Genomic DNA, 43243 nt, shown 5'->3' with positions numbered 1-43243 from the left:
CGCGAACGCCTCGCGTGTTCGCGCCCGTGATCGCCTTCGTGTCACTCGTGCGCGATCGCGGCCAGTACGTTCATCCGCGAGGCGCGCAGCGCGGGCAGCAGGGCCGCCACCACACCGACGACCGCGGAGCCCACCACGACCGCGACGATCGTGCCCCACGGGACGGCGAGGGCCTTCATGCCCTGCAACTCCAGCACCTGCTGTATGCACACGCCCCACACCAGCCCGAGCGCCAGCCCCAGCACCGCGCCGAACACCGCGATCACGACCGACTCCAGCCGGATCATCCGGCGCAACTGCCGCCGGCCCAGACCGATGGCCCGCAGCAGCCCGATCTCCCGGGTCCGCTCCACCACCGACAGCGCCAGGGTGTTGACCACACCGAGCACCGCGATCACGATCGCGAGCCCGAGCAGCGCGTACACCAGGTAGAGCAGCACGGCGATCTGGTCGTGCACCAGCTTCTTGTAGTCGGCCTGGTCACGCGCCTGTACCTGCGGATACGCGTCGAGTGTCTTCTCCAGACGGGGCCGCAGCTGGTCGCCGCTGGTACCGGAGGCCGCGTTCACGTACAGCGCCGAGTCCTGCCCGCCGGGCACGTACTTCTCGACGGTGGCGATCCCGAGGAACAGCCCGCCCTGCATGCCGAACCCGTCGCCGCCGTCCTGGTCGGTGAGCGCGCCGACCTTCAGCGAGGTGGTCCGCTTCCCCGGGAACTCCACCGGCAGCACGCTGCCCAGCCGTACCCCGTGGTCCTTGGCGAAGTCGACGTCCATGCCGATGGCGCCGTCGGCCAGCGCGGCCGCCGTGTCGCCCTGGACGTAGGTGACGTGCGCGACGTCGTCGACCCGGTCGTCGTAGCCGGAGGCGGTCGTCTCGACGCGCTTGCCGTCGGGCAGCCGCACGGCGAGCGGCGCGAACCGCTGCCGGACGACGAGGCCGACGTCCTCGGTGTCGCGGACCGCGTCCGTGACCTCTTGCGAGAACGGCGTGAAGTTGGCGTTCTGGACGACGAAGTCGGCGCCCAGCGTCTTGTCGATCTGCTCGTCGAAGGACTTGGACATCGACGCGCTCGCCACCGACATCCCGCCGACCAGGGCGAGACCCACCATCAACGCGGCCGCCGTGGCGCCGGTACGGCGCGGGTTGCGCAGGGCGTTGCGCTGGCTCATCCGGCCGACCGAGCCGAACAGCGCGGGGAAGGCGCCGCCGAGCACGCGGATCACCGGGCGGACCAGCAGCGGCCCCGCGATGACGGTGGCGATGAGGGTGAGCACGACACCCAGGCCCAGCAGGGACGCCGCGGACGCCGTCTTCGAGGAGCTCACACAGCCGGCGAGCGCCGCCACGCCCAGCGCGCCGACGACGGCGCCCACCACCGCGCGCACCTTCAGCGGCCGCCCCACCCCGGCGATGTCCGCGTCCGCGAGGGCCGCCATCGGCGACACGGTCGCGGCGCGCCGGGCCGGGAGGTAGGCCGCCACGAAGGTGACGCCGACGCCGACGACGTACGCCGACACCGGGGTCGCCCAGCCGACGACCATCTCCGTGGTCTTCAGGTTCATGCCGAACGCGCTCATGAGCTTGATCAGCCCGGCCGCCAGACCGATGCCGGCGGCGAGGCCGACCGTGGAGCCCACGACACCGAGCAGCACCGCCTCGGTGAGCACCGAGCGGCGCACCTGACGGCGGTCGGCGCCCAGGGCGCGCAGCAGGCCCAGCTCACGCGTGCGCTGGGCGATCAGCATCGAGAACGTGTTCACGATCAGGAACACACCGACCAGGACGGCGATCCCGGCGAAGCCGAGCATCACGTACTTGATCACGTCGAGGAACCCGCCCAGCGCCTCCGCCGACGACTTCGCCTGCTCGTCCGCGGTCTTCACGTCGTAGGGCCCGGCACCGATCGCGGAGCTGACGCGTCGTTCGAGGACCGGGTCGCTCACCCCCCGCGCCGCGTCGACGGAGATGCTCGTGGCCTTGTCCGGCGACCCCAGGAGCTGCGTGGCGGCGGCCGCGGGGTCGAGGAAGACCAGGGCCGCGCCCGGGTTGGTGGTGGTGAAGGTGGCGATGCCGACGATCCGCACCTTGAACGAGCCCGGCTGGGCCATCACGGTGAGGGTGTCGCCGATCTTCACGTGCTTCTTGTCGGCGGTGTCGGCGTCGAGCATGGCCTCACCCGCGCCCTGCGGGGCGTGGCCGGAGGTCAGCTTCACCGGGCTGCGGTCGGTGACGTACCAGTCGGTGGCGATGGTCGGCGCGCCCGTGGTCGGCCCGACGGACTTGTTCTCGCCGTCCACGACCGTGATGTTCTCCACGCTCACGTCCGCGTGGGTCGACGCGACCCCGTCGACGCGGGCCACCTGCTGGGCGAGCGAGGCGGGCACGGTCTGCACGGCGCCGGTCGGCACGGACGCCTTCAGGTCGTCGCTGGGCTCGACCGTCACATCCGCCGACGTGGACGCGAAGAGCCGGTCGAAGGTGCGCGTGACCGTGTCGGAGAAGATCAGGCTGCCCGCGACGAACGCCACCGACAGGACGACGGCGAGCGCGGACAGCAGCAGCCGCCCCTTGTGCGCGAGGAAACTTCTGAGGGTGGCTTTCAGCACCGGATCACTTCTCCTTGGCGTCGGCGCCGTGGGCGTCGCCGGCCGGGATGCGGACGCCGCCGCTCTCGCCGTCGGGCTGGGCGCGGATCACGTCGAAGCGCTTCATGCGTTCCAGCACCGCGTCCGCCGTCGGCCGCTCCGTCTCGTCCACGATCCGCCCGTCCGCGAGGAAGAGCACCAGGTCGGAGTGGGCGGCGGCACCCGGGTCATGGGTGACCATGACGACGGTCTGCCCCAGCTGGTCGACGGCCTCCCGCAGGAACGCGAGGACCTCGAGCCCGGCGCGCGAGTCCAGGTTGCCGGTCGGCTCGTCGGCGAAGATCAGCTCGGGGCGGGAGGCGAGCGCCCGGGCGCAGGCCACGCGCTGCTGCTGGCCGCCGGACAGCTGCGACGGCCGGTGCTTCAGCCGGTCCCGCAGGCCGAGCGTGTCGATCACCTGGTCCAGCCACTTCTGGTCGGGCTTCTGCCCCGCGATGTCCATGGGCAGGGTGATGTTCTCGACGGCGTTGAGCGTCGGGATCAGGTTGAACGACTGGAACATGAACCCGATCCGGTCCCGGCGCAATCGGGTCAGCTCCCGGTCCTTCAGCCCCGTGATCTCGGTGTCGCCGATCCACACCTGACCGGCCGACACCGTGTCCAGGCCCGCCAGGCAGTGCATCAGGGTCGACTTCCCGGACCCGGACGGCCCCATGACGGCGGTGAAGCGGCCGCGCGAGATGTCCACGTCCACCGAGTCCAGGGCGAGCACCGTGGTCTCGCCGGAGCCGTACGCCTTGGTCAGACCGCGGGCGCGGGCCGCGATCCCGCCGGCCGAAGCCAGGCCGGGGGCGTGCTCCGCAGCAGGTGTGGACAAGGCTGCCTCCTCGCTCGTAAGGACGTGCCGATCGCACGGTGATGTTTCTGCCCGGCCGAGCGTAGTGTGACCCGGCGCACACCCGGTATCCCTTTTCACCTCCCGGCCGCCCTTGCCGTTGCTAGCGACACGGCGCTAGCGTCGAGGTATGGCGAAGACCCAGCTGAACGTACGCGTCGACGAGGGCACGGCCCGCGCCGCCCGCGAGCGCGCCACGGCCCGCGGCATGAGCGTCAACCGCTATATAGAAGAGCTGGTCAGACAGGACGCGGGCGAAGTCGGCCACACGTTCGTCGAGGCCGCCAGCGACTTCATGAAGCAGTACGAGGCCGTGTTCGCGGAAGAGTTCGGCGCCGATCGCGAGGGCGGCACGCGCGAAGGTCGCCGCTGATCCCTTGAGCGATCTCCGTATCGATCTCGCCTGGCTGCTCATGCTCGCCGAACAGAAGACCCCGGGGGACCCCCAGGTCACCGACTGGGGGGCGCTGGTGGCGGCCGTGGCGCGCCACCAGGCCGAGATATTCGACGTCCCCGTCTACGACGACGCGCCGGCCCGTGCCGCCGCGCTGCTCCAGCTCCTCATCCACGTCCCCGCGCTGGAGCGCTCCAACGCCCTGTTCGCCTGCGCCGTCGCGTACGCCTATCTCGTCGCCAGCGGTCTGAAGGTCGCCACCTCGCCCGAACAGGTCCGCGATCTGGCCCGGCTGGTCAAGACCGGGGAGGCGTCGGTGTCCGACATCGCGCGGGAACTGCGCCAGTGGAGCCTATGAGGGGCGGCGGGCCCTGCCGAGAACGCAGTAGGAGGCGGGGGACCGAGGGCCCTTCTCCGGCACGGTCAGCCGCCGGTACGGGCCGAGCTCGAACCCTGCCTCGCGCAGGGCGTCGAGCGGGTCCCGGGTGAGGTGACAGCCGCCGGCCAGGGTCGGCCACACCGTGCGGTCCAGCGCGCGCTGGGTGAACCGCATCACCGGACCGCCGCCGGGACCGTGCTCGAAGAACCGGAGTTCGCCGCCGGGTCGCAGCACCCGCCGCAGCTCCGCGAGCGTGCGGGAGGCGTCCCGCACGCTGCACAGCACCAGCGAGACCACCGCCCCGTCGAAGGCCTCGCTCTTCACCGGCAGCGCCTCCGCCACGGCCGGCACGACATCCACCGGCACCTCCGCGCGCCGGGCGGCCTCCAGCGCCAGCGTGCGCAGGTGGCGCTCCGGCTCGATCGCGACGATCTCCGAGACGGCGGCCGGGTAGTGCGCGAAGTTCAGTCCGTTGCCCGCGCCGATCTCGATGATCCGGCCGGACAGCCCCGTGAGCAGCTGATCGCGAAGGGGGGCCAGACCGCCGCGGGTCTCGGCGGCCGTGCCGAGCCGGGCGTAGAACCGGGCGAACAACGGATGGTGGACAAGGTCACCGGGCGCCTTGCCCGAGCCGGTGGACCGTAGGGGCATGGCGACCTCCCGAGCAGCAGCGGGCCTACCGGGATTGTCCCCCGTGCAGGCCCGCCGCACCCGTGCTGTCGCTGTCGCGTCGTTCACCGGACGGAGCGGCTCACCGGACGAGCCTCACTGGATGAAGTCGCGCACCTGCGCGTACACGCCGGAGTCGTTGTTGATGTCGGTGTGCGAGATGCACCCGACGCCGACGTTGGTGGCCCCGCTCAGCAGCGCCGAGGAGTCCGGGTCGATGGCCGAGTCGCAGTTCGACCAGTAGGTCGCGTAGTTCACGCTGCCCGGTGTCTCGTCACCGGAGTTGAGCGAGGTGAGGAACGAACTGCCGGTGACCATCTCGGCGCAGGAGGTGTAGAGCCAGCTGCACCACGAGGCGACCGACGTCCCGTGGTTGGTGCCCGCGACGGAGACGAAGTCGTCCACGTACGCGGTGCCGCCGAGGTTCTTGAGGTAGTAGCGGGAGCTGAGCGCGCCCATGGAGTGGATGACGACGTCGACCTTGGACGCGCCGGTTCTCGCCAGCACGTTCTTGATCTCGGTGGCCAGTTGGGAGGCGGTCGTGGCGTTCGACTGGGACCAGCTGTAGGTCCAGGCGTCCAGCTCGGCGGCCGTGTAGCCGTCGGCCTTGAAGTCCGCGACCCAGTCGTCCCAACTGCTGGAAGAACTGCTGAGGCCGTGCACGAAGACGATCGGGTTGTGGGTCGCGGCGTGGGCTGTGGGGGCGGAGAACGAGAGTGACAGAAGGAGCGAAGAGACCACGGCCGAGAGTGCCGCGGCGATGCGACGCTTGTGGCGCTGCATGATGCCTCCTGAAACGTGTGGGGTTGCCAGGAGTGTCCGGCGGGTCTACGCGCGCCGCATCGGTGAAATCGCCAGTCTTTACGGTTCAAGTAACCCGCCAGTAACGTCACTTGTGTGGTGACACGAGTGAACCCCCCGTCTGTGGACCGCACTTCGCCACCGGCGCCGCCGGGCGCGGGCCCGCGCCCGGCCGCGGCACTGTCCGAAGGCGTCCGCGTGCGCGTGCTGCGCCTCGTATACGGCGACCCGCGCGCCGCCGCCGAACTCGTCGCACGGCTGACCGAACGGCAGGCGGCCGGCCTCGATCCGCTGCCGGCCGAACCCGCCGACCTCGCCCCCGAGACGCTGCGCGCCCACCGCCGCGAGGTCCGCGCGCTGCCCGACGGCACCCGGCTGGTGCTCCTGCTGGCGGCCGCCGACCAGTACCCGGTGGCCACCCATGCCTTCCTGCGCGCCCTCGCCGCCGCCCGCCTCGACACCCGGCCCCTCGAAGCGGCGGAAGCGGCCGGGATCGCCTACGCCACGGCCGGCGGCGTCGGCTTCCGCGACGCCTGGACCCGGATCGCCGCGTACGAGACGGCCGCCCCGGCCGACCGGCGCGACGCCCACCGGCTGCTCGCCCGCGTCCTGCACGGCGCGGCGGAGACTCCCCGCCGGTCCTGGCACCGGGGCGCGGGCGCGCTCGGGCCCAGCGCACGGCTCGCCGCGGAACTCACGGCGGCCGCCGCCCGGGCGCGCGCCGCCGGCGACCCGGCGCTCTCGGGCGCCCTCGCCGAACGGGCCGCCGCGCTCTGCACGGACCCGGGCGAACGGTCCCGGCTCCTCGCCCACGCGGCGACCGACGCCTGGCACCGCGGTGACGGCGACCGGTCCCGCGCCCTCGCCGCCCGCACCGACGCCGACGCCCTCACCGGCATCCTCGCCCTGCGTACCGGGCACGCGGGGGAGGCGTTCGACGCGCTGCTGGCCGGGGCGGCACGGGCGGCCGGGGCGCGGCCCGCGCCCGGCTGCCCGCCACCGGGACGGGACGGCTCCGCAGCGTCCCGCGTCGGCTCCACTGTCCCCTCCCGCGCCGCCTCGCACGCGTCCGGCGAGGCGGCGGACTCAGCCCTCGCCGCCCCCGTCACCCACTTCCTGGCCCGAGCCGCCGAAGCCGCCGTCTACACCGGCGATCTGCGTCGATGCCGTGAAGCGGCCCTTGTCGCGGGGCAGTCGGGCATCGACCCGCCGGGTGTGCTCGGCGGGATCGCCGCGGCCGTCGACGGACGGTACGAGGACGCGCGCAATCTGCTGGAGGCCACCGCCGGACGGTGCGGTCCGGGCGGTGACCCCACCCTCCTCCTGCACGCGGGGATCGCCGCCCTGATGCTCGGCGACCACACCCGCGCCGCCACCGCCACGGTCCGGGCGGCCGCCGCGGCCCGCGCCCGGGGCGTCACCGCCGCCGTCTCCCAGGCCATGGAGTTCCGCGCCTACGCCGACTTCTGGACCGGCCGCCCGCGCGCCGCCGAGGCCGCCGCGCTGGACGCCCTGCGGCAGGCGTACGCCACCGGACAGGACAACGGCGCCTGCCATCTCCAGGCCGCCCTCGCGATGTTCGCCGCGCTCACCGGCGACGAGGACCTGTGCCGGGAGCGGGCCGCGGCCGCCCGCTCCTACGCCCTCGCCCACGCCCTGGGCCTGCCCGCCGCCCTGGCGCAGTGGGCGCTCGCCTTCCTCGACCTGGGCTCCGGCCGCTTCGACGCTGCCGCGGCCCGGCTGCGCGCCCTCGCCGCCTCGGGCCCGGGCCACGGCCACCGGGCCATTCGCCACCTGGCCACCCCGCACTATGTCGAGGCCGCCGTCCGCACCGGCGAGACCCGCGTGGCGCGCGCCGCGCACGCCGACTACGACCGCTGGGCCCGCGCCGTCGGCAGCCCCGACGACCTGGCCCTCAGTGCCCGCTGCCGAGCCCTGCTCACGCCGGGCGCCGACGCCGTCGAGCACTACCGCACGGCCCTCCGGTTGCACGCCGAAGGAACCCGGGCCTTCGAACGGGCCCGCACCGAACTGCTGTTCGGCAGCGCGCTGCGCAGGCTGCGCCGCCGCACCGAGGCCCGCGACCGGCTGCACAGCGCCATGGAGGCGTTCGAGTCCTTCGACGCCCCGCACTGCGCCGAGAGCGCCCGCGCCGAACTGCGCGCGCTGGGCGCCCCCGCGTCCCCCACCCGCGGCGACCGCCGCCCGACGGTCCACCTGACCGCCCAGCAGCTCCTCGTCGCCCGGATGGCGGCCGACGGCGCCACGAACCGGGAGATCGCCGCCCGCCTCGCCCTCAGCCCCCGCACCATCGACCACCATCTGAGAGGCGTCTTCACCCGCCTCGGCATCCGCTCCCGCATCGAACTCGTCCGGCTGCTCGCGGACGCGGACGGCGGCTAGAGCCCGGAACCGGTCCGCTTCCGGAAGGCCTCCGCCTCCCACGTCCCGTCCAGTCGCGGCGCCAGCCAACCGGGCGCCACGGCACGGAAATCGACGGGTGCGAGAGCGCCGGCGCCCGACGGCAGGGCCCCCAGCAGCGGGGCCCCGGCCACCTCCGGCAGATCCGCGACATTGCAACGCGAGGCCAGATCGGGGGAGTCGGGCCAGCTGCCGATCACGACTCCCAGCAACTCCACGCTCCGGCAACGAAGTTCACGAGCCGTCAGTTCCGTGGTGTTCAGTGTGCCGAGGCCGGCCGAGGCCACGACCAGCACCGGCGCCCGCAGCGACTGCGCCACGTCGGCCAGCGTCCCGCCCGCCTCGTCGAACCGTACGAGCAGCCCGCCCGCCCCCTCGACGAGCACCAGGTCGTGCCCGGCGGCCAGTTTCTGCGCCGCCTCCGCCACGTCCTGCGGCCGGACCGCCGCCAGGCCCGCCCTGCGCGCCGCCGTCGCCGGAGCCAGCGGCTCGGGATAGCGGGCCACTTCGGCCGTCGTCACCGCGCCCGCGAGCCGCGCCACCTCGTCGGCGTCCCCGCACTCGTCCGCGCGTACGCCGGTCTGCGCGGCCTTGAGGACGGCCACCGTCCGCCCCGCCGCGAGCGCCGACGCGGCGACCGCGGCCGTCGTGACGGTCTTGCCGACCTCCGTGCCCGTCCCCGTGATCACCAGGATCGGCATGCTCATCCCTCCCGCGCCGCGGCGCACACCGCGCGCGCGATCCGTGCCACGTCCGCGTCACCGGTGACGTACGGCGGCATTGTGTAGACCAGGTCGCGGAACGGCCGCAGCCAGACGCCCTCGCGCACGGCGGCCCGGGTGGCGGCCGCCATGTCCACCGGGTGGTCGAGCTGGACGACGCCGATGGCGCCCAGGACCCGGGCGTCCCGGACCCCCGGGATCTGCGCGGCCTCGGCGAGCCCGTCCCGCAGCCCCGTCTCGATCCGCTTGACCTCGGCAAGCCAGTCCTGCCCGAGGAGCAGCTCGATCGAGGCACAGGCGACGGCCGCGGCGAGCGGGTTGCCCATGAACGTCGGCCCATGGGCCAGCACCGGCACCTCGCCCCGCGAGATCCCGTCGGCCACCCGGGATGTGCACAGCGTCGCCGCCATCGTCAGATAGCCGCCGGTCAACGCCTTGCCGACGCACATCACATCCGGTGTCACCGCGGCGTGCTCCGCCGCGAACAGCGCGCCCGTGCGCCCGAACCCGGTCGCGATCTCGTCGAACACCAGCAGCACGTCGTGCGCGTCGCACGCCTCGCGCAGCACCCGCAGATAGCCGGGGGAGTGGAACCGCATCCCGCCCGCGCCCTGCACCACCGGCTCGACGATGACCGCGGCCAGTTCGTCGGCGTGCCGCTCGATCGTCTCGCGCAACAGGTCGGCGTACGCCTCCTCGAACTCCACCGGAGGCGGGTCCACGAAGACCTGCCGGGGCAGCACCCCGGTCCACAGGTCGTGCATCCCGCCCTCGGGATCGCACACGGACATCGGCTGCCAGGTGTCGCCGTGGTAACCGCCGCGCCAGGTCAGCAGGCGTCGCTTGGCCGGGCGGCCCAGCGAGCGCCAGTACTGGAGGCACATCTTCACCGCGACCTCGACCGACACCGAGCCGGAGTCGGCGAGGAACACATGCTCCAGACCGTCGGGCGACATGTCGACAAGGAGCTTCGCCAGCCGTACGGCGGGCTCGTGGGTGAGCCCGCCGAACATCACATGACTCATCCGGCCCAGTTGCTCGCGCACGGCCTCGTTGAGCACCGGGTGGTTGTAGCCGTGGATCGCCGACCACCAGGACGCCATACCGTCGACCAGGTCACCCGAGCCGTCCGCCGGCCGCAGCCGTACCCCGCTCGCCGACTCCACGACGAGCGGGTCGACCCGGCCGGGCATCGGACCGTACGGATGCCACACGTGCCGCCGGTCGAGCTCCAGCAGCTCGGGCACCCCGAGCGGGGGCAGCTCAGGCATTGGGCGCGAGATCGGTACCGGCGCCACGCCGGCGTACGGCGACCAGGTCCGTACGGGCCTCGCCGACCGCCGCGACCGGGGCCGCGGCCGGAGTCGGGGCCGACGCAGGGGCCGACGCCGGGGCGGAGCCGCACACACCGCCGCCCGCGTGCGAGCCGCAGCCGCCCGCGCCCTCGTGCGCACCGCCCCCGGCGTTCTCGTGCGAGCCGCAGCCACCGCCCTCGTGGGACCCGCAGCCCCCGGCCGCCGTCGCCCGGTGCTCGGGCAGGGTGACCTGTTCCGCGCCCTCCACCTCGAACCCGGCGTCCGCGATCATCTCCAGGTCGGCCTTGCCGGCCTGGCCCTCGGTCGTGAGGTAGTCGCCCAGGAAGATCGAGTTGGCCAGGTGCAGGGCGAGCGGCTGCATGGTGCGCAGATGGACCTCACGGCCGCCCGCGATGCGCACCTCGACGTCCGGGCAGACGAACCGCACCATCGCCAGGATCCGCAGACAGCGCTGCGGGGTGAGGTTCCACTCCTTGGCGAGCGGGGTGCCCTCGACCGGGATGAGGAAGTTCACCGGAACGGAGTCCGGGTCCAGCTCGCGCAGCGAGAAGACGACGTCCACCAGGTCCTCGTCGGACTCGCCCATGCCGGCGATCAGACCCGAGCACGCGGACAGACCCGCCGCGTGCGCCTTCTGCACCGTGTCCACCCGGTCGGCGTACGTGTGCGTGGTCGTGATCTCCCCGTACGTGCCCTCGGACGTGTTCAGGTTGTGGTTGTAGGCGTCGGCGCCCGCCTCGCGCAGCCGTTCGGCCTGGCCGTCGGAGAGCAGGCCCAGACAGGCGCAGACCTCGACGCCCTCGTTCTGGTCCTTGATCGCCTTGATGGTGCCGGCGACCCGGTCGACATCACGGTCCGTCGGACCACGCCCGGACGCCACCAGGCAGACCCGCTTGGCCCCGCCCGCCAGCCCGGCCGCCGCCGCCTGCGAGGCCTCGTCCGGCTTGAGCCAGGTGTACTTCAGGATCCCGGCCGTGGAGCCGAGCCGCTGGGAGCAGTAGGAGCAGTCCTCGGGGCACAGCCCCGACTTGAGGTTGACGAGGTAGTTGAGCTTCACCCGTCGCCCGAACCACTGCCGTCGCACCCGGCCGGCCGCGGCCACCACGTCCAGCACGTCGTCGTCGGAAGTGGCCAGCACGGCCAACGCTTCCTCGCGGGTCGGCAGCTCGCGCCGAAGCCCCTTGTCCACCAGCGTGTTCAGCAGGTCCATGAGAGCCGATCCTGTCCTACGCACCCGCTCCGGGCCAAGGTAGGGATCACACAACACACCGGGTTCGACGTGTGGGTATTGCCACACCGTGGGTGGGCGGCCGGGCCGCTAGTGTCTGTCCGCTACCTACAAAAGCCCGGAGGACCCATGGCGTTCGGCTGGATCGACGAGCAGGCGGAGCTGCGGCGCCGGGCCGGACTCGTGAGGACACTGCGGCCCCGTCCGGCCGACTCGCCGCTCCTCGACCTGGCGAGCAACGACTACCTGGGCCTCGCCCGCCACCCCGAGGTCACGGAGGGCGCCGCGGCGGCCGCCAGGACCTGGGGCGGCGGCGCCACCGGCTCCCGGCTCGTCACGGGCACCACCGAGCTGCACGGCGAGCTGGAGCGCGAGCTGGCCGAGTACTGCGGCTTCGAGGCGGCCCTCGTCTTCTCCTCCGGGTACGCGGCCAACCTCGCCGCGGTCACCGCGCTGGCCCCGCACGGCTCGCTGATCGTCTCCGACGCGGGCAACCACGCCTCGCTCATCGACGGCTGCCGGCTGGCCCGCGGCACCACCCAGGTCGTCGGGCACGCCGACCCGGACGCGGTGCGCAAGGCGCTCGGCACACACGACGGCCCGGCCGTGGCCGTCTCCGACACGGTCTTCTCGGTCGACGGCGACGCCGCCCCGCTGGCCGCCCTGGCGGCCGCCTGCCGGGAGTACGGCGCCGGACTGGTCGTCGACGACGCCCACGGGCTCGGTGTGCTGGGGGACGGCGGCCAGGGCGCTCCGTACGCGTCCGGTCTGGCGGGCGCCGACGACGTCGTCGTCACGGTCACGCTGTCCAAGTCGCTGGGCAGCCAGGGCGGCGCCGTGCTGGGTCCCGCGCGGGTGATCGAGCATCTGGTGAACGCGGCCCGGACCTTCATCTTCGACACGGGCCTGGCCCCGGCGGCGGCGGGGGCGGCGCTGGCCGCCCTCAGGCTGCTGCGCCGGGAGCCGCAGCGCGCGGCACGCGCGCGTGCGGTGGCGGGCGAGCTGCACGCGCGCCTGACGGCCGCGGGCCTGGCGGCGGTGCGTCCGGACGCCGCGGTCGTCTCCGTGCGTGCGCCGTCCCCGGAGGGGGCCGTGCGCTGGGCGGCGGACTGCCGGTCGGCAGGCCTGGCCGTGGGCTGCTTCCGTCCTCCCTCCGTGCCCGACGGCATCTCACGCCTCAGGCTGACCGCGCGTGCGGACCTCTCCGGGGCCGAGCTGGAACGCGCTGTACGGGTGATCGGCGAAACACGACCATGAGTCGGCGTGACACGGCCGTGGACCGCCTCTGACTGCTCCGGTGCGGTCAGCGGAGTCGCGAGACCCCTGAGGCCCTCGACAACACCGTCGTGAAGCCCGACCAGCTCTCGGGGGAGAAGAGCAGGGCGGGTCCGGCCGGGTCCTTGGAGTCGCGTACGGCGAGCAGACCGGCCCAGGGGCCGGAGGCCGGCCGGGCCGTCTCCACACAGTTGTTCGCTCCCGTGCTGTAGCTGCTGCGCAGCCACCGCACATCGGGGAGATGGGCGGGATCGGTACTGGAAGGTACGTTCCGCGGTGGTGCGGACATGGTGCCTCCTTACGCGCCGTCGGCTATCGCGGCGATGTAATCCGATGAGTCCCCGGGCGAAAGGGCGTGCGCCCGAAGGGCGTTGAAGGCCTCGGTGTAGGCCTGGAGGTCTTCTTTCCGTTCGAGATAGAGGCTACTCGTCAAGTGGTCGAGAACAACCACGTCCAGATCAGAAGTGCGCGAAAATGAGAAGATAACGAAAGGGCCGGTTACCCCGATATGCGCTCCGGCGGCGAACGGCAGCACCTGGAGCCGGACTTGGGGCAATCGGGCGGCTTCCACGAGCCGGCCGAGCTGTCGTGCCATCACCTCGGGCCCGCCCACCTCCCGTCGCAGCACCGCCTCGTCCAGTACCGCGCACAGTTCCAGCGGCGGCTGCGCGCGCAGCACGTCCTGGCGGGCCAGCCGCACCTCCACCAGGGTGTCGAGCTGATCCTCGGCGCCGCCCTCCACGGATGCCCTGGTCACCGCGCGCGCGTACTCGGGCGTCTGCAGCAGTCCGGGTACCACCGTCGTCTCCAGGGTGCGCATCGCACTCGCCTGCGACTCCAGGCTGATGAAGTCCCGGTAGGTGGGCGGCAGCACCCCGCGGTAGGCGTGCCACCAGTGGTCCCGACCGCCACTGCCGTCGTCGCCCGCCAACGCCAGCATCAGCTCCCGCAGTTGCGGCTCCTCGACACCATAGGCGTCGAGGAGTAACCGCACATCGGCCGGTTTCGATCCACTGATACCGGTCTCGATGCGGCTCACCTTGGACTGGTGCCAGCCCACGAGCCGGGCCGCCTCACCACTCGTGAGGCCCGCCTGGGCGCGCAGAGTGCGCAGTTCGGCGCCCAGTTTCCGGCGGCGCACCGCGGGACCGTGCTGCATGGGCTCCTCCTTACTCCTATCGGGCCGACCAAATACGCTCTGCCGTCGCAGAGTTCACCGCATTGGGCGACAGATATATGCATATCTCGGTGGATCCCACCCGTGACCGGCGCGGTAATGGCAGTCTGGCGAAGAAGCACCAGTCCGGGACCGTACTCGAACCATCCGCACGGTGTCGGGCTCCCGGTCCCGTGGGAAAGGGTCGACGACGCCATGGCAGATCACCTGGAAGCATCCGTCACTCTGCCGAGCGATCCCGCCTCGGTCTACGCGGCTCGCGTATTCGTGGCCGGCGCCCTCGGGGAATGGGGTCTGCCGGCGGACACGGAGATGGCCGACGCCATCCGGCTGATCGTCTCGGAACTCGCCACCAACGCCGTACAGCACACCTTCGGGCAGTCACCCACCTTCACCGTGGACCTGGTCCTCGACCGTGACGAACACCTGCGCGTCGGGGTCACCGACAGCCACCCGCGCTTCCCCAAACGACTGCCGGCCGCCGTCCAGCAGGACAACGGCCGAGGCATGGTGATCATTAGATGGCTGACCGCCGAGTGCGGCGGCAGGCTGAGAGTGCGGCCCACCCGGGAGGGCGGCAAGACGGTCACCGTCGAGCTCCCGTGGGCCGTCCCGGCGGCGGAGCCGGTGGCCGGTGCCCTGACGGCCCCGGCGGAGGGTGAGCTCCCGGGGCGGTGAAGGCGCGTCAGGACGCCCCCACCACCCCGGGAAAACCAGCCCGTGACCCGGGCGGGCCCTTGCGGACCCGCGGCCCGGGCGGGCCCTTGCGGACCCGCGGCCCGGGCGGGCCCTTGCGGACCCGCGGCCCGGGCGGGCCCTTGCGGACCCGCGGCCCGGGCAGGTCCTGGCGGACCCGCGGCCCGGGCAGGCCCTAGCGGACCCGCGGCCCGGGCAGGCCCTAGCGGACCCGCCCGTACCAGACGCTCTTGGTCCAGATCTTCTGGAGCTTCACCACTTCGCCGGTCTTCGGCGAGTGCCAGATCTTGCCCTTACCCGCGTAGATCCCGACGTGGTAGACGTTCGAGCCCGAGTGGAAGAACACGAGGTCGCCTGCCTTGCGGCTCGACGCCGAGATGTGCTTCGTCTTGTTGTACTGCTGGGACGCCGTCCGGGGCAGGCTCTTGCCCGCCTTCTTGAACGAGTACAGCGTGAGCCCGGAGCAGTCGAACCTCTTCGGCCCGGTCGCCCCGTACTTGTACGGGGCACCCTTCTTGGAGGCCGCGATCTGGAGCGCCTTCGTCGCCGGTGTGGCGGCCGCGGCGTCGGGGGCGAGCCCCGGGACCACGACCGAGCCGCCCACGGCGGCGATGGCGAAAGCCGAGGCCGTACCGGCCCTGGCCATGAGCGACGGGACACGATTGAGCGCAGTCATGCGCAACCCTTCGTCAGCCGCCTGTGAAGGATGACCTGTCGGATTCGGGCTGGCGAAGTTGCCCGGCCGCTGCTGCGGCTTCACCCCAAGGGCTGCTCGGCCCGGCGCCTCTCCTACGGAGACGAACCGTTCCGGCGACCCGTCATGCTTGGGTCCTCCACTCCTGCCGATGCACTCCTGTCGACCGGTCATCCGGGCGGCGGCAGGACTCGGCGTCCGCCCGGACCGCCCCGCCGCTTGTGGCGGGGGCTTGTCGTCAGTCAGGGATCTTGGCTCACCGATGTCCGAAAATCCCAACGGAACCGGGGATTTGTGGGGTTACTCACCACTCACCCGTTCGGGTGGACACCCTGATGGGCGATCAGGTGTCAAGGCACCCCAGGGGCTCCCACCAGCGGTGGAGCCCGCTATTCCGCCCGAAGAGCGCCCTTTTGCGCAACCGCGGAGGGGTCGGGGGAGGAGTAGACGCTCCGCTGAACGGGGGTACCTCTTCTGGGTCGTTTCAACTCCGGTCCGGTCGTCACGTCCTGGGCGCGAGCGTCCGGACCGGAGGTGGGGTGCTCGGGTCAACTGTCGGAGAGCGGAGGCAGCGTGACGCGCGCGGTGCGGCGCTCCCCGTCCAGGACGCGCAGCGCCCGCGCGAGCGTCGGCGCGTGCAGCTCGCTCTCGCCGCGCTGGTGCATGAGCGTCAGCGCGTCGCGCAGCGCGGTCGCCTTGGTCACCAGCGCCTGGGCGGCGCGCAGCCCGCGGTAGGTGTCGCCGTGGTGGGCGGGGTTGATCCGGCCGAGCATGTCGACCACGTCGAGGTAACCGTCGATCAGCTCGGCCTCCGCGCGGGTCAGCGCGGGCAGTGGCGGCAGCTCGGGCACCATCGGCGGCTCACCTCCCGCCGGGCGCGCCGGCCGAGGCCTTGCGGCTGGGGATGATCCCGTCCACCAGGCCGTACTCCACGGCCTCCTGGGCGGTGAGGAACCTGTCCCGCTCGATGTCCGCGGTCACCTGCTCCGGCGTCCGCCCGGTGTGCCGTACGAGCATCTCCTCCAGGCTCGCGCGGATGCGGGCCAGCTCGTCGGCCTGGATCGCGAGATCGCTCGCCTGTCCCTGGACGGGCTCGGGCAGGGACGGCTGGCGGATCGTCATCCGCGCGCCCGGCAGCGCGTACCGCTTGCCCGGCGTGCCCGCCGCCAGCAGCACCGCCGCGGACGAGCCCGCCTGACCCAGGCAGGTGGTCTCCACGTCGCAGGTGACGTACCGGATCGTGTCGTAGAGGGCCGTCATCGCGCTGAAGGAGCCGCCGGGGGAGTTGATGTACAGCGCGATGTCCCGGTCCGGGTCCTTGTGCTCGAGGTACATGAACTGGGCCATCACGTCGTTCGCCGAGATGTCGTCGATCGGCGTTCCCAGGAAGACGATCCGCTCCTCCAGCAGCTTCGAGTACGGATCCATGGTCCGGTGCCCGTAGCTCGTGCGCTCGGTGAACTCGGGCAGGACATGACGGGCGGACGGTCGGTTCATCGAAGCCCCCTCCTTCTCCGTCCGACGCCTTCTACGTCCGACGGGATCTGTAAAAAATGTACAGGATGTACGTGACGTTAGAATGGGGGTATGGCCTACGAGATTCCGGTGACGCAAGCCAGGGCTGAACTCGCCGACCTGATCAACCGCGTGGTGTACGGCGGTGAACGTGTCGTCGTGACACGCCACGGCAAGCCTCTCGTCGCCCTCGTCTCCGCCGCTGACCTGGAGCGACTCGACGAACTCGACAAGGCCGCGGAGGAGCCGGTGATCAGCTCGGTCACCGCCGTGCGCGAGGTCGCGTCCGCTCCCCGCGAACAGCACCGGTTCGGGGTCACGGCGGAGTACCGGGGCTCGAATCCGTCGTAGGGGCACGGGCAGGGAGTACCTGTCGTAGGCACTTGGGTGCACGAGCACACGGCACGCGAAAGGCCGTGCCCCCTGATCCGGGGTGCACGGCCCTGTGGGCGGGGCAGGCGACGGGACGGCGACGGGGCGCTCAGGCGACGAGTGCGGACCGCCGCACCTCGGTGGCCGGCTCGGCCCGGGTCGGTCCCGGCTTCAACTGGGCGCCCAGCAGCACCGCCCCGAGGCCCAGAGCGGCCCACCAGACCAGCGTGAGCGCGGGGCCGGTCGCCGCCGCTCCGTCGAAGAACGACACCGAGCGCAACAGGGTCGTACCGGCACCCGGCGGCAGCCACTGGCCGATCACCCCGACCGGCTCCGGCAGCATGCGCGGTGCCGAGGCCGCCCCGGAGAACGGGTTCCCGAGGAACATCACCACGAACGACACGGCTCCGATGCCGGGCGTGCCGAGCAGCGCGGCGCAGCCCGCGACCGCCGCGCTCACGGCGAGCGTGGAGAGCCCCAGCACCGCGGCCTCCGCCCACCAGTCACCGGTGAGCACCCCGAGCCAGCTGTGCGCCAGCGCCGCCGCGACCGACCCGACCAGCGCGGCGGCGCCGACCAGCCCGAGCACGGCACGAACCCCGCGCAGGCCCAGCAACGACACCAGCGCGCCCGCCGCGATCCCGGCGAGGGCCAGCGGCAGCACGCTCGCACCGAGGGCCGAGCCGCGCGGGTCGGCGGCCGGAGCCGCCACCACGTCCACCGTCTCCACCCGGGTGCCCGAGGCCGTCGCCTGCTGCGCGACCGCCTGCTGGAGCAGCTGGGCGACGAGCGGGCTCGCGGCCGAGGCGGTCAGCAGTTCGGATCCCTCGGCGGTGACGACCACCGCGCCGTATACGGTCCGGTCCTCGACGGCGTCCCGGGCGGCCGTTCCGTCGGCGTAGTGGTGGATCTCGAAGGCGCCCTCGTGCCGGTTCAGTTGCTTCTCCAGCCGCGCGGTCGCGGCGGGCGGACCGGCCACGCCGAGCGGCAGGTCGCGGGGCGCGGTGCGGGAGGCCGGCCAGGCGAAGGCCCAGAGGGCGAGGGCGGCGAGGGTCGGCACGAGCAGGACGACGGCGATCAGGCGTCGGGTGGCGGACATGGGGACTCCCCCTGGAGGCGGGCGGGACGGCGTGTCGGACGGGGCGGGGCTGTGGATGGGCGGAGGGCGGTCGGCCGGGCGGAGGGCGGTCGGCGGTGGTACTGGTGAGGCTGCGGACCGGTCGGGCTGCGGACGGGCGGTGGGGGCCCGAGGGCTAAAAAGAAGGATCGTTCGTTTTATCTCTCGTCCACACCGTCCCGCCGGGACGGCTTCTTGTCAAGAAGGAATGTTCGTTCTACGTTGGGCGCCATGGCCCGTGTATCCCAGGCACATCTCGACGCCCGCCGCCGGCAGATCCTCGACGGCGCGTCGATCTGCTTCGCCCGCAACGGCTTCCACGCCACGTCCATGCAGGACGTGCTGAAGGAGGTCGACCTGTCCGCCGGGGCGGTGTACCGCTACTTCAGCGGCAAGGAGGAGCTCATCGCCGCGATCGTCGGCGAGGTGCTGGGCCTGGTCCGCGAGGCCTTCGAGGAGGAGAGCCGGCACATTCCGCCGCCCACCCCCGACGACCTCGTGTCCTCGGTCCTCCGCCGGGTCCTCGCCTCCCAGGAGTACCTGACCGTCGACGGGCAGTCGGCCTTCCCCCGGCTGGTGATCCAGGTGTGGACGGAGACGCTGCGCAACGCCGAGCTGGCGGCGGTCCTGAGCGAGGGATACCAAGGGGTGCGCGAGGCGTGGGGGCGGATCGTCATCGCCTACCAGCAGGCCGGGATGATGCGCTCCGATGTGGCGCCCGACCATGTGGCGCGCACGATGATCGCCGTCGTGCTGGGCTTCCTCGTCCAGCAGTCGCTGTACGGGCCCGTCCCCGTGGAGGTGCTGCGTGACGGGCTGCGCGCGTTGATGAGCGTGTCGGCCCCGCTGTCGGGGGCCTGAATCGATCACGGCTCGGTTAACTTGCTCGAAATGCGGTCCAACTAGCCTGCCGATCCATGCCACCAGGGTCTTTTCCCCGTGGCCGCGGCAGCCGGGCCCCGCACGGTCCGGAGCGAGGATGTGAGGTGGGACGTGCAACTGACCCCGCACGAGCAGGAGAGGCTGCTGATCCACGTGGCGGCCGACGTCGCCGAGAAGCGCCGGGCCCGCGGGCTGCGGCTCAACCACCCGGAGGCCGTGGCCCTCATCACGGCGCACATCCTCGAAGGCGCGCGTGACGGCCGCACGGTGGCCGAGCTCATGTCCTCCGGCCGCAAGCTGCTCACCCGCGACGACGTCATGGAGGGCATCCCCGAGATGATCCACGACGTCCAGGTCGAGGCCACCTTCCCGGACGGCACCAAGCTGGTCACCGTCCACGACCCGATCGTCTGAGGGGGCCTCGATGATTCCCGGAGAGATCCTGTTCGCCGCGGACCCGGTCGTCTACAACGAGGGGCGCGAGGTCACCCGGCTCACCGTCCTCAACGCCGCCGACCGGCCCGTCCAGGTCGGCTCCCACTACCACTTCGCCGAGGCCAACCCCGGTCTGGAGTTCGACCGCGCCGCCGCGCGCGGCCTGCGGCTGAACGTCGCCGCCGGCACCGCCGTGCGCTTCGAACCCGGGATCCCCGTCGACGTCGAACTCGTCCCCCTCGCCGGCGCCCGCGTCGTGCCGGGTCTGCGCGGGGAGACCGGAGGTGCCCTCGATGCCTGAGATCTCGCGTGCCGCGTACGCGGACCTGTTCGGCCCGACGACGGGCGACCGCATCCGGCTCGCCGACACCGACCTGCTGATCGAGATCGAGGAGGACCGCTGCGGCGGCCCCGGACTCGCCGGTGAGGAGGCGGTCTTCGGCGGCGGCAAGGTCATCCGTGAGTCCATGGGACAGTCCCGCGCCACCCGCGCGGACGGTACGCCCGACACCGTCATCACGGGCGCGGTCGTCGTCGACCACTGGGGTGTGGTGAAGGCCGACGTCGGCATCCGCGACGGGCGCATCACCGGTATCGGCAAGGCCGGCAACCCGGACACGATGGACGGGGTCCACCCGGACCTGGTCATCGGCCCGGAGACCGAGATCATCGCCGGCAACGGACGGATCCTGACCGCCGGCGCGGTCGACGCGCATGTCCACTTCATCTGTCCGCAGATCGCCGACGAGGCGCTGTCCGCCGGTGTCACCACGCTGGTCGGTGGCGGCACCGGGCCGGCCGAGGGCTCGAAGGCGACCACCGTGACGCCCGGCCCGTGGCATCTCGCGCGGATGCTGGAGGCGATGGAGCAGTACCCGCTGAACATCGGTTTCCTCGGCAAGGGCAACACCGTCTCGCAGGACGCGATGCTGTCGCAGATCCGGGGCGGGGCGCTCGGTCTGAAGCTGCACGAGGACTGGGGCTCGACGCCGGCCGTCATCGACGCCTCGCTGACCGTCGCCGACCGGACGGGCATCCAGGTGGCGATCCACACGGACACCCTCAACGAGGCCGGGTTCGTCGGCGACACGCTCGCCGCGATCGCCGGCCGCGGTATCCACGCGTACCACACCGAGGGTGCGGGCGGCGGGCACGCGCCGGACATCATGACCGTGGTCTCCGAGCCGCACGTGCTGCCGAGCTCCACCAACCCGACACGGCCGTACACGGTGAACACCGCCGAGGAACACCTCGACATGCTGATGGTGTGCCATCACCTCAACCCGGCCGTCCCCGAGGACCTGGCGTTCGCCGAGTCGCGGATCCGGCCGTCGACGATCGGCGCCGAGGACGTCCTGCACGACCTCGGGGCGATCTCGATCATCTCCTCGGACGCGCAGGCCATGGGCCGGGTCGGCGAGGTCATCCTGCGGACCTGGCAGACGGCGCACGTCATGAAGCGGCGCAGGGGCTCCCTGCCGGGCGACGGCCGGGCGGACAACCACCGGGTACGCCGCTACATCGCCAAGTACACGATCAACCCCGCGCTCGCGCAGGGCCTGGCCCGCGAGATCGGCTCGGTCGAGGGCGGCAAGCTCGCCGACCTGGTGCTGTGGGAGCCGGCGTTCTTCGGCGTCAAGCCGCACCTCGTGATCAAGGGCGGGCAGATCGCGTACGCGCAGATGGGCGACGCCAACGCCTCGATCCCGACGCCGCAGCCGATCCTGCCGCGTCCGATGTACGGCGCGATCGGCCGGGCACCCGCGTCGAACTCGTTCAACTTCGTGGCGCCGCTCGCGATCGAGGACGGACTGCCGGAGCGTCTGCAACTGGGCAAGAAGTTCGTCGCCATCGAGTCCACGCGCGGAGTCACCAAGGCGGACATGCGGGAGAACGACGCCCGGCCGCGCGTCCAGGTCGACCCCGACAGTTTCGCCGTGCACATCGACGGAGAGCTGGTCGAGGCGACTCCGGCCGCCGAACTGCCCATGGCACAGCGCTACTTCCTGTTCTGATGCCGATGCCGATCTCTGTTCTGAGGACGTCGATGTGACAAGGGCAGCACTGCTCGTCCTGGCCGACGGCCGCTTCCCCGCCGGAGGACACGCGCACTCCGGCGGGGCGGAGGAGGCCGTCAGGGCCGGACGGATCACCGGCGCGACGAGCCTGGAGGCCTTCCTCCGCGGGAGGCTGCACACCGCGGGGCTGGTGACCGCCGCGCTGGCGGCCGCCGCCGCGGCCGGGGGTGACCCGGCGGAGCTGGACGCGGCGGCGGACGCCCGCACCCCGTCCCCGGCGCTTCGGCTGACCGCCAGGAAACTGGGCCGGCAGCTGATGCGGGCCGCCCGGGCGGCCTGGCCGAGCACCGAACTCGACGCCCTGGCACGGGAGTTTCCCAAGGGGGCACATCAGCCGGTGGTGTTGGGGCTGACCGCGCGGGCGGCCGGGCTCGGGGCGGCGGACGCCGCGTACTGCGCGGTCTACGAGAGCGTGAGCGGACCGGCGACGGCCGTGGTGCGGCTGCTGAGCCTGGACCCGTTCGAGGCGACGGCGGTGCTGGCCCGGCTGGCGCCGGAGCTGGACCGGGTGGTCGACCGGGCGGTGTCCTGCGGGGCGGCCGTGCCGACCCGGGGCGTCGACGCGCTGCCGGCGGCTTCGGCGCCGCTGCTGGAGATCGGGGCGGAGGCGCATGCCGGCTGGCCGGTGCGGCTGTTCGCCTCGTGAGGGTCCCGCCCCCGCCGACCCCTTCCCGACCCGGGGGCGCTGCCCCCAGACCCCGTCCGGCCCTGAAACGGGCCTCGTCCTCAAACGCCGGACGGGCTGAATCACCCAGCCTGGGCGAATAGGAGCCGTTGTGCATCTTGACCACTCCCACCAGGGGCCCGCCGCCGTCGGCGCCGACGCCCGTCGGACCGACGGCTCGCGGCGCGCCCTCCGTATCGGGCTCGGCGGTCCCGTCGGGTCCGGCAAGACCGCCACCGTCGCCGCGCTCTGCCGCACCCTGCGGGACGACCTGTCCCTCGCCGTCGTCACCAACGACATCTACACCCGAGAGGACGCCGAGTTCCTGCTCCGGGAGGCCGTGCTGCCGCCCGAGCGGATCACGGCCGTCGAGACGGGCGCCTGTCCGCACACCGCGATCCGGGACGACATCTCCGCCAATCTCGAGGCCGTGGAGGACCTGGAGGACGAGGTCGGCCCGCTGGACCTGATCCTCGTCGAGTCCGGGGGCGACAACCTGACCGCGACCTTCTCCAAGGGCCTGGTGGACGCGCAGATCTTCGTCATCGATGTCGCGGGCGGGGACGACATCCCCCGCAAGGGCGGGCCCGGTGTCACCACGGCCGACCTGCTCGTCGTCAACAAGACCGACCTCGCGCCGTACGTCGGCTCCGACCTCGCCCGGATGGCCGCCGACGCCAAGGCCCAGCGGGCCGAACTGCCGGTCGTCTTCCAGTCGTTGCGCGGCGAGGGCGGTGTCTCGGACGTCGCCGCGTGGGTGCGGGCCCAGTTCGCCGCCTGGACGGCGTGACATGAGCGGAGTGCACGCCACCGCGCGGATCGCGGCGAGGGACGACGGACGCGGGGGGACCTCCCTGCCCGTCCTCGAGAGCGACGGCCCGCTCGCCCTGCGTCGCACCCGGGGCACCGCGGGCGAGGCGCGCGTCATGCTCGTCGGCGCGATGAGCGGGCCTCTCGGCGGCGACCGTTTCGCCGTCGAGGCCGAGGTCGGCAACGGCGCCCGGCTGCACGTCGGTTCGGCCGCCGCCACCATCGCCCTGCCGGGGCAGGCGAAGGACGAGGCCCACTACGACGTACGCCTCACGGTCGCCGACGGTGGTGAACTGCGCTGGCTGCCCGAGCAGTTGATCTCGGCGAAGGGGAGCGATCTGTTCGTCACCACCCGGGCCGAGCTCGGGGCCGACGCCCGGCTCGTCCTGCGCGAGGAGCAGGTGCTCGGCCGGGTGGGGGAGGAGCCGGGGAGGCTGACCAGCCGACTCACCGTCCGGGTCGCCGGGCGGGTCGTCCTCGATCAGGAACTGGCCTGCGGGCCCGGCGCGCCCGGCGGCTGGGACGGGCCCGCCGTCCTGGCGGAGTATCGTGCGGTGGGTCAACTCGTCGTCGTGCGCCCTGAGTTCCTCAAGGCTCCGACGAAGGCCCGGAACGTCGGTGAGCACGCCCGTGTCATGCCGCTGGCCGGGCCGGCGGCACTCGTCACCGCCGTCGCGCCCGACGCGCTGCGGCTGCGGCGGGCGTTGGACGAAGCGCTCGCCGATGTCGACATCCGGTGAGCGGTACATCACTTTCCGGTTATCGGATTGGCAAAGAAGGTCAACGACACCTTTTCTCAGGTGCCTCACAGCCGCGAGGATCCCCATGCCGCCATCACCAGGTAGGGGAGTTCCCACTTGAAGGACATACGACCGAACAAGCGCACCACGGCGCTCGGCTCGGCCGGCGTACTCGTCGCCGCGACGATGCTCGCCGGCGCATTCGCGGCGCCCACGGCCAGCGCGACCAGCGGCCGTCCGGGGCAGGACCGGGAGGCGCGCGGAGCCGCGATCGCAGCGGAGCGCGCCGGCAAGGCCGGCATCAACTGGCAGGACTGCCCTGCCGACTGGGGCTTGGAGAAGCCGATCCAGTGCGGCTGGGTCACCGTGCCGCTCGACTACGCCAAGCCGAACGGCAAGCAGATCAAGCTGGCCGTCGACCGCATCGGCAACACGGGCACCGCCGCGGAGCGCCAGGGCGCGCTCGTGTACAACCCCGGCGGCCCCGGCGGCTCGGGCCTGCGCTTCCCGCGCCGCGTCACCACCAAGGCCCCCGTCTGGACCAACGTGGCGAAGGCCTACGACTTCGTGGGCTTCGACCCGCGCGGGGTCGGCCACTCCGCGCCCATCTCCTGCATCGACCCGCAGGAGTTCGTCAAGGCGCCGAAGGCCGACCCGGTCCCGGACAGCGAGGCCGACAAGCTCGCCCAGATCAAACTCGCCCGTGAGTACGCGGACGGATGCGCCGAGCGCAGCGGCAAGGCCGTGCTGGCGCAGATGACCACCCCGAACACCGTCCGCGACCTGGACGTCATCCGTGCCGCCCTGGGCGAGAAGAAGCTCAACTTCCTGGGTGTCTCCTACGGCACCTACATCGGCGCCGTCTACGGCACCATGTTCCCGGGCCACCTGCGTCGCATGATCGTCGACAGCGTGGTCAACCCCTCTCGCGAGAAGATCTGGTACGAGGCCAACCTCGACCAGGACGTCGCCTTCGAGGGACGCTGGAAGGACTGGCAGGACTGGGTCGCCGCCAACGACGCGACCTTCCACCTCGGCACCACCCGCGCCGCCGTCCAGGCCAAGTGGCTCGAACTGCGCGCCACCGCGAAGAAGAACCCGATCGGCGGGATCGTCGGTCCGGCCGAGCTGATCTCCTTCTTCCAGAGTGCCCCGTACTACGACTCCTCGTGGGTCCCGGTCGCCACCGTCTTCAGCAAGTACTTCGCGGGAGACACCCAGGCGCTCGTCGACGCGGCCGCCCCGGACCTGACCGACACGGCCGGCAACATCTCCTCGGAGAACGGCAACGCCGTCTACACCGCCGTCGAGTGCACCGACGCCAAGTGGCCCACCAGCTGGCGGAAGTGGAACAGCGACAACACGCGGCTCAACAAGGACTACCCGTTCATGACCTGGGCCAACGCGTGGATGAACCTGCCGTGCGCCTACTGGCCGGTCAAGCAGCAGACCCCGGTGGACGTCAAGACCCACAAGGGCCTGCCGCAGGTGCTCATCGTGCAGTCCACGGATGACGCGGCCACCCCGTACGAGGGTGCCGTCGAACTGCACAAGCGCTTCAAGGGCTCCCGCCTGATCACCGAGAAGGACGCCGGCTCCCACGGAGTGACCGGCCTGGTGAACACCTGCATCAACTCCCGGGTGGACGCCTACCTGCTCACCGGCAAGCTGGACACCGCGGACGTGACCTGCGCGCCGCACGCCACGCCCAAGCCGTAACCGCCTGAGCGACAGCGAAGGGCGGCCGGAGCGATCCGGCCGCCCTTTCAGGCGTCTTGGCGAGGCATCAGCCAGTGATGGAACGTCAACGCGACGGCAGGCGCGGGAACTTGCGCTCCCGCTCCGCCTTGGCCGCCTTGGCGGCCGCCTGCGCCTCCGCCTTGGCGTCGGCCGCGTACTGGTCCACGTACTCCTGCTCGGACAGCGTCAGGATCGCGTACATGATCTCGTCGGTGATCGCGCGCAGCACCGCCTTCTCGTTCTCCATGCCGAGGTAGCGGGAGAAGTCGAGGGGCTTGCCGAAGCGGATCGCCACGGGGTGCAGGGTCGGGATCACCTTGCCGGGCGGCTGTGCCTCGAAGGTGCCGATCATCGCGCAGGGGATGACGGGGACCTGAGCCCTGAGCGCCATCACGGCCACCCCGACCTTGCCCTTGTACAGGCGGCCGTCATGGGAGCGGGTGCCCTCCGGGTAGATACCGAGCAGTTCGTCCTTGCTCAGCACGCCGAGGCCCTCACGGATCGCGGCCTGGCCGGCCTCCTTGCCGGAGCGGTCGACCGGGATCTGGCCCGCGCTGCGGAAGAAGGCGGCGGTCAGCCGGCCCTTGATGCCGGGGCCCGTGAAGTACTCGGCCTTCGCGAGGAAGGTGATGCGGCGCTTGAGGATCGCGGGCATCAGGAAGTGGTCCGAGAACGACAGATGGTTCCCGGCGACGATCGCCGGACCCGACTCCGGTACGTGCTCGAGGCCTTCGATCCGCGGTCGGAAGACCAGTCTCAGCAGGGGGCCCAGCAAGACGTACTTGAGCACGTAGTAGAACAAAGGGTGGCTCCTCACTCCAGCGGGTTCGCCCAACCGCCGTGTTCCGGCTGGTCAGCCGGTAAGTCGTGGGCTGTAAGTGTAGGTGCCGGGGCCGACTGTGCGGAAGCGCGGGGCGAAGCCGCGCGAAGAACCGCTCGCTGCGAGCCCTCGGCCTCATGCATATTCGCCAACGCTCGATCCGCCTGACAAGAGATCCCGCCGGCTCGGACACGTAATGCCACCAACTTGTTCAGCTTCCCCTGGAAGTGGGCCACATGTGCGCTCAGGCGCTGACACCCGGAAGTTCCCCTGACGGCCGCATCGCCTTTACGTACATCTTCCGTATGGGCCCGGAGGCCGAAGGATCCGAAAAGTCTGCCCTCTCGGTAACCCCGCAGGGTCGGGACGCGCTTTTCCGGTAATTCATCAAAATACTTTCCGCCGCCGCGGCAGGTGCTGTGACACGGCTCGACACGCCGACGCAGGTGATTGCGTGCGGATTCGCCTCGGAATCAGTGAAAGCGCGCCTCCGTCGAATTTCGGCTCGCGTACGACCGGGCCGGCCATCGACCGGGCCGCGGCCGCGCCGACCGTCGAACCGGGTGGTTCTTTCGGGCCACGAATCCGACGAGGCCGGCGAGGTCGACGTGACTGACGAATCCGACGTGATTGACGAGGCGTAGGGACGAGGGCTTCTCACGGCCGCGGACCCTCACAGCCGCACGATCACCAGCGCCGTGTCGTCGGTCGCGCCGCCGGGCGGCAGCAACTCCAGCAGGACGGCGTCGGCGAGGGACTCCGGGTCCGACTCCCGGTGGCGCGCGAGGGCGTCGGCGAGGCGGGCGAGGCCCGTGTCGATGTCCTCGCGCCGCCGTTCCACGAGTCCGTCGGTGTACAGGGCGAGAGTGGCGCCGCTGTCGTAGGCGGTGCGTGCCTGGGGCCGGGGGACCGGCGTGGGCCGGGCGTCGAGCGGGGGGTCGGTGGCCCGGTCGAGGAACTCCACCCGGCCGTCGGTGTGGACGAGCATGGGTGGGGGGTGCCCGGCGCTGCTGTAGGTGATGATGTGGTGGTCGAAGTCGATGAACGTGGTGACCGCGGTGGCCGATTCGGCGCCGTCCACGACGTGCGCGTACCGCCCGAGGACGTTCAGCGCCTCGGCCGGGCCCGCCGCGACCCGGGAGGCCGCGCTGAGCGCGCTGCGCAGCTGGCCCATCACCCCGGCGGCCTCCAGACCGTGCCCGACGACGTCGCCGACCGACACGCCGATGCGGTTGCCGCCGACGAGGTCCACCAGGTCGTACCAGTCCCCGCACACGTTGAGCGCGCCGACCGCCGGCCGGTAGCGCACGGCGGCCCGGTGGTGCCCGACCTGCCGGCCGGCGGGCAGCATCGCCTCCTGGAGGGCGAGGGCCACCTCGCGCTCACGGGCGTGGGCCAGCCGCAGCCGCTCGTTGAGTTCCTGGAGCTCGCGGGCGCGGGTGTACAGCTCGGCCTCCAGGACACGGCCCCGGCTGCCCGCCCGCGCTCCGTCCCCGCCCGTCCCGCGGCGGCCGCGGGCCCGGATCAGCTCGGTGACCTCCTCGACCCGGTGCACGATCAGCACCACCGAGCCGTCCGGCCCGTACACGGGCGCGTTGACGGGGCTCCAGTAGCGCTCGTCCCACTCGCCGGGCCGCTCGCTCGACTCGACGTCGTACCGCTGGAGCGCCATGGCCTCCCGCTCGCCGGTGGCCAGCACCCGCTGCAGCGAGGCCTCCAGATTGCGCATGCCGCTCGCGGCCCCGTCGTTGTTGGGGTTGTCGGGGAAGACCTCGAAGACATGCCGGCCGATCAACTGCTCGCGCCTACGGCCGGACACGCGCAGGAACTCCCGGTTGGCGTCCGCGTACACCAGCTCGGGCGTCAACAGCGCCACCGCGCCCGGCAACGCCTGGAACACCGCCGTGTAGTCGATCGCCCTGTCGTTCATGGCCGCGCCCCATCCGCCGGTCTTGCGCCATTTTCTCATGTGATGTGAAGAATGGGGTGGGCGGACCGCTCCGCGGAGCCGGTCAGGCGTCGGGATCCGTGAGCGACTGCTCGGCCCAGATGATCTTTCCCTCGGGGAGAAAGCGGGTGCCCCACCGCTGCGTGACCTGCGAGACCAGCAGCAGCCCGCGGCCGCCCTCGTCGGTGGCGCGCGGATGGCGCAGATGCGGTGCGGTGGTGCCGCCGTCGAAGACCTCGCAGAGCAGGGTGCGCTCGCGGATCAGCCGCAGCCGGATCGGTCCGGTGGCGTACCGGATGGCGTTGGTGACCAGCTCGCTCACGACCAGCTCGGTGGTGAACGACAGGTCGGCCAGACCCCACTCCGCCAGCCGGCGGCTCGCGGTCTTGCGGGCCTCGGCCACCGCGGCCGGGTCGGCGGGCAGCTCCCAGTCGGCGACCCGCTCGGCCGGTAGCCGACGGGTCCGGGCCATCAGCAGGGCCACGTCGTCGTACGGACGGGCCGGGACCAGGGCGTCGATCACCGTCCCGCAGCGCAGCTCGAGCGTGTCCGCCGACTGCTCCAGGGCCTGCCGCAGCCGTTCCCGGTCGGTGTCCAGCGCCCAGCGCTCGCCCCGGGCCAGCAGACCGTCCGTGTGCAGCGCCAGCGTGCTGCCCTCCGGCAGGGTCACCTCGGCCGACTCGAAGGGCGGCCCGCCCGCGCCGAGCGGCGGCCCCTGGGGCAGCTCGATGAACGTGACGGTGCCGTCGGGCAGGACGACGGCCGGGGCGGGGTGCCCCGCCGCGGCCATCACGCATCGCCCGTCGACGGGGTCGTACACGACGTACACGCACGCGGCGCCCACGGTCCGGGCACCGTCCGACCGCGGTTCCCGCGGCTCCGAATCGGCCGCCACGCCCTCCTCGTCGTCCATGCGGGCGACCAGGTCGTCGAGGTGCGCGAGGATCTCCGCCGGCGGCAGGTCAAGGGCGGCCAGGGTGCGCACGGCGGTCCGTACGCGCCCCATGGCCGCGGCGGCGTCGATGCCGTGCCCGGGCACCTCGCCGACGACCAGCGCCACCCGCGCACCCGACAGCGGGATCAGGTCGTACCAGTCGCCGCCGAGACCGGTGAGCTCGTCGGCCGGCCGGTAGCAGGCGGCCACCTCGACCGCGTCCTGCTCGGGCAGCCGGCGGGGGAGCAGATTGCGCTGGAGCACGAGGGCCGCGTCGCGCTCGCGCGTGTAGCGGCGCGCGTTGTCCACGCAGACGGCCGCCCGGGAGACGAGGTCCTCGGCGAGCGCGAGATCGTCCTCGCCGAAGGGTTCGTGCCGGTGGCGCCGCAGGAACGTGGTCACGCCGAGGGTGACGCCACGCGCCCGGACCGGCACGATCAGGGCACTGGGCGGCTCGGTACCGGCGGGCAGGCCCGCGATCCACTCCTCGGTGAGCGGATCGAGGGGGTCGAGCGGATCGAGCCGTTCGGTCCGCCAGGGCCGCCCGCCGGCCAGACAGCGCACCGCGGGCGAGCCGCCCCGGTGCACGACCTCGCGGCTGTCGGTCGCGACCCCGGGATCGCCGGTCGCCCGCCGTCCCGCCCTGCGCAGGGTGACGGAGGCGTCCGCGTCGTCCCAGGCCTGGCCGGGCGAGGGCTCCGCGCCCCGCAACACCGGCTCCAGCAGGTCCACGGTGACGAGGTCGGCGAACCCCGGCACCGCCACGTCCGCCAGTTCCTGAGCGGTCCGGGCGATGTCCAGGCTGCGGCCGATGCGCCGGCCGGCCCGGTCGAGCAGGGCGAGCCGCTGCCGGGCGCGATGCCGCTCGGTCATGTCCACGACCGTGTAGTAGACGCCCATCGGGGCGCCGTGCTCGTCGTCCAGGCGGGTGAACGACAGCATGTGCGCCGTCTCGCGGTGCGGCGCCGCCCGTACCCGCCCCACGAGTTCGTAGCCGAGCACCGGCTCGCCGGTCGCCAGCACCCGTCGCATCTGTGCCTCGATCGCCTCGGAGTTCATCCCCGGCTGGACCTCGGCCAGCCGCAGCCCGAGCCGGCTCTCGGGCGGACCGCCGCCGAACTGGGTCAGGGCCGCGTTCGACCACACGAAACGCAGGTCGGAGTCGACCATCGCGATACCGATCGGGGAGCCGCCGATCATCTGCTCCAGCACCGCGCGGCTCATGTCCCAGCCGGGGGCGTCGGCCATCTCGTTCAGCAGGACCAGCCAGCGCGCGCTGCCGCCGGGCTCACGGGCCGAGGTGAACCGCGCCATCACGGACACCGGCCGCCCGTCCCGGCGGCGGGCGGACAGCAGCCCGGCCCAGCCGCCGTCCCGACGGCACCGCTCGATGACGTACGCCAGTCGTCCGGCGTCCCCGTGGGCGAGCAGTCCGGCCAGGTCCTCGCCCACCGCCTCGGTGGCCGGATACCCCAGCATGTGCTCGGCTTCCCTGGTCCAACTCGTCACCACCCCCCGAGCGTCGAGCAGCAGGGGGGCGGTGTCCGCCACGTCGAACCACCGGCGGGCAACGTCGTCCTCGTCGTGTGTGCCCACGGCCGACCTCTCTGTAGCTGAGAGTGGTCTACCACCTCCTGACTCAATCTTCACCCTGCCTGCACGACAGCGGCCGAGCCACCCGGGAGGCGGTGGCCGCGCGCCGGCGCGGCCGGGAATCCGCGCCCCTCGCGGGGCGCGTCCCTCAGACGTCGCGCGTCAGCACGCTCTCCAAGGCGGCCAGCGCCGAGCCCAGTTCCTCGCCGGTGATGGTCAGTGGCGGCGCCAGCCGGATGGTCGAGCCGTGGGTGTCCTTGACCAGGACGCCCTTTCGCATGAGGCGCTCGCTCACCTCGCGGCCGGTGCCCAGGGCCGGGTCCACGTCGACACCCGCCCACAGCCCGCGCGCCCGGAAGCCGACGACGCCCTTGCCGACCAGCCCGGTCAGCCCGTCCCGCAGGACCACGCCCAGTTCGGTCGCCCGGCGCTGGAACTCACCTGTCTCCAGCAGGTCCACCACCGCCGTGCCCACCGCGGCGGCCAGCGGATTGCCGCCGAACGTCGACCCGTGCTCGCCCGGCCGCAGCACCGACAGCACCTCCCGCCGGGCCACCACCGCCGACACCGGCACGATGCCGCCGCCCAGCGCCTTGCCGAGCAGCAGCACGTCCGGCACGACCCCCTCGTGCTCCACGGCGAGCGTCCGCCCGGTACGGCCGAGCCCGGACTGGATCTCGTCCGCGATGAACAGGCAGTTCCTGCGGCGGGTCAGCTCCCGGACCCCGGCCAGATAGCCGTCGTCGGGGATGACGACGCCCGCCTCGCCCTGGATCGGCTCGATCAGCACCGCCGCCGTCGTCTCGTCGACGGCAGCCTCCAGCGCGGCCAGGTCGTTGTACGGCACGATCCGGAAGCCGGGGGTGAACGGTCCGAAGCCCGCCCGCGCCGTCTCGTCCGTCGAGAAGCTCACGATCGTCGTCGTACGGCCGTGGAAGTTCTCGGCGGCCACGACGATGGTCGCCCGGTCGGCGGGTACGCCCTTCACCTCGTACGCCCACTTGCGGGCCACCTTGATGCCGCTCTCGACCGCCTCCGCGCCCGTGTTCATCGGCAGGACCATGTCCAGGCCGGTCAGCCCCGCGAGCCGCTCGGCGAACTCGGCGAGGCGGTCGTTGTGGAAGGCACGGGAGGTGAGGGTGAGACGGTCCAGCTGGCGGTGGGCCGCCTCGATCAGCAGCGGGTGCCGGTGGCCGAAGTTGAGGGCCGAGTAGCCGGCCAGCATGTCGAGGTAGCGGCGGCCCTCGACGTCCGTCACCCAGGCACCCTCGGCGCCGGCGACGACCACGGGCAGCGGATGGTAGTTGTGCGCGAGGACGGGCTCCTCGGCGCGGATCAGATCGGCGGAGGTGCGCGTCGGGACGACGGGTGCGGTCATGAACGGATCTCCTGGGTGCAGCACTTGATGCCGCCGCCGGCCTTCTGGAACTCCGAGAGGTCGACGGGGACGGGGACATAGCCGCGCTCGGTGAGACGGGAGGCGAGTGCCTCGGCCCGGGGCGCGATGAAGACATGGCGCCCGTCGGAGACCGAGTTCAGGCCGAACACCATGGCGTCGTCGCGGGTGGCCAGAACCGCGTCCGGATACAGCCGGGCGAGCACCTCACGGCTGCCGGAGGAGAACGCCTCCGGGTAGTACGAGATGTTGTCGTCGTCCAGGACGAACAGCGCCGTGTCCAGGTGGTAGAAGTGCGGGTCCACCAGGGTCAGGCTGATCACCGGGTGACCGAAGAACTCCTGCACCTCCCGGTGTGCCTCACGGGTCGTCCGGAAGCCGGTGCCGGCCAGCACGTACCGGCCCGTCCACACCAGGTCGCCCTCGCCCTCGCAGACGGAATCCGGCCGGTGGACGTCGTAGCCCGCCGCCTTGAACCAGGTGTCGTAGTGGACGGACTCGGGCCGCCGCTCGGGCGCGTGGAACAGGGAGCCGAAGACCCGGCCCGCCACCACGACCGCCGAGTTCGCGGCGAAGACCATGTCCGGGAGGCCGGGGGCCGGCTCCACGGTGTCCACGGTGTGGCCGTGGGCCCGGTAGGCGCGGATCAGCCCCTGCCACTGCTCCTGGGCGAGGTCGACGTCGACGGGGCTGTCGGGACGCATCCAGGGGTTGATCGCGTACTGCACGGCGAAATGTCTGGGTTCACAGACGAGGAAGCGCCGAGGGCGCCGCACACGGGTTTCGGTCACAGTGAGGTACCTCCACCTTTCCCTTTTCCTGCGGAGTCCACTGGGGGTTGACACCAAGGTAGGAACTGACCGGGACGCCCGACAAGGAACAAGCATTGCGCGTCGACGCAGGAATGCTGCGTGATGTGCCTGGTCAACGCAGGTTCACTGCGCCATCGCAGGTTTATTCGGGAGCGGGCTGGCTCGCGCCCGCCTCGGGGCTGTCCGGCAGCAGATGGGACAGCACCATTACGCTGATCGTCTTCCGGATGAAGGGCTCGGACCGGATGCGCTCCAGCACGTTCTCGAAGTGCTCCACATCCCGCGCCCGCACATGCAGCAGCGCGTCCGCCCCACCCGTCACCGTCATCGCCGCGGTGATCTCCGGATGGTTGCGCGCCACCTCCGCGAGGCGTCTGGGGGGCGCGGCGCCCTCGCAGTACACCTCCACGTACGCCTCCGTGCGCCAGCCGAGTGCCGACGGCTGCACGGTGGCCGTGAAACCCGTGATCACCCCGGTCTCCCGCAGCCGGTCCACCCGGCGCTTGACCGCCGTCGAGGACAGACCGACGGCCGTCCCGATCTCGGCGAAGCTGGTCCTGGCGTTCGCCATCAGAGCGGTGACGATCTTCCGGTCGAGTTCGTCGAAAGGGGCGGGCGCGCTGTTCATGCGGGCACTGTATCCAGCGCATACGTCCACACCCCGGTGCATGTCCACTCGTGCGGATCGCCCCTACACTCCACCTTCATGCTGCGCGCCCTCGCCGTCGACGACGAACGCCCCTCGCTGGAGGAGCTGCTCTACCTGCTCACCGCGGACCCCCGGATCGGCACCGCGGAGGGCGCCGGCGACGCGACCGAGGCGCTGCGCCGCATCAACCGCGCCCTGGAGTCCGGACCCGACGGCCCCGAAGCCATCGACGTGGTCTTCCTGGACATCCAGATGCCCGGCCTCGACGGCCTCGACCTCGCCCGGCTCCTCACCGGCTTCGCGCGGCCGCCCCTGGTCGTGTTCGTCACCGCCCACGAGGACTTCGCCGTCCAGGCCTTCGACCTCAAGGCCGTCGACTACGTCCTCAAACCCGTCCGCAAGGAACGGCTCGCCGAGGCGGTCCGCCGCGCCGTCGAACTCAGAGCCGCCGAACGGCGCGGCGCCGCCGCGCGCATCCCCGTGCACGAGCCCGACCCGGACCACATACCCGTCGAACTCGGCGGGGTGACCCGCTTCGTCGCCGTCGACGACATCACCCACGTCGAGGCCCGCGGCGACTACGCCCGGCTGCACACCGACCGCGGCAGCCACCTGGTCCGGATCCCGCTGTCCACCCTGGAGGAGCGCTGGCGGGCCCGCGGCTTCGTCCGCATCCACCGCCGCCATCTCGTCGCGCTGCGCCACATAGGCGAACTCCGCCTGGACGCGGGCACGGTGAGCGTCCTGGTAGGCGGCGAGGAGCTCCAGGTCAGCCGCCGCCACGCCCGAGAGCTGCGCGACCTGCTGATGAGGAGGCCCTGACCGTGCCCCACCAGGACCCCGCCGAGCGGCGTGTCGTCGTCACCGGGCCCGTCCGTCGTACCCTGCGCGCCTCCGGCTACTACCGGCCGCGCACCGAGATCGACGAGCAGACCACCCTCGGTCACACCTACGTCCGCTCCCTGATGCGCTCCCAACTGCGGGCCGCGCTCGCGGTGTTCGCCGTCCTCACCCTGCTCGTGGGCCCGCTGCCGCTGCTCTTCGCGGCGATGCCCGACGCCCACCGCCTCGAATGGGCGGTCCTCGGCTTCTGTCTCTACGCCCCGCTCGTGCTGCTCGCCCGCTGGTACGTGCGTCGCGCCGAACGCAACGAGCGGGACTTCATACGCCTGGTCGAGGACCGATGAACTCGGCCTTCGCCGTCCCCGCCGTCGCGCTCGTCGTCGTCGCGACCGTCCTCGTCGGCGCCTTCGGCCTGCGTATCTCCCGCACCACCTCCGACTTCTACGTCGCCTCCCGCACCGTCGGCCCGCGCCTCAACGCGGCCGCCATCAGCGGTGAGTACCTCTCCGCCGCCTCCTTCCTCGGCATCGCGGGGCTGGTCCTGGTCCAGGGGCCTGACATGCTCTGGTACCCGGTCGGCTACACCGCCGGCTATCTGGTGCTGCTCCTCTTCGTCGCGGCCCCGCTGCGCCGCTCCGGCGCCTACACCCTCCCCGACTTCGCCGAGGCCCGCCTCGGCTCTCAGTCGTCGCGGCGGCTCGCGGGCGCCTTCGTGGTCGGCGTCGGCTGGCTCTACCTGCTGCCCCAACTCCAGGGCGCGGGGCTGACGTTGACCGTCCTGACCGGCGCCCCCGACTCGCTCGGCGGGCTGATCGTCGCGGTCGTCGTCACCGCGATCGTCGCCGCCGGCGGCATGCGCAGCATCACCTTCGTACAGGCCTTCCAGTACTGGCTCAAGCTCACCGCCCTCCTGGTCCCGGCCCTCTTCCTCGTCCTCGCCTGGCAGGGCGACGGCGCGCCCCGCGACGCCTTCGGAGAACCGGCCACCTTCCGCGACCAGCGCGTCGTCCGGGTCGACGACACCCTCGACCTCAGACTGGACCGCCCCCTGACCGTGACGGTGGACGGCCGCGTCGACGGCCGCCCGCACCAGGACGCCGTGCTCCGGCTCCCCGTCGGCACCCACCACATCGAGCGGGGCACCCGCCTCACCTTCGCCGAGGGCACCGCCGTCCCCGTCGCCGAACGGGGCAGCAACGGCGGCATGTCCACCTCCCTCGCCGCCGGCCGCGAGGAACGCCCCCTGTACGCCACCTACGGCCTGATCCTCGCGACCTTCCTCGGCACCATGGGCCTGCCGCACGTCGTCGTCCGCTTCTACACCAGCCCGCACGGAGTCGCCGCCCGCCGCACCACGGTCGCCGTCCTCGCCCTGATCGGCGCCTTCTACCTGCTGCCGCCCGTCTACGGCGCCCTGGGCCGCCTCTACGCCCCCGAGCTGGCCCTCAGCGGCGACGCCGACGCGGCCGTGCTGCTGCTGCCCGACCGGGTGATCGGCGGGCTCGGCGGCGACCTGCTGGGCGCGCTGGTCGCCGGGGGAGCCTTCGCCGCGTTCCTGTCCACCGCGTCCGGGCTGACGATGGCCGTCGCCGGCGTGCTCACCCAGGACGTCCTGCCGACCCGGGGCGTCCGGCACTTCCGGCTGGGCACCGGGCTCGCCATGGCCGTACCCCTCGCCGCGAGCCCGCTGGTGGGCGGGCTGCCGGTGGCCGACGCGGTGGGGCTGGCCTTCGCGGTGTCCGCGTCCTCCTTCTGCCCGCTCCTCGTCCTCGGCATCTGGTGGCGACGGCTGACCCCGCCCGGCGCGGCCGCCGGGATGCTGGTGGGCGGCGGTTCGGCGTTCGCCGCCGTCGCCGCGACCATGGCGGGCTTCCCCGGCACGGGCGGCCTGCACGCGCTGCTCGCCTGGCCCGCGCTGTGGTCCGTACCGCTCGGCTTCCTCACCATGATCCTGGTGTCCCTGGCCACCCCGGGGCGGGTCCCGGCCGGCACCGCGGCGATCCTGGCCCGGTTCCACCTGCCCGAGGAACTGCGCACGGAAGAGCTGCGAGCGGCGGAGGCGAAGTCATGAGCGGGTTCCTGGCGGGCGTCTGCATCGCGATCCTCCCCTTCCTCGCCGCGGGCTTCTGGCTGGGCCGCCGCACCGCCCGCCCCGAGAACCTGGGCGGCCTGGGCACCCCCGTCGAGCACGCCACCTTCGAGACCCTGCACACCGCCTCGCTCGCCGCACCCCCGCTGCGGGCGGGCCTCACGGAGGAGACGGCCCGCAGATCGGCCCGCAGACTGCGCACCCTGCTCGGCACGGACGCGCTGTGCCTGACCGACGAGAGCGAGGTGCTGGTCTGGGACGGCGTGGGCTCACATCACCGCACCGAGATCATGGAACGGCTGGCCGGCCCCCTGGAGAGCGGGCGCGGCGAGGCCTTCCGGCTCACCTGCGAACACGCCGACTGCCCCGTCCGCTGGGCCGTGCTCGCCCCGCTCACCGTCGACGACCGGGTGCACGGCGTCCTGGTGGCCTGCGCGCCCCGCGAGTCCGCCGTCCTGGTCCGGGCGGCCGGGGAGGTGGCCCGCTGGGTGAGCGTCCAGCTGGAGCTGGCGGACCTCGACCAGTCCCGTACGAAACTGATCGAGGCGGAGATCAAGGCCCTGCGCGCCCAGATCTCCCCGCACTTCGTCTTCAACTCGCTCGCGGTGATCGCGTCGTTCGTCCGCACCGACCCCGAACGCGCCCGCGAGCTGCTCCTGGAGTTCGCCGACTTCACCCGCTACTCGTTCCGCAGGCACGGCGACTTCACCACCCTCGCCGACGAACTGCACGCCATCGACCACTACCTGGCGCTGGTCCGGGCCCGGTTCGGCGACCGCCTCGCCGTCACCCTCCAGATAGCCCCCGAGGTCCTCCCGGTGGCCCTGCCCTTCCTCTGCCTCCAGCCGCTCGTGGAGAACGCCGTCAAACACGGCCTGGAGGGCAAGGCCGACCGGTGCCACATCCAGATCACCGCCCAGGACGCCGGCGCCGAGGCCCTGGTCGTCATCGAGGACGACGGCGCCGGCATGGACCCGGTCGCGCTGCGCCGCATCCTGGCCGGCGAGGTGAGCCCCTCGGGGGGCATCGGCCTGTCCAACGTGGACGACCGGCTCCGCCAGGTGTACGGCGACGACTACGGCCTGGTCATCGAGACGGCCCTGGGGGCGGGGATGAAGATCACCGCCCGGCTGCCGAAGTACCAGCCGGGCGTCCACTCGGCGGCCCGCCTCACCGGTGGCCAGGGCCGGGCCGCGTCATGATCATGGCGAGCGTGATCAGCCCCAGCACGACCCAGCCGAACCACAGCCAGCCGTTGCTGCCGAGCGCCACCGTGTAGGCGGTCACCGCGACGAGTCCGCCGACGGTGAGCACCCCCATGGTCTTCGTGGAACTGTCCGTGGTACCTGCCATCGCGACACCTTCCTCGGGGCCGCCCTCCGCAGGGCGCGTCCCCTCCATGGTGCCCCGGGTTCAGCGCCCGTGTGTGTCGAGCGACGCAAGATAGGCGTTGTACGCCTCCAGCTCTTGGTCGCCGTCGCGGTCCGCGGCCCGGTCCTTGCGCTTGGCCTGCCGCTGCTCGGAGCCGTACCACTGGAAGAGCAGCGCGATCAGCACCAGCACCGACGGGATCTCGCTGAACGCCCAGGCGATGCCGCCGGCCGCGTTCTGGTCGGAGAGCGCGTCGATGCCGAGCGAGGCGGGCGGGTTCTCGAACGTCTCGACCATCGGCTGCGAGGCCATCATCAGCGCGATGCCGAAGAACGCGTGGAACGGCATGCCCGCGAACAGCTCCAGCATCCGCATCAGATAGCCCGGCCGGTCCGGCCCCGGATCCACGCCGATGATCGGCCAGAAGAACACCACACCGACGGCGAGGAAGTGCACCATCATCGCGAGGTGCCCCGCCCGGGAGCCCATCAGGAAGTCGAAGATCGGCGTGAAGTACAGCGCGTACAGGCTCGCGATGAACAGCGGGATGGTGAACGCGGGATGGGTGACGATCCGCATGTAGCGGCTGTGCAGCAGCATCAGCAGGAGCTCACGCGGCCCCTTGCGACCCCGCCCGGCGGCCGGCAGCGCACGCAGCGCCAGCGTCATCGGCGCGCCCAGCAGGATCAGGATCGGCGACAGCATGCTGATCACCATGTGCTGCACCATGTGCACGCTGAACATGACCATGCCGTAGTCGTTCAGCCGGGTGCACATGACGAGCCCGATGGTCAGCACCCCGACGACGAACGACACGGTCCGCCCCACCGGCCACGCGTCCCCGCGCCTGCGCAGCCGCAGGACGCCCCAGCCGTAGAGCCCCAGCCCCACCAGACAGCCGACGAGGAAGAACGGGTCCGCCGACCACTGAAGGCCCCGCCCCAGCGTGAACGGCGGCAGATCCATGGTCATGCCGTGCCCGCTGTGTCCCATGCCGCCGGCTCCTGATTCGTGGGGGGTTGTACGTTTCCTGCCGCCCACCAGAGTAGAGAAGCCCCCGGCGACCTCTGTCACCGGGGGCAACGGCCCTCTCCCAGGGGCGCGGGGCCGTCACGGCGGACCCGCACCCGACCGGACGGGGCTAGAGCACGGTCTCCGCCTCCTCGTACCGGTCCTCGGGAACGGTCTTGAGCGTCGCGACCGCGTCCGCCAGCGGCACCATCACGATGTCCGTCCCGCGCAGGGCCGTCATCTTCCCGAACTCGCCCCGGTGCACCGCCTCCACCGCGTGCCAGCCGAACCGCGTGGCGAGCACCCGGTCGTACGCGGTCGGCGTGCCGCCCCGCTGCACATGCCCCAGGATGACCGGCCGGGCCTCCTTGCCGAGCCGGGACTCCAGCTCGATGGAGAGCTGCCGGGCGATCCCGGCGAACCGCTCGTGCCCGTAGATGTCCTTCGCACCCTCGTCGAAGGCCATGCTGCCGGCCTTCGGCTTCGCGCCCTCGGCCGCGACGACGATCGCGAACCGCTTGCCCGCCTCGAACCGCTCGCCGACCCGCCGGGCCAGCTCGTCGATGTCGAAGGGCCGTTCCGGTACGACGATGGCGTGGGCGCCGGCCGCCATGCCGGACTGGAGCGCTATCCAGCCGGTGTGCCGTCCCATGACCTCGACGACGAGCACCCGCTGGTGGGACTCGGCGGTGGTCTTCAGCCGGTCCAGCGCCTCGGTCGCGACCCCGACCGCCGTGTCGAAACCGAAGGTGACGTCGGTGACGGCGATGTCGTTGTCGATGGTCTTCGGCACGCCCACGATGGGCAGCCCGCTGTCGTACATCAGCTTCGCCGCCTTGAGCGTGCCCTCACCCCCGATCGGGATGATCGCGTCGAGGCCGAGCTCCGCGACATGGCCCCTGGCCCGCTCCACGCCGTCCCGCAGATGCGAGGGCTGGACCCGGGAGGAGCCGAGGATCGTGCCGCCGCGGGCGAGGATGCCGCCCACCGCGTCGAGGTCGAGCTTGAGGTAGTCGCACTCCAGGAGGCCCTTCCAGCCGTCCCGGAAGCCGATGACCTCGTCGCCGTGGTCGGCGACGGCACGGTGCACGACGGACCGGATGACGGCGTTCAGGCCGGGGCAGTCGCCGCCGGACGTGAGGACACCAATGCGCATAGCCCGAAACAACCTTCTCCACGTGGGCCGGTCCGGACCACATTGTCCGGCTCGAATCCCCGCCACCCTAGCGGCATGAGGGGGCGGGGCCGAAGCACGCGTCCGCCTGCTGGACGTGCCTGCTCACCTGTGCGGATGCACCGTCAGACGGGCTGCTGACGACACCCTGAAAATCAGGTGAACACACGGTCACGCAGGCTGCCGCGCAACAGCGTCCGAGCAGGCGGCCGCTGGGCCGGGCCTGCGCGGGCCGCTGCTACGCAGGCTGCTGCGCGGCCGAGATGCGCTCGTTGCGGAGCGCCTCGTACCAGTGGTCGTCGATCGGCGGCAGCGCGTTCACGTCCAGCGCCAGCTTCAGCAGCAGGTCCGCGATCAGCGGGTTGCGGGCGAGCACGGGGCCGTGCATGTACGTGCCGAACACGGTGTCGTTGTACGCGCCCTCGGTACCGTCGCCGGTGCCGTTGCCCTTGCCGAGCGAGACGCGGGCGAGCGGGCGGGCGGTCGGGCCGAGGTGGGTGACGCCCTGGTGGTTCTCGAAGCCGGTCAGCGGGGGCAGACCGAGCCGCGGGTCGATGTCCCCGAGGACGTCGCCGACACACCGCTCGCCCTCGCCGCGCGTCGTGGTCACGTCCAGCAGGCCGAGACCGGGCTCGCGCTGGCCGAGGTCGTTGACGAACTCGTGGCCCAGGATCTGGTACCCGGCACACACCGCGAAGACGATCGCGCCGTTCTGGACCGCTTGGTACAGGTGACCGTCCCGGCGCAGCCGCTCCGCCGCGAGTCGCTGCGGCCGGTCCTCGCCGCCCCCGATGAGGTAGATGTCACCGGAGGTCGGGATCGGCTGGTCGCTGCGCACGTCGAGGCGCGCCACGTCCAGGCCGCGCTGCCGGGCGCGGCGCTCGACGACCAGGGCGTTGCCCTGGTCGCCGTAGGTGCTCAGCAGGTCCGGGTAGATCCACACCAGCCGCAGTTGGTTGTCGCTCATGGAAACGTCCTTAGTGGTCAGTTGCCGACGCGGCGGCGCAGGTCCTGGAACGCGGTGTAGTTCGCGATGACCTCGATCCGGCCCGGCGGTGCCTGCTGCACGGCCTGGTCGAGGTTCTCGCACACCTGGAAGTGCTGGTTGGCGACCTCCAGACGCACCGCGAGGTCCAGCTTCCGGTCACCGACGACGAAGATCGGGTGGCCGGTCAGCCGCGTGTAGTCGACGTCCCACAGCCAGGAGGTGTCGGTGCCGTCGGCGCCGCGCGCGTTGACCGAGAGGATCACCGGGGTGGGCGGCGGATCGATCAGGCTGAACGTCTCGAGCCAGCCCGCCGGGTTCTTCGCGAGCAGCAGCCGCAGGTCACGACCCTGGAACTGGACGACGTCATAGCGTCCGGCGACGGCCTGCACGGAGTACATCCGCTCCAGCGCCACCTGCGGCGGCACCCCGAAGACGGCGGCCACGGCGGCGGAGGAGGCGGCGTTGGCCTTGTTGGCGCGGCCCGGCAGCTGGAGGTGGATCGGCCAGGCGGACCCGTGCGGGTCGAGCACGTGGTCCCCGGACAGCGCCCAGCTCGGCGTCGGACGCCGGAACCCGCACTCGCCGCAGAACCAGTCGTCGCCGGGCCGCTGCATGACACCGCCGCAGGACGGGCACGACCAGGCGTCGTCCTTCCACATCTGCCCGGCGGCGACCCAGATCACGTTGGGGGAGGAGGAGGCGGCCCACACCACGAGCGGGTCGTCGGCGTTGGCGACCACGACGGCCTTCGAACCGGCGAGCCCCTCACGCCAGTTCTCCGCGAGCATGCGGGTCTCGGCCGCGCGGTCCAGCTGGTCACGGGAGAGGTTGAGCAGCGCGATGCACTTGGGGGCGGTGTCCCGGGCCACGCCCGCGAGGTACTTCTCGTCGACCTCGATGACGCCGTACTTGGCGTCCGAACCGCCCGCGAGGGCCGAGGTGATGCCGGCCGGCATGTTGGCGCCGAGCGCGTTGGACACGACCGGCCCGGCGGCGCGCAGTGCCTCGGCGATCAGCCGCGTGGTGGTGGTCTTGCCGTTGGTCGCCGAGACGAGGATGACGTCCAGGTTCTGCGCGAGCCGGGCGAGAAGGTCGGGGTCGAGTTTGAGCGCCACCCGGCCGCCGATCACCGAACCGCTGCCGCGCCCCGCGGCGCGCGACGCCGCCGCGACCGCTTTGCCGGCGGTCACGGCGATCTTGGCCCGCGGCGTGAGCGGGTCCGAGTTGCCTGCCATCAGTTCTCGATCCTCCTTGCGTACGCGCCGCGCCTCTGCCGTACGGCAACGTGGTGGGTGGTCAGCCTATCGAGATCCATTCGCACTCCCGAATCCCGGCACCACCTCACGCCCGTGAGCGGCATGCGCGTGTCAGAAAGGACCGTACCCTTGCCGCCATGCGACACGGCTCCATCCCGGGCGCCCACGGGCGCGTCCGGCCCCTCTCCCTGCTCGGCGACCCCGTCCTGCACACCCGCTGCGAGGACGTCACCGACTTCGGCCCCGAACTCGCCCGCCTGGTCGAGGACATGTTCGCCACGATGTACGCGGCCCAGGGCGTGGGCCTCGCCGCGAACCAGGTGGGCGAGGCGCTGCGGGTCTTCGTCTACGACTGTCCCGACGACGAGGACGTCCGTCACCTGGGCCATGTGGTGAATCCCCGGCTGGTGGAGGCCGACGGCATCGTCCTGCGCGGCCCGGAGGGCTGTCTGTCCCTGCCGGGTCTGGAGGCGGGCACGGAGCGCCACGACCACGCGGTGGTCGAGGGGTTCACGGTGAGGGGCGAGCCGATCACCGTGCACGGCACCGGATTCTTTGCCAGATGCTTGCAGCACGAGGCGGACCACCTGGAGGGCACGGTGTACGCGGACCGCGTGACGGGGTGGCGCGCCAGGAGACTGACGCGCCAGGTCGCACGGGCCTCCTGGAGCCGCGGAGCCGGTCCCGCCTAGGGCGGGGTCGCCGCGGGGGGGGGCGGGGCGGCCGCGGGGGCGCGGCCGCGCGCCCCGCC

General features: G+C 72.2%; 43 protein-coding genes and 1 riboswitch. Of the genes, 19 read left to right on the top strand and 24 right to left on the bottom strand.

The features are described from left to right. Positions 1-41 precede the first annotated feature (41 nt). Complete coding sequence (locus ACFVYS_RS39360) at positions 42-2609, bottom strand: ABC transporter permease (protein ID WP_389510097.1); 2568 nt, start codon at positions 2607-2609, stop codon at positions 42-44. A gap of 4 nt (positions 2610-2613) precedes the next feature. After that, complete coding sequence (locus ACFVYS_RS39355) at positions 2614-3465, bottom strand: ABC transporter ATP-binding protein (RefSeq protein WP_389510095.1); 852 nt, start codon at positions 3463-3465, stop codon at positions 2614-2616. 148 nt (positions 3466-3613) lie between these two features. Here ACFVYS_RS39355 and ACFVYS_RS39350 point away from each other — a divergent pair, with 148 nt between their 5' ends. After that, positions 3614-3856 (top strand): hypothetical protein, encoded by a 243-nt coding sequence (locus tag ACFVYS_RS39350; protein ID WP_020131652.1) that lies wholly within the window; start codon positions 3614-3616, stop codon positions 3854-3856. 4 nt (positions 3857-3860) lie between these two features. After that, positions 3861-4235, top strand: a complete 375-nt coding sequence (locus ACFVYS_RS39345) for a fic family toxin-antitoxin system, toxin component (protein WP_267023653.1) — start codon at positions 3861-3863, stop codon at positions 4233-4235. Here ACFVYS_RS39345 and ACFVYS_RS39340 read toward each other — a convergent pair. Both ACFVYS_RS39340 and ACFVYS_RS39335 read right to left on the bottom strand, forming a co-directional pair. Beyond that, positions 4230-4907 carry a class I SAM-dependent methyltransferase gene (locus ACFVYS_RS39340; RefSeq protein WP_389510093.1) on the bottom strand — a complete coding sequence of 226 codons (678 nt, stop codon included), beginning with the start codon at positions 4905-4907 and terminating at the stop codon, positions 4230-4232. The two genes, ACFVYS_RS39345 and ACFVYS_RS39340, sit on opposite strands and share 6 nt — an antisense overlap. Before the next feature lie 114 nt (positions 4908-5021). Beyond that, positions 5022-5708 (bottom strand): esterase/lipase family protein, encoded by a 687-nt coding sequence (locus ACFVYS_RS39335; protein ID WP_389510092.1) that lies wholly within the window; start codon positions 5706-5708, stop codon positions 5022-5024. Positions 5709-5924: 216 nt separating this feature from the next. Here ACFVYS_RS39335 and ACFVYS_RS39330 point away from each other — a divergent pair, with 216 nt between their 5' ends. Further along, the gene (locus ACFVYS_RS39330; RefSeq protein WP_389510090.1) at positions 5925-8129 is read left to right on the top strand and encodes a LuxR C-terminal-related transcriptional regulator; all 2205 of its coding nucleotides are present in this window, start codon (positions 5925-5927) and stop codon (positions 8127-8129) included. On the opposite strand, the gene bioD is transcribed toward ACFVYS_RS39330, so the two are convergent. The 3 genes from bioD to bioB are packed head-to-tail and all read right to left on the bottom strand — an operon-like array spanning position 8126 to position 11395. After that, positions 8126-8848 (bottom strand): dethiobiotin synthase, encoded by a 723-nt coding sequence (bioD, locus tag ACFVYS_RS39325; RefSeq protein WP_389510103.1) that lies wholly within the window; start codon positions 8846-8848, stop codon positions 8126-8128. The two genes, ACFVYS_RS39330 and bioD, sit on opposite strands and share 4 nt — an antisense overlap. Positions 8849-8850: 2 nt before the next feature. Continuing rightward, complete coding sequence (locus ACFVYS_RS39320) at positions 8851-10140, bottom strand: adenosylmethionine--8-amino-7-oxononanoate transaminase (RefSeq protein ID WP_389510089.1); 1290 nt, start codon at positions 10138-10140, stop codon at positions 8851-8853. Next, entirely contained in the window at positions 10133-11395 is a 1263-nt protein-coding gene (gene bioB, locus ACFVYS_RS39315; protein WP_389510087.1) for a biotin synthase BioB, read from the bottom strand. Before bioB ends, ACFVYS_RS39320 begins: the two co-directional genes overlap by 8 nt. A 147-nt stretch (positions 11396-11542) precedes the next feature. Here bioB and ACFVYS_RS39310 point away from each other — a divergent pair, with 147 nt between their 5' ends. Then, positions 11543-12670, top strand: a complete 1128-nt coding sequence (locus ACFVYS_RS39310) for an 8-amino-7-oxononanoate synthase (protein WP_389510085.1) — start codon at positions 11543-11545, stop codon at positions 12668-12670. 46 nt (positions 12671-12716) lie between these two features. On the opposite strand, the gene ACFVYS_RS39305 is transcribed toward ACFVYS_RS39310, so the two are convergent. Both ACFVYS_RS39305 and ACFVYS_RS39300 read right to left on the bottom strand, forming a co-directional pair. Beyond that, on the bottom strand, positions 12717-12977 hold the full coding sequence (locus tag ACFVYS_RS39305; RefSeq protein ID WP_389510083.1) for a DUF397 domain-containing protein: 261 nt from the start codon (positions 12975-12977) through the stop codon (positions 12717-12719). 9 nt (positions 12978-12986) lie between these two features. Next, positions 12987-13847: a helix-turn-helix domain-containing protein gene (locus ACFVYS_RS39300; RefSeq protein ID WP_389510081.1), complete on the bottom strand. Its 861-nt coding sequence runs from the start codon at positions 13845-13847 to the stop codon at positions 12987-12989. Positions 13848-14060: 213 nt separating this feature from the next. Between ACFVYS_RS39300 and ACFVYS_RS39295 the strand changes: the two genes are divergently transcribed. Next, positions 14061-14543, top strand: coding sequence for an ATP-binding protein (locus ACFVYS_RS39295; protein ID WP_389510079.1), 483 nt, complete (start codon positions 14061-14063; stop codon positions 14541-14543). Between the two features lie 220 nt (positions 14544-14763). Here the strand turns inward: ACFVYS_RS39295 and ACFVYS_RS39290 are convergent, their stop codons facing one another. The 3 genes from ACFVYS_RS39290 to ACFVYS_RS39280 all read right to left on the bottom strand — a co-directional run bounded on the left by ACFVYS_RS39290 (position 14764) and on the right by ACFVYS_RS39280 (position 16752). Continuing rightward, entirely contained in the window at positions 14764-15237 is a 474-nt protein-coding gene (locus ACFVYS_RS39290; protein ID WP_389510077.1) for a C40 family peptidase, read from the bottom strand. A gap of 3 nt (positions 15238-15240) precedes the next feature. Beyond that, positions 15241-15462, bottom strand: a riboswitch (cyclic di-AMP (ydaO/yuaA leader). 341 nt (positions 15463-15803) lie between these two features. After that, a complete protein-coding gene (locus ACFVYS_RS39285) occupies positions 15804-16109 on the bottom strand; it encodes a hypothetical protein (RefSeq protein WP_142269183.1) in 306 nt (101 codons plus the stop codon). 7 nt (positions 16110-16116) lie between these two features. Next, positions 16117-16752, bottom strand: a complete 636-nt coding sequence (locus ACFVYS_RS39280) for an ATP-dependent Clp protease proteolytic subunit (RefSeq protein WP_389510075.1) — start codon at positions 16750-16752, stop codon at positions 16117-16119. A gap of 90 nt (positions 16753-16842) precedes the next feature. Here ACFVYS_RS39280 and ACFVYS_RS39275 point away from each other — a divergent pair, with 90 nt between their 5' ends. Next, a complete protein-coding gene (locus tag ACFVYS_RS39275) occupies positions 16843-17121 on the top strand; it encodes a type II toxin-antitoxin system Phd/YefM family antitoxin (protein ID WP_389510074.1) in 279 nt (92 codons plus the stop codon). A 130-nt stretch (positions 17122-17251) separates the two neighbouring features. Here the strand turns inward: ACFVYS_RS39275 and ACFVYS_RS39270 are convergent, their stop codons facing one another. Then, positions 17252-18241, bottom strand: a complete 990-nt coding sequence (locus ACFVYS_RS39270; RefSeq protein ID WP_389510072.1) for an ABC transporter permease — start codon at positions 18239-18241, stop codon at positions 17252-17254. 249 nt (positions 18242-18490) lie between these two features. Between ACFVYS_RS39270 and ACFVYS_RS39265 the strand changes: the two genes are divergently transcribed. From ACFVYS_RS39265 to ACFVYS_RS39230, 8 genes are all read left to right on the top strand, one after another. Then, on the top strand, positions 18491-19120 hold the full coding sequence (locus ACFVYS_RS39265; protein WP_389510070.1) for a TetR/AcrR family transcriptional regulator: 630 nt from the start codon (positions 18491-18493) through the stop codon (positions 19118-19120). Positions 19121-19252: 132 nt separating this feature from the next. Further along, the gene (locus ACFVYS_RS39260) at positions 19253-19555 is read left to right on the top strand and encodes an urease subunit gamma (RefSeq protein WP_028807144.1); all 303 of its coding nucleotides are present in this window, start codon (positions 19253-19255) and stop codon (positions 19553-19555) included. Between the two features lie 10 nt (positions 19556-19565). After that, positions 19566-19877, top strand: a complete 312-nt coding sequence (locus ACFVYS_RS39255) for an urease subunit beta (RefSeq protein WP_389510068.1) — start codon at positions 19566-19568, stop codon at positions 19875-19877. Then, positions 19870-21591, top strand: coding sequence for an urease subunit alpha (locus ACFVYS_RS39250; protein WP_314219494.1), 1722 nt, complete (start codon positions 19870-19872; stop codon positions 21589-21591). Before ACFVYS_RS39255 ends, ACFVYS_RS39250 begins: the two co-directional genes overlap by 8 nt. 34 nt (positions 21592-21625) lie before the next feature. Then, positions 21626-22300 carry an urease accessory protein UreF gene (locus ACFVYS_RS39245; RefSeq protein WP_389510066.1) on the top strand — a complete coding sequence of 225 codons (675 nt, stop codon included), beginning with the start codon at positions 21626-21628 and terminating at the stop codon, positions 22298-22300. A gap of 130 nt (positions 22301-22430) precedes the next feature. Next, positions 22431-23108 (top strand): urease accessory protein UreG, encoded by a 678-nt coding sequence (gene ureG / locus ACFVYS_RS39240; protein ID WP_389510064.1) that lies wholly within the window; start codon positions 22431-22433, stop codon positions 23106-23108. A gap of 1 nt (position 23109) precedes the next feature. Next, entirely contained in the window at positions 23110-23868 is a 759-nt protein-coding gene (locus ACFVYS_RS39235; protein ID WP_389510062.1) for an urease accessory protein UreD, read from the top strand. Between the two features lie 186 nt (positions 23869-24054). Then, on the top strand, positions 24055-25587 hold the full coding sequence (locus ACFVYS_RS39230) for an alpha/beta hydrolase (protein ID WP_389510101.1): 1533 nt from the start codon (positions 24055-24057) through the stop codon (positions 25585-25587). Positions 25588-25672: 85 nt separating this feature from the next. On the opposite strand, the gene ACFVYS_RS39225 is transcribed toward ACFVYS_RS39230, so the two are convergent. The 6 genes from ACFVYS_RS39225 to ACFVYS_RS39200 all read right to left on the bottom strand — a co-directional run bounded on the left by ACFVYS_RS39225 (position 25673) and on the right by ACFVYS_RS39200 (position 33739). Further along, positions 25673-26410: a lysophospholipid acyltransferase family protein gene (locus ACFVYS_RS39225; protein ID WP_389510060.1), complete on the bottom strand. Its 738-nt coding sequence runs from the start codon at positions 26408-26410 to the stop codon at positions 25673-25675. 691 nt (positions 26411-27101) lie between these two features. After that, entirely contained in the window at positions 27102-28358 is a 1257-nt protein-coding gene (locus tag ACFVYS_RS39220; protein ID WP_389510058.1) for a PP2C family protein-serine/threonine phosphatase, read from the bottom strand. An 82-nt stretch (positions 28359-28440) separates the two neighbouring features. Beyond that, entirely contained in the window at positions 28441-30906 is a 2466-nt protein-coding gene (locus ACFVYS_RS39215) for a SpoIIE family protein phosphatase (RefSeq protein ID WP_389510056.1), read from the bottom strand. 145 nt (positions 30907-31051) lie between these two features. Next, positions 31052-32281 carry an ornithine--oxo-acid transaminase gene (gene rocD, locus ACFVYS_RS39210; RefSeq protein ID WP_389510054.1) on the bottom strand — a complete coding sequence of 410 codons (1230 nt, stop codon included), beginning with the start codon at positions 32279-32281 and terminating at the stop codon, positions 31052-31054. Further along, a complete protein-coding gene (gene ddaH, locus ACFVYS_RS39205) occupies positions 32278-33090 on the bottom strand; it encodes a dimethylargininase (protein WP_389510052.1) in 813 nt (270 codons plus the stop codon). The genes rocD and ddaH overlap by 4 nt, the downstream gene beginning before the upstream one ends. Positions 33091-33253: 163 nt before the next feature. Beyond that, positions 33254-33739 (bottom strand): Lrp/AsnC family transcriptional regulator, encoded by a 486-nt coding sequence (locus ACFVYS_RS39200; protein ID WP_389510050.1) that lies wholly within the window; start codon positions 33737-33739, stop codon positions 33254-33256. A gap of 78 nt (positions 33740-33817) precedes the next feature. On the opposite strand from ACFVYS_RS39200, the gene ACFVYS_RS39195 reads away from it, so the two are divergent. The 4 genes from ACFVYS_RS39195 to ACFVYS_RS39180 are packed head-to-tail and all read left to right on the top strand — an operon-like array spanning position 33818 to position 37894. Further along, on the top strand, positions 33818-34582 hold the full coding sequence (locus ACFVYS_RS39195; RefSeq protein WP_389510048.1) for a LytR/AlgR family response regulator transcription factor: 765 nt from the start codon (positions 33818-33820) through the stop codon (positions 34580-34582). Further along, positions 34579-34947: a hypothetical protein gene (locus ACFVYS_RS39190; protein ID WP_389510099.1), complete on the top strand. Its 369-nt coding sequence runs from the start codon at positions 34579-34581 to the stop codon at positions 34945-34947. The genes ACFVYS_RS39195 and ACFVYS_RS39190 overlap by 4 nt, the downstream gene beginning before the upstream one ends. Beyond that, complete coding sequence (locus ACFVYS_RS39185; protein WP_389510046.1) at positions 34944-36674, top strand: cation acetate symporter; 1731 nt, start codon at positions 34944-34946, stop codon at positions 36672-36674. Before ACFVYS_RS39190 ends, ACFVYS_RS39185 begins: the two co-directional genes overlap by 4 nt. Then, positions 36671-37894 carry a sensor histidine kinase gene (locus tag ACFVYS_RS39180; RefSeq protein ID WP_389510044.1) on the top strand — a complete coding sequence of 408 codons (1224 nt, stop codon included), beginning with the start codon at positions 36671-36673 and terminating at the stop codon, positions 37892-37894. The genes ACFVYS_RS39185 and ACFVYS_RS39180 overlap by 4 nt, the downstream gene beginning before the upstream one ends. Here ACFVYS_RS39180 and ACFVYS_RS39175 read toward each other — a convergent pair. The 5 genes from ACFVYS_RS39175 to ACFVYS_RS39155 all read right to left on the bottom strand — a co-directional run bounded on the left by ACFVYS_RS39175 (position 37863) and on the right by ACFVYS_RS39155 (position 42471). Then, the gene (locus ACFVYS_RS39175) at positions 37863-38045 is read right to left on the bottom strand and encodes a hypothetical protein (protein ID WP_020131614.1); all 183 of its coding nucleotides are present in this window, start codon (positions 38043-38045) and stop codon (positions 37863-37865) included. The genes ACFVYS_RS39180 and ACFVYS_RS39175 overlap by 32 nt on opposite strands. Before the next feature lie 60 nt (positions 38046-38105). Beyond that, the gene (locus tag ACFVYS_RS39170) at positions 38106-39056 is read right to left on the bottom strand and encodes a cytochrome c oxidase assembly protein (protein ID WP_389510042.1); all 951 of its coding nucleotides are present in this window, start codon (positions 39054-39056) and stop codon (positions 38106-38108) included. Positions 39057-39204: 148 nt separating this feature from the next. Continuing rightward, a complete protein-coding gene (locus ACFVYS_RS39165) occupies positions 39205-40230 on the bottom strand; it encodes a 6-phosphofructokinase (RefSeq protein WP_389510040.1) in 1026 nt (341 codons plus the stop codon). A 256-nt stretch (positions 40231-40486) separates the two neighbouring features. Next, positions 40487-41215 carry a type 1 glutamine amidotransferase gene (locus tag ACFVYS_RS39160; protein ID WP_062646406.1) on the bottom strand — a complete coding sequence of 243 codons (729 nt, stop codon included), beginning with the start codon at positions 41213-41215 and terminating at the stop codon, positions 40487-40489. 17 nt (positions 41216-41232) lie between these two features. Further along, positions 41233-42471, bottom strand: a complete 1239-nt coding sequence (locus tag ACFVYS_RS39155; RefSeq protein WP_389510038.1) for a MurT ligase domain-containing protein — start codon at positions 42469-42471, stop codon at positions 41233-41235. 158 nt (positions 42472-42629) lie between these two features. Here ACFVYS_RS39155 and def point away from each other — a divergent pair, with 158 nt between their 5' ends. Then, positions 42630-43184, top strand: a complete 555-nt coding sequence (def, locus tag ACFVYS_RS39150; RefSeq protein WP_389510036.1) for a peptide deformylase — start codon at positions 42630-42632, stop codon at positions 43182-43184. The last annotated feature ends 59 nt before the right edge of the window (positions 43185-43243 follow it).

It is taken from the genome of Streptomyces sp. NPDC058295, from assembly GCF_042880655.1.
Classification (GTDB): domain Bacteria; phylum Actinomycetota; class Actinomycetes; order Streptomycetales; family Streptomycetaceae; genus Streptomyces; species Streptomyces coriariae.
This window is presented reverse-complemented; position numbering and strand designations above follow the sequence as displayed.

Coding starts and splice junctions, on each gene's coding strand:
- ACFVYS_RS39350 (WP_020131652.1), top strand. CDS start 3,614: ATGGCGAAGACCCAGCTGAACGTACGCGTCGACGAGGGCACGGCCCGC.
- ACFVYS_RS39340 (WP_389510093.1), bottom strand. CDS start 4,907: ATGCCCCTACGGTCCACCGGCTCGGGCAAGGCGCCCGGTGACCTTGTC.
- ACFVYS_RS39335 (WP_389510092.1), bottom strand. CDS start 5,708: ATGCAGCGCCACAAGCGTCGCATCGCCGCGGCACTCTCGGCCGTGGTC.
- bioD (WP_389510103.1), bottom strand. CDS start 8,848: ATGCCGATCCTGGTGATCACGGGGACGGGCACGGAGGTCGGCAAGACC.
- ACFVYS_RS39320 (WP_389510089.1), bottom strand. CDS start 10,140: ATGCCTGAGCTGCCCCCGCTCGGGGTGCCCGAGCTGCTGGAGCTCGAC.
- bioB (WP_389510087.1), bottom strand. CDS start 11,395: ATGGACCTGCTGAACACGCTGGTGGACAAGGGGCTTCGGCGCGAGCTG.
- ACFVYS_RS39310 (WP_389510085.1), top strand. CDS start 11,543: ATGGCGTTCGGCTGGATCGACGAGCAGGCGGAGCTGCGGCGCCGGGCC.
- ACFVYS_RS39305 (WP_389510083.1), bottom strand. CDS start 12,977: ATGTCCGCACCACCGCGGAACGTACCTTCCAGTACCGATCCCGCCCAT.
- ACFVYS_RS39300 (WP_389510081.1), bottom strand. CDS start 13,847: ATGCAGCACGGTCCCGCGGTGCGCCGCCGGAAACTGGGCGCCGAACTG.
- ACFVYS_RS39295 (WP_389510079.1), top strand. CDS start 14,061: ATGGCAGATCACCTGGAAGCATCCGTCACTCTGCCGAGCGATCCCGCC.
- ACFVYS_RS39290 (WP_389510077.1), bottom strand. CDS start 15,237: ATGACTGCGCTCAATCGTGTCCCGTCGCTCATGGCCAGGGCCGGTACG.
- ACFVYS_RS39285 (WP_142269183.1), bottom strand. CDS start 16,109: ATGGTGCCCGAGCTGCCGCCACTGCCCGCGCTGACCCGCGCGGAGGCC.
- ACFVYS_RS39280 (WP_389510075.1), bottom strand. CDS start 16,752: ATGAACCGACCGTCCGCCCGTCATGTCCTGCCCGAGTTCACCGAGCGC.
- ACFVYS_RS39275 (WP_389510074.1), top strand. CDS start 16,843: ATGGCCTACGAGATTCCGGTGACGCAAGCCAGGGCTGAACTCGCCGAC.
- ACFVYS_RS39270 (WP_389510072.1), bottom strand. CDS start 18,241: ATGTCCGCCACCCGACGCCTGATCGCCGTCGTCCTGCTCGTGCCGACC.
- ACFVYS_RS39265 (WP_389510070.1), top strand. CDS start 18,491: ATGGCCCGTGTATCCCAGGCACATCTCGACGCCCGCCGCCGGCAGATC.
- ACFVYS_RS39255 (WP_389510068.1), top strand. CDS start 19,566: ATGATTCCCGGAGAGATCCTGTTCGCCGCGGACCCGGTCGTCTACAAC.
- ACFVYS_RS39250 (WP_314219494.1), top strand. CDS start 19,870: ATGCCTGAGATCTCGCGTGCCGCGTACGCGGACCTGTTCGGCCCGACG.
- ACFVYS_RS39235 (WP_389510062.1), top strand. CDS start 23,110: ATGAGCGGAGTGCACGCCACCGCGCGGATCGCGGCGAGGGACGACGGA.
- ACFVYS_RS39230 (WP_389510101.1), top strand. CDS start 24,055: ATGCTCGCCGGCGCATTCGCGGCGCCCACGGCCAGCGCGACCAGCGGC.
- ACFVYS_RS39220 (WP_389510058.1), bottom strand. CDS start 28,358: ATGAACGACAGGGCGATCGACTACACGGCGGTGTTCCAGGCGTTGCCG.
- rocD (WP_389510054.1), bottom strand. CDS start 32,281: ATGACCGCACCCGTCGTCCCGACGCGCACCTCCGCCGATCTGATCCGC.
- ACFVYS_RS39200 (WP_389510050.1), bottom strand. CDS start 33,739: ATGAACAGCGCGCCCGCCCCTTTCGACGAACTCGACCGGAAGATCGTC.
- ACFVYS_RS39195 (WP_389510048.1), top strand. CDS start 33,818: ATGCTGCGCGCCCTCGCCGTCGACGACGAACGCCCCTCGCTGGAGGAG.
- ACFVYS_RS39185 (WP_389510046.1), top strand. CDS start 34,944: ATGAACTCGGCCTTCGCCGTCCCCGCCGTCGCGCTCGTCGTCGTCGCG.
- ACFVYS_RS39180 (WP_389510044.1), top strand. CDS start 36,671: ATGAGCGGGTTCCTGGCGGGCGTCTGCATCGCGATCCTCCCCTTCCTC.
- ACFVYS_RS39175 (WP_020131614.1), bottom strand. CDS start 38,045: ATGGCAGGTACCACGGACAGTTCCACGAAGACCATGGGGGTGCTCACC.
- ACFVYS_RS39170 (WP_389510042.1), bottom strand. CDS start 39,056: ATGGGACACAGCGGGCACGGCATGACCATGGATCTGCCGCCGTTCACG.
- ACFVYS_RS39165 (WP_389510040.1), bottom strand. CDS start 40,230: ATGCGCATTGGTGTCCTCACGTCCGGCGGCGACTGCCCCGGCCTGAAC.
- ACFVYS_RS39160 (WP_062646406.1), bottom strand. CDS start 41,215: ATGAGCGACAACCAACTGCGGCTGGTGTGGATCTACCCGGACCTGCTG.
- ACFVYS_RS39155 (WP_389510038.1), bottom strand. CDS start 42,471: ATGGCAGGCAACTCGGACCCGCTCACGCCGCGGGCCAAGATCGCCGTG.
- def (WP_389510036.1), top strand. CDS start 42,630: ATGCGACACGGCTCCATCCCGGGCGCCCACGGGCGCGTCCGGCCCCTC.